General features: G+C 28.5%; 66 protein-coding genes, 1 tRNA gene and 1 pseudogene (1 of these 68 cut by a window edge). 62 read left to right on the top strand and 6 right to left on the bottom strand.

Annotation, left to right across the window (positions count from 1 at the left end; genetic code table 11):
- The first annotated feature begins 130 nt into the window (after positions 1 to 130).
- The 17 genes from ABUA17_RS04555 to ABUA17_RS04475 all read left to right on the top strand — a co-directional run bounded on the left by ABUA17_RS04555 (position 131) and on the right by ABUA17_RS04475 (position 7,313).
- Positions 131 to 343, top strand: coding sequence for a hypothetical protein (locus tag ABUA17_RS04555; RefSeq protein WP_349818190.1), 213 nt, complete (start codon positions 131 to 133; stop codon positions 341 to 343).
- Positions 327 to 674, top strand: a complete 348-nt coding sequence (locus tag ABUA17_RS04550; protein WP_349818189.1) for a hypothetical protein — start codon at positions 327 to 329, stop codon at positions 672 to 674. Before ABUA17_RS04555 ends, ABUA17_RS04550 begins: the two co-directional genes overlap by 17 nt.
- A gap of 11 nt (positions 675 to 685) precedes the next feature.
- Positions 686 to 853 carry a hypothetical protein gene (locus ABUA17_RS04545; RefSeq protein ID WP_349818188.1) on the top strand — a complete coding sequence of 56 codons (168 nt, stop codon included), beginning with the start codon at positions 686 to 688 and terminating at the stop codon, positions 851 to 853.
- 95 nt (positions 854 to 948) lie between these two features.
- Positions 949 to 1,143: a hypothetical protein gene (locus ABUA17_RS04540; protein ID WP_349818187.1), complete on the top strand. Its 195-nt coding sequence runs from the start codon at positions 949 to 951 to the stop codon at positions 1,141 to 1,143.
- Positions 1,144 to 1,151: 8 nt separating this feature from the next.
- Entirely contained in the window at positions 1,152 to 1,295 is a 144-nt protein-coding gene (locus ABUA17_RS04535; protein ID WP_349818186.1) for a hypothetical protein, read from the top strand.
- 54 nt (positions 1,296 to 1,349) lie between these two features.
- Positions 1,350 to 1,781, top strand: coding sequence for a hypothetical protein (locus ABUA17_RS04530; RefSeq protein ID WP_349818185.1), 432 nt, complete (start codon positions 1,350 to 1,352; stop codon positions 1,779 to 1,781).
- A 93-nt stretch (positions 1,782 to 1,874) separates the two neighbouring features.
- Positions 1,875 to 2,150, top strand: a complete 276-nt coding sequence (locus tag ABUA17_RS04525; protein ID WP_349818184.1) for a hypothetical protein — start codon at positions 1,875 to 1,877, stop codon at positions 2,148 to 2,150.
- A 101-nt stretch (positions 2,151 to 2,251) separates the two neighbouring features.
- Positions 2,252 to 2,602, top strand: a complete 351-nt coding sequence (locus tag ABUA17_RS04520) for a hypothetical protein (protein ID WP_349824092.1) — start codon at positions 2,252 to 2,254, stop codon at positions 2,600 to 2,602.
- Positions 2,595 to 3,212: a hypothetical protein gene (locus ABUA17_RS04515; RefSeq protein WP_349818182.1), complete on the top strand. Its 618-nt coding sequence runs from the start codon at positions 2,595 to 2,597 to the stop codon at positions 3,210 to 3,212. The genes ABUA17_RS04520 and ABUA17_RS04515 overlap by 8 nt, the downstream gene beginning before the upstream one ends.
- A gap of 112 nt (positions 3,213 to 3,324) precedes the next feature.
- Positions 3,325 to 3,543, top strand: coding sequence for a hypothetical protein (locus ABUA17_RS04510; RefSeq protein WP_349818181.1), 219 nt, complete (start codon positions 3,325 to 3,327; stop codon positions 3,541 to 3,543).
- A complete protein-coding gene (locus ABUA17_RS04505) occupies positions 3,533 to 3,769 on the top strand; it encodes a hypothetical protein (RefSeq protein ID WP_349818180.1) in 237 nt (78 codons plus the stop codon). The genes ABUA17_RS04510 and ABUA17_RS04505 overlap by 11 nt, the downstream gene beginning before the upstream one ends.
- Before the next feature lie 52 nt (positions 3,770 to 3,821).
- Positions 3,822 to 4,022, top strand: coding sequence for a hypothetical protein (locus tag ABUA17_RS04500; RefSeq protein WP_349818179.1), 201 nt, complete (start codon positions 3,822 to 3,824; stop codon positions 4,020 to 4,022).
- Positions 4,023 to 4,152: 130 nt separating this feature from the next.
- Positions 4,153 to 4,950 carry a hypothetical protein gene (locus ABUA17_RS04495; RefSeq protein ID WP_349818178.1) on the top strand — a complete coding sequence of 266 codons (798 nt, stop codon included), beginning with the start codon at positions 4,153 to 4,155 and terminating at the stop codon, positions 4,948 to 4,950.
- Between the two features lie 53 nt (positions 4,951 to 5,003).
- Entirely contained in the window at positions 5,004 to 5,369 is a 366-nt protein-coding gene (locus ABUA17_RS04490) for a hypothetical protein (protein WP_349818177.1), read from the top strand.
- 297 nt (positions 5,370 to 5,666) lie between these two features.
- Positions 5,667 to 6,008 (top strand): helix-turn-helix domain-containing protein, encoded by a 342-nt coding sequence (locus tag ABUA17_RS04485; protein ID WP_349818176.1) that lies wholly within the window; start codon positions 5,667 to 5,669, stop codon positions 6,006 to 6,008.
- A 2-nt stretch (positions 6,009 to 6,010) separates the two neighbouring features.
- A complete protein-coding gene (locus ABUA17_RS04480; protein WP_349818175.1) occupies positions 6,011 to 6,763 on the top strand; it encodes an ImmA/IrrE family metallo-endopeptidase in 753 nt (250 codons plus the stop codon).
- Positions 6,756 to 7,313, top strand: coding sequence for a PIN domain-containing protein (locus ABUA17_RS04475; RefSeq protein ID WP_349818174.1), 558 nt, complete (start codon positions 6,756 to 6,758; stop codon positions 7,311 to 7,313). The genes ABUA17_RS04480 and ABUA17_RS04475 overlap by 8 nt, the downstream gene beginning before the upstream one ends.
- Positions 7,314 to 7,479: 166 nt before the next feature.
- On the opposite strand, the gene ABUA17_RS04470 is transcribed toward ABUA17_RS04475, so the two are convergent.
- Positions 7,480 to 7,563 (bottom strand) — tRNA-Leu (locus ABUA17_RS04470).
- A 198-nt stretch (positions 7,564 to 7,761) separates the two neighbouring features.
- On the opposite strand from ABUA17_RS04470, the gene ABUA17_RS04465 reads away from it, so the two are divergent.
- Positions 7,762 to 8,580, top strand: coding sequence for a ZIP family metal transporter (locus ABUA17_RS04465; protein WP_042396485.1), 819 nt, complete (start codon positions 7,762 to 7,764; stop codon positions 8,578 to 8,580).
- Positions 8,581 to 8,691: 111 nt separating this feature from the next.
- On the opposite strand, the gene eno is transcribed toward ABUA17_RS04465, so the two are convergent.
- Complete coding sequence (gene eno, locus ABUA17_RS04460; protein WP_042396483.1) at positions 8,692 to 9,984, bottom strand: phosphopyruvate hydratase; 1,293 nt, start codon at positions 9,982 to 9,984, stop codon at positions 8,692 to 8,694.
- A 452-nt stretch (positions 9,985 to 10,436) separates the two neighbouring features.
- Here eno and ABUA17_RS04455 point away from each other — a divergent pair, with 452 nt between their 5' ends.
- From ABUA17_RS04455 to ABUA17_RS04445, 3 genes are all read left to right on the top strand, one after another.
- Positions 10,437 to 11,129 (top strand): iron-sulfur cluster assembly scaffold protein, encoded by a 693-nt coding sequence (locus ABUA17_RS04455; protein ID WP_042396479.1) that lies wholly within the window; start codon positions 10,437 to 10,439, stop codon positions 11,127 to 11,129.
- A gap of 21 nt (positions 11,130 to 11,150) precedes the next feature.
- Entirely contained in the window at positions 11,151 to 12,149 is a 999-nt protein-coding gene (locus tag ABUA17_RS04450) for a GGGtGRT protein (protein ID WP_042396477.1), read from the top strand.
- 164 nt (positions 12,150 to 12,313) lie between these two features.
- Positions 12,314 to 12,661: an arsenate reductase family protein gene (locus ABUA17_RS04445; protein ID WP_042396475.1), complete on the top strand. Its 348-nt coding sequence runs from the start codon at positions 12,314 to 12,316 to the stop codon at positions 12,659 to 12,661.
- Between the two features lie 120 nt (positions 12,662 to 12,781).
- On the opposite strand, the gene ABUA17_RS04440 is transcribed toward ABUA17_RS04445, so the two are convergent.
- Positions 12,782 to 14,089: an aspartate kinase gene (locus ABUA17_RS04440; RefSeq protein WP_042396472.1), complete on the bottom strand. Its 1,308-nt coding sequence runs from the start codon at positions 14,087 to 14,089 to the stop codon at positions 12,782 to 12,784.
- Positions 14,090 to 14,362: 273 nt separating this feature from the next.
- Between ABUA17_RS04440 and ABUA17_RS04435 the strand changes: the two genes are divergently transcribed.
- The 21 genes from ABUA17_RS04435 (at position 14,363) to holA (ending at position 33,065) form a co-directional block, all read left to right on the top strand.
- Positions 14,363 to 15,316 (top strand): DUF4003 family protein, encoded by a 954-nt coding sequence (locus ABUA17_RS04435; protein ID WP_042396470.1) that lies wholly within the window; start codon positions 14,363 to 14,365, stop codon positions 15,314 to 15,316.
- Between the two features lie 7 nt (positions 15,317 to 15,323).
- Positions 15,324 to 16,370 carry a DNA polymerase IV gene (locus tag ABUA17_RS04430; RefSeq protein ID WP_042396465.1) on the top strand — a complete coding sequence of 349 codons (1,047 nt, stop codon included), beginning with the start codon at positions 15,324 to 15,326 and terminating at the stop codon, positions 16,368 to 16,370.
- A gap of 136 nt (positions 16,371 to 16,506) precedes the next feature.
- Positions 16,507 to 17,181 carry a deoxyribose-phosphate aldolase gene (gene deoC, locus ABUA17_RS04425; RefSeq protein ID WP_042396463.1) on the top strand — a complete coding sequence of 225 codons (675 nt, stop codon included), beginning with the start codon at positions 16,507 to 16,509 and terminating at the stop codon, positions 17,179 to 17,181.
- Positions 17,182 to 17,360: 179 nt separating this feature from the next.
- Entirely contained in the window at positions 17,361 to 19,670 is a 2,310-nt protein-coding gene (locus ABUA17_RS04420; protein WP_042396461.1) for an AAA family ATPase, read from the top strand.
- Between the two features lie 198 nt (positions 19,671 to 19,868).
- Positions 19,869 to 20,204 (top strand): anti-sigma F factor antagonist, encoded by a 336-nt coding sequence (gene spoIIAA, locus ABUA17_RS04415; RefSeq protein ID WP_042396521.1) that lies wholly within the window; start codon positions 19,869 to 19,871, stop codon positions 20,202 to 20,204.
- Between the two features lie 16 nt (positions 20,205 to 20,220).
- A complete protein-coding gene (gene spoIIAB, locus ABUA17_RS04410; protein ID WP_042396459.1) occupies positions 20,221 to 20,643 on the top strand; it encodes an anti-sigma F factor in 423 nt (140 codons plus the stop codon).
- Positions 20,644 to 20,660: 17 nt separating this feature from the next.
- Positions 20,661 to 21,419 (top strand): RNA polymerase sporulation sigma factor SigF, encoded by a 759-nt coding sequence (sigF, locus tag ABUA17_RS04405; RefSeq protein ID WP_042396457.1) that lies wholly within the window; start codon positions 20,661 to 20,663, stop codon positions 21,417 to 21,419.
- Positions 21,420 to 21,573: 154 nt separating this feature from the next.
- Positions 21,574 to 22,050 (top strand): stage V sporulation protein AC, encoded by a 477-nt coding sequence (gene spoVAC, locus ABUA17_RS04400; RefSeq protein ID WP_042396454.1) that lies wholly within the window; start codon positions 21,574 to 21,576, stop codon positions 22,048 to 22,050.
- Between the two features lie 16 nt (positions 22,051 to 22,066).
- Positions 22,067 to 23,083, top strand: coding sequence for a stage V sporulation protein AD (gene spoVAD / locus ABUA17_RS04395; RefSeq protein WP_288160878.1), 1,017 nt, complete (start codon positions 22,067 to 22,069; stop codon positions 23,081 to 23,083).
- 23 nt (positions 23,084 to 23,106) lie between these two features.
- The gene (gene spoVAE / locus ABUA17_RS04390) at positions 23,107 to 23,463 is read left to right on the top strand and encodes a stage V sporulation protein AE (RefSeq protein WP_042396451.1); all 357 of its coding nucleotides are present in this window, start codon (positions 23,107 to 23,109) and stop codon (positions 23,461 to 23,463) included.
- 120 nt (positions 23,464 to 23,583) lie between these two features.
- Complete coding sequence (locus tag ABUA17_RS04385) at positions 23,584 to 23,742, top strand: DUF1540 domain-containing protein (protein ID WP_070098841.1); 159 nt, start codon at positions 23,584 to 23,586, stop codon at positions 23,740 to 23,742.
- Between the two features lie 140 nt (positions 23,743 to 23,882).
- Entirely contained in the window at positions 23,883 to 24,299 is a 417-nt protein-coding gene (locus ABUA17_RS04380) for a flavodoxin (RefSeq protein ID WP_042396450.1), read from the top strand.
- Between the two features lie 8 nt (positions 24,300 to 24,307).
- Complete coding sequence (locus ABUA17_RS04375; RefSeq protein ID WP_154820580.1) at positions 24,308 to 24,946, top strand: DUF3793 family protein; 639 nt, start codon at positions 24,308 to 24,310, stop codon at positions 24,944 to 24,946.
- Positions 24,947 to 24,964: 18 nt separating this feature from the next.
- Positions 24,965 to 25,249 carry a DUF2325 domain-containing protein gene (locus tag ABUA17_RS04370; protein WP_042396448.1) on the top strand — a complete coding sequence of 95 codons (285 nt, stop codon included), beginning with the start codon at positions 24,965 to 24,967 and terminating at the stop codon, positions 25,247 to 25,249.
- A gap of 196 nt (positions 25,250 to 25,445) precedes the next feature.
- Positions 25,446 to 27,245: an ABC transporter ATP-binding protein/permease gene (locus ABUA17_RS04365; RefSeq protein ID WP_042396446.1), complete on the top strand. Its 1,800-nt coding sequence runs from the start codon at positions 25,446 to 25,448 to the stop codon at positions 27,243 to 27,245.
- A gap of 1 nt (position 27,246) precedes the next feature.
- Positions 27,247 to 28,917: an amino acid ABC transporter ATP-binding/permease protein gene (locus ABUA17_RS04360; RefSeq protein ID WP_154820581.1), complete on the top strand. Its 1,671-nt coding sequence runs from the start codon at positions 27,247 to 27,249 to the stop codon at positions 28,915 to 28,917.
- Between the two features lie 137 nt (positions 28,918 to 29,054).
- A complete protein-coding gene (locus tag ABUA17_RS04355) occupies positions 29,055 to 29,354 on the top strand; it encodes a nitrous oxide-stimulated promoter family protein (RefSeq protein ID WP_042396442.1) in 300 nt (99 codons plus the stop codon).
- A 62-nt stretch (positions 29,355 to 29,416) separates the two neighbouring features.
- A complete protein-coding gene (locus ABUA17_RS04350) occupies positions 29,417 to 29,833 on the top strand; it encodes a YbaN family protein (protein ID WP_042396439.1) in 417 nt (138 codons plus the stop codon).
- 42 nt (positions 29,834 to 29,875) lie between these two features.
- A complete protein-coding gene (locus ABUA17_RS04345; RefSeq protein WP_042396437.1) occupies positions 29,876 to 30,196 on the top strand; it encodes a hypothetical protein in 321 nt (106 codons plus the stop codon).
- A gap of 120 nt (positions 30,197 to 30,316) precedes the next feature.
- Entirely contained in the window at positions 30,317 to 32,014 is a 1,698-nt protein-coding gene (locus ABUA17_RS04340) for a ComEC/Rec2 family competence protein (RefSeq protein WP_154820582.1), read from the top strand.
- A 19-nt stretch (positions 32,015 to 32,033) separates the two neighbouring features.
- Complete coding sequence (gene holA / locus ABUA17_RS04335; RefSeq protein ID WP_042396433.1) at positions 32,034 to 33,065, top strand: DNA polymerase III subunit delta; 1,032 nt, start codon at positions 32,034 to 32,036, stop codon at positions 33,063 to 33,065.
- Between the two features lie 70 nt (positions 33,066 to 33,135).
- Here the strand turns inward: holA and rpsT are convergent, their stop codons facing one another.
- The gene (gene rpsT, locus ABUA17_RS04330) at positions 33,136 to 33,399 is read right to left on the bottom strand and encodes a 30S ribosomal protein S20 (protein WP_042396431.1); all 264 of its coding nucleotides are present in this window, start codon (positions 33,397 to 33,399) and stop codon (positions 33,136 to 33,138) included.
- Positions 33,400 to 33,574: 175 nt separating this feature from the next.
- Between rpsT and gpr the strand changes: the two genes are divergently transcribed.
- The 9 genes from gpr (at position 33,575) to dnaJ (ending at position 44,616) form a co-directional block, all read left to right on the top strand.
- Positions 33,575 to 34,549 (top strand): GPR endopeptidase, encoded by a 975-nt coding sequence (gene gpr / locus ABUA17_RS04325; RefSeq protein WP_042396429.1) that lies wholly within the window; start codon positions 33,575 to 33,577, stop codon positions 34,547 to 34,549.
- Positions 34,550 to 34,718: 169 nt separating this feature from the next.
- Entirely contained in the window at positions 34,719 to 35,816 is a 1,098-nt protein-coding gene (locus tag ABUA17_RS04320) for a stage II sporulation protein P (protein WP_195951064.1), read from the top strand.
- A 65-nt stretch (positions 35,817 to 35,881) separates the two neighbouring features.
- Positions 35,882 to 36,331, top strand: coding sequence for a sporulation-related protein NgaS (locus ABUA17_RS04315; RefSeq protein WP_042396425.1), 450 nt, complete (start codon positions 35,882 to 35,884; stop codon positions 36,329 to 36,331).
- A gap of 133 nt (positions 36,332 to 36,464) precedes the next feature.
- Positions 36,465 to 38,270 carry a translation elongation factor 4 gene (lepA, locus tag ABUA17_RS04310; RefSeq protein ID WP_042396423.1) on the top strand — a complete coding sequence of 602 codons (1,806 nt, stop codon included), beginning with the start codon at positions 36,465 to 36,467 and terminating at the stop codon, positions 38,268 to 38,270.
- 193 nt (positions 38,271 to 38,463) lie between these two features.
- Positions 38,464 to 39,594, top strand: a complete 1,131-nt coding sequence (gene hemW, locus ABUA17_RS04305; RefSeq protein WP_042396418.1) for a radical SAM family heme chaperone HemW — start codon at positions 38,464 to 38,466, stop codon at positions 39,592 to 39,594.
- A gap of 191 nt (positions 39,595 to 39,785) precedes the next feature.
- Positions 39,786 to 40,814, top strand: coding sequence for a heat-inducible transcriptional repressor HrcA (gene hrcA / locus ABUA17_RS04300; protein ID WP_042396416.1), 1,029 nt, complete (start codon positions 39,786 to 39,788; stop codon positions 40,812 to 40,814).
- A gap of 23 nt (positions 40,815 to 40,837) precedes the next feature.
- Positions 40,838 to 41,434, top strand: a complete 597-nt coding sequence (grpE, locus tag ABUA17_RS04295; protein ID WP_042396414.1) for a nucleotide exchange factor GrpE — start codon at positions 40,838 to 40,840, stop codon at positions 41,432 to 41,434.
- 53 nt (positions 41,435 to 41,487) lie between these two features.
- Positions 41,488 to 43,350, top strand: a complete 1,863-nt coding sequence (gene dnaK / locus ABUA17_RS04290) for a molecular chaperone DnaK (RefSeq protein ID WP_042396412.1) — start codon at positions 41,488 to 41,490, stop codon at positions 43,348 to 43,350.
- Between the two features lie 129 nt (positions 43,351 to 43,479).
- The gene (gene dnaJ / locus ABUA17_RS04285; protein ID WP_055275807.1) at positions 43,480 to 44,616 is read left to right on the top strand and encodes a molecular chaperone DnaJ; all 1,137 of its coding nucleotides are present in this window, start codon (positions 43,480 to 43,482) and stop codon (positions 44,614 to 44,616) included.
- Positions 44,617 to 44,645: 29 nt separating this feature from the next.
- Here the strand turns inward: dnaJ and ABUA17_RS04280 are convergent, their stop codons facing one another.
- Complete coding sequence (locus tag ABUA17_RS04280) at positions 44,646 to 45,320, bottom strand: hypothetical protein (RefSeq protein WP_042396409.1); 675 nt, start codon at positions 45,318 to 45,320, stop codon at positions 44,646 to 44,648.
- A 236-nt stretch (positions 45,321 to 45,556) separates the two neighbouring features.
- Between ABUA17_RS04280 and ABUA17_RS04275 the strand changes: the two genes are divergently transcribed.
- Together ABUA17_RS04275 and trmB are read left to right on the top strand one after the other, a co-directional pair.
- Positions 45,557 to 47,107, top strand: a complete 1,551-nt coding sequence (locus tag ABUA17_RS04275; RefSeq protein ID WP_042396407.1) for a nitrite/sulfite reductase — start codon at positions 45,557 to 45,559, stop codon at positions 47,105 to 47,107.
- Between the two features lie 328 nt (positions 47,108 to 47,435).
- A complete protein-coding gene (gene trmB / locus ABUA17_RS04270; protein ID WP_055275803.1) occupies positions 47,436 to 48,092 on the top strand; it encodes a tRNA (guanosine(46)-N7)-methyltransferase TrmB in 657 nt (218 codons plus the stop codon).
- Between the two features lie 117 nt (positions 48,093 to 48,209).
- On the opposite strand, the gene ABUA17_RS04265 is transcribed toward trmB, so the two are convergent.
- Positions 48,210 to 49,487 carry a 4Fe-4S dicluster domain-containing protein gene (locus tag ABUA17_RS04265; RefSeq protein ID WP_195951063.1) on the bottom strand — a complete coding sequence of 426 codons (1,278 nt, stop codon included), beginning with the start codon at positions 49,485 to 49,487 and terminating at the stop codon, positions 48,210 to 48,212.
- 344 nt (positions 49,488 to 49,831) lie between these two features.
- Here ABUA17_RS04265 and ABUA17_RS04260 point away from each other — a divergent pair, with 344 nt between their 5' ends.
- From ABUA17_RS04260 to yqfD, 9 genes and pseudogenes are all read left to right on the top strand, one after another.
- Positions 49,832 to 51,010: an O-antigen ligase family protein gene (locus ABUA17_RS04260; protein WP_042396401.1), complete on the top strand. Its 1,179-nt coding sequence runs from the start codon at positions 49,832 to 49,834 to the stop codon at positions 51,008 to 51,010.
- Between the two features lie 144 nt (positions 51,011 to 51,154).
- On the top strand, positions 51,155 to 52,096 hold the full coding sequence (prmA, locus tag ABUA17_RS04255; RefSeq protein WP_042396398.1) for a 50S ribosomal protein L11 methyltransferase: 942 nt from the start codon (positions 51,155 to 51,157) through the stop codon (positions 52,094 to 52,096).
- A gap of 21 nt (positions 52,097 to 52,117) precedes the next feature.
- The gene (locus tag ABUA17_RS04250) at positions 52,118 to 52,879 is read left to right on the top strand and encodes an RsmE family RNA methyltransferase (protein WP_042396396.1); all 762 of its coding nucleotides are present in this window, start codon (positions 52,118 to 52,120) and stop codon (positions 52,877 to 52,879) included.
- Positions 52,879 to 54,183: a tRNA (N(6)-L-threonylcarbamoyladenosine(37)-C(2))-methylthiotransferase MtaB gene (gene mtaB, locus ABUA17_RS04245; RefSeq protein WP_042396395.1), complete on the top strand. Its 1,305-nt coding sequence runs from the start codon at positions 52,879 to 52,881 to the stop codon at positions 54,181 to 54,183. Before ABUA17_RS04250 ends, mtaB begins: the two co-directional genes overlap by 1 nt.
- Before the next feature lie 159 nt (positions 54,184 to 54,342).
- On the top strand, positions 54,343 to 54,687 hold the full coding sequence (locus ABUA17_RS04240; protein WP_042396394.1) for a histidine triad nucleotide-binding protein: 345 nt from the start codon (positions 54,343 to 54,345) through the stop codon (positions 54,685 to 54,687).
- 123 nt (positions 54,688 to 54,810) lie between these two features.
- Positions 54,811 to 54,987 (top strand): 30S ribosomal protein S21, encoded by a 177-nt coding sequence (rpsU, locus tag ABUA17_RS04235; protein ID WP_003441547.1) that lies wholly within the window; start codon positions 54,811 to 54,813, stop codon positions 54,985 to 54,987.
- Positions 54,988 to 55,069: 82 nt separating this feature from the next.
- A pseudogene (locus ABUA17_RS04230) lies at positions 55,070 to 55,446 on the top strand (GatB/YqeY domain-containing protein); the annotation flags it as partial.
- Between the two features lie 118 nt (positions 55,447 to 55,564).
- The gene (gene yqfC, locus ABUA17_RS04225) at positions 55,565 to 55,843 is read left to right on the top strand and encodes a sporulation protein YqfC (protein WP_042396392.1); all 279 of its coding nucleotides are present in this window, start codon (positions 55,565 to 55,567) and stop codon (positions 55,841 to 55,843) included.
- Between the two features lie 7 nt (positions 55,844 to 55,850).
- Positions 55,851 to 56,490, top strand: partial view of a sporulation protein YqfD gene (gene yqfD / locus ABUA17_RS04220; protein WP_195948615.1) — the 5' portion only. The gene runs 500 nt beyond the window's last position; 640 of the gene's 1,140 nt are visible here — the first part of the coding sequence; its start codon is at positions 55,851 to 55,853; its stop codon lies off the right edge, out of view.

Below are 56,490 nucleotides of genomic sequence, written 5' to 3'. Positions count from 1 at the left end.
AAAAATCCAAATTGTATAAACTTAACTGTATTAAAAAATAGACATGGGAAAAAAGGAACAATAGCTTTAAATTGGGAAGGAGATTATTCAAGAATAAGTAACTTCATGAGATAGAGAGGTAATATTTATTATGACACTAGAGGAAGTAGAACAATTAGAGGACGAATTAAATAAATCAAAAACAGAAACCTTATTAAATGCTATTGATATATATAGAAATGAGAAAGGTATGGAAGACTTAAAAAAAGATGTAATGAAGGGGATTGTAGAAGTATTTAACAATAGTTTTAGAATGTTAGAGCAGTTAAAAAAGGAGTGTGTACAAATTGAATCAAAGAAATAATTTAAGAAAAGTAAGATGGGTTTCAAAAGTTGAGTATTGTTATGGTTATAAAAGCTTAACAGAAGAACAAACTTTTAAGTATGTAAATATAGATAATTATATTTATGATCCTGGAACTTTTAAAAAAGATTTAATTGAAGAAATTGGAGAAGAAAACTTTAAGGCGTTAGAACCTGTTATAAATTATGAATATGGATATTTCCATAAATGGATAGTTGAATATTTAGGAAATGTGAATGAGGGGTTAAAGACCAATATACAAGCTCTAGTTGAAACAGAAGAAGGAAAAGTTTTCACAGTTAATCCGATTAAAATAACATTTCTTAGTTAAAAAATATAGAGGTGATAGTTATAGATAAGATTGATGAATTAGAAAATAAGGTTTTGGAGATAGGTAAAAAGTATAAAAATGCAGACAAGCCTACCAAAATAGAAGTGGGAAAGATAATGTTAGGTAAAAGAAGAAAATTTAAAAAGAAAAAAGCTTATAGATACTACCAATATCTATAAGCAAGGAGCTATCCATAGGATACCCTAATAATTTAACAACTATAGTGTATCCTATATGCTCCTAAATAATCAAGAGTAAAATAAAGGAGATATATATGATTAAATATAAATTTAAATATAAAGGCAAGTTATATAGGGTTATAATTAGAGATTTAAAACATGGAGTAATAAGTGCTAGAAGGGATAAAAAAGGTCAAATATCCTTGATTATTAGTAAATCATTAAAGGGAATAGAAGGGCAAAGAGAGTTGCATAGATTGATTAAGAATAAAGGTTTATTAAGACTATAGGAGGAATAATGGTTAAGTTACAGGTTAAATATGAAAATGAAGCAGAGAAAGAGAAGGTAATAAAAGTATTATCAAAGGGATGTAAGGTTATAAAAGTTAGTGATACCTATAAAACGGGTAAATATAATAGGATTTATGTAGATATTAAATAATTTAAAATAGGTGTTGCCACGAGTGGCAATGCCTATTGTTTTAAGGAGGATAATATGTATTGTGTAATACAAGAGGTAGAATTAAAGAAGAGTGTTTTAAATGGAGAATACAAGGAATTAGAAGCATATCTAAATGAGTGGATTATGAATGGCCAACAAGTTAAGTTTTATTCATATAGATTTACTGGGGGGAGATTTGAAAGAACTATAAAAAAGGCATATAAGATAAGTGTTCATAAAAGTTATAGGGAAAAAGGAAGAGTTAAAAAGAAACAATGGAGCATATGCACAATGGATTACTATTGTATAGCTACTAATGGAGCTGGAATACATGATTTTTGTGATATAGAAAGTAAAGCTAAAGCAATAGGGATAACAGAAGAAGAGCTATGTGATATTATATATAAAAAATTAGACCAATTAGAATATAAAATAAAAAGTGAGTACCAGGAAACAGAAGAATATAAAACTCATAAAAAACATTAGGAGATAATTAATAAATATAATATAGATAAAAAAGAGTTTGAAAAGAAGTATGGTAAAGATAGTTATGATAAATGTTACGATATATTTGGAAAGTTGAGAGAGCCAGAGTTACTGGATTTTATAAAAAGACAATATGAAGCACATAAGGAAAGAGAACGTAGTTACTACAAAAATTCCAAAGGTAACTACAATAATAATTCAAACAGTAGTTACTATAATAATAAACAAAGTAACTACAATGAAGCAGATAAAGATAAGTATAAGAAAATATATAAAACATTAGCAAAGGCATATCACCCCGATATAGCAAAAGATGATGGGGAAATGATGAAGTTAGTTAATCAGTTAAAAGAAGAATGGGGAATATAGTTACTTATATTGAGGGGTGTTTCTATTTTAGAAGCACCTTATTTTATATTATGTAGTTATTATGAAATTAAAAGGAGTAACTACAAAAAAATTAAATATATATGTTAGTGAAAAATGTAGTATTATGTGGTATAATGAATATAAAGATAAAAATAAATAAAAAGATAGTACCCCACTTGATTAAGTGGAAAGCATATAAAGGCTACGGGAAATATATTAACTTAAAGATAAGTGCAAGTTTGCACCTATTAATAAGTTTTATATTTCCTGTAGTCTTTTTTATTTTAAAGAAAGGAGCTGCAGCAATGAATGATGAAGCAAGAAAGTTAAAAAATGCTTATGCAAGAGAGTGGAGAGCTAGAAATAAAGATAAGTCGAAAGCTTACCAGGAGAAGTATTGGCAGAATAAAGTTAAGAAAATGAAAGATGAAGGAGAGAAGATCAATGAGTAAGAAAAGTGAATTGTTAAATGTTATTGAAGGATATAAAAGACAACAGGAATTATTTAAGAGTAAAGTAACCCAAATAGAAAGCAAATCATATTTAACGCAAGAAGGTAAGGAAATTGAAATAGAGAAAATAGCAGCACCATTTAAAGATGTTGCACAAAATGCTCAAAATAGAGCTTTAGATATATTAGAAAGTGGAATTGAAGCTTTAGAGAAAAAGTGGAGAGATAATTCTGCTGGAAGATTATTAGATTCAAATTATCAAACAGGATTAACAAATGCAATGAAAATGATTGAAGCAGGAGCAATTACAAATCAAGAAGATTTCCAAAACATTATAAATGTATATAAAGATGATTACAACGCCCTAGCAATGTTAAGAAGTTTATCATCAAAATGTGAAAAAATATATGGATTTTCTGTATTAATACCAAAAGACAATAGAGGATATAATAAAAAATCATTAAATAATTTAAGGAATAATATAGAAATGCACATGAGTCCTTATAGAATAAAAGAATCTTTATCTACAGGATTAGAGAGTAATATTACTTTTATTAAAACAAGATTAAAAGATGACTTAACAATAATTCCATGGGAAGAAGTGCAATAAATTTATGCTTTAAATATGCAATAAAAGGGGCGAAAAAGGCTCCTTTTTGTATATGAAAAATAGGCTTAAAGCATTGAAAATACTAAGAAAGAAAGGAGGGGTATACTCCCCTATGGGTACTAAAAGTAAAAAAACAAGTTTTAGATTAAGTAGTTCAAAGGATATAAGAAGGACTTTAGCCAAGGTTACTAATATGATCGCTAATGATGAAATAGATGTTAAAAAAGCTAATGCAATAATTTACTCATGTAATTCTATTTTAAACAGTATTAGAACTGATGAATTAGAAAAGCAAGTTCAAGAGTTGGAGGAATTAGTTAATGATAAGTAGGAATAGGTTAAATAAGATTAAAAAGGCTTTAATAAAGGATTTAGATAAGTTAATAATTATAAAACTTTCAGATGGTAGTGAGTTAAAAGTTACTGGAGCTGCTATCAATGAAGCATTTGCTAATTATGATAAGGGAACAGAATTTACGAGAGCAATAAAAGATAAAGAAATAGTTAGTTGTTCAGATTATGGAAAGTTAATTCATGTTATACAACAGTTGATTTGAGGTTTATCGTAGTGATAAATCTTTCTTACTTTAAAAATAAAGGAGGATACAGGTGGCATATAATGATATTAATAAAAGGATCATACCAATTAATTTATTGCCAGTAGTTGTTTGTAATGCAAATACTCGAAGAAAAGTAGGTAAATTAATTAGAGATAAAATCAGTATATATGCAGTTGACTTTTTTTTTATAGTGGTTATGTATTTAGGGATATTAATAATAAAGAGATATATTATTCGTCATGTGAAGTGAAGCAAATGGTATTAAATTATTTTAAGAGTATACATCTAAACTACGATTAATAATGAGAAATATGTATTAAAATATAAATATGTATTTTTATTAGTTAAATAGTATAATATTTCTTGAGGGGGTATTATAAGTGTTAGATTTAGGAATGAAAAAAATAGATTGGACTAATTTTAATGTATTAACTCTAGAGAGTAAACAAAGTGTATTTTTCGAGTGTGAGGATTTTGGTATAGGTAAAACTGAAATAACTGCAGAAGAGTATTTTGCATGGGCAAAGCAAGTTATAGATAAAGGTGAAAATATAACAACTAGAGAGATAGTAGAAATTATAAGTAATATAAAGAGATTTATAGATTGCAAGTGCGAAACTTTTATAAAAAAATATGGATTTATTAATAATATAGATACTAAAAATTATCATTATTTAAATAAATTAATCAAGAAGGAATCAATATCAGTAATATCACTAACAAGTTATTTATTAAATCTAAACTTAATAATAATCGATGAAATTAGAAAGCTAAGAAATAAAATAGAGCATGATTATACTAGACCTACATTTAATGATGCTGAAAGGGCTGTAGCAGTAGGGGAGTTATTTTTATTAGCATTCAATAATAAGTTAAGTAATATAAGATATTATTGTGAGATATCTAGCAAGAAGTATGATGATGAATTCAATATAGTGTTATATAGGGATGGAGAAGATCAGTTTAATTCAAATTCTTGTATTGAAATAAATGGAGTTAAATTGAATTCAAGTAATATGGAGTATGCAATGATTTTAAAAATATTAATTAATGGAAGTTTTGAAGATATACCAACTATTTTTAAAAGTGATATTCCAAACAAATATATTAATTTTAAAGAATATTTTGATGAAGATACTATGAGTATAGAGAATGATATAGATAATATGCCATTTTAAAAATAATAATGTATCTAAGATAAAATATTAATTTAATAGGGGGTAAATTAAACGTGAAGAATATTGTACTTGAATTTGACAAAAGAATTATAGAGAAAGAAGAAATGAGAGAGCACATAGACTATTATGTAAGTATGGCTGAAAAAGGATTTGAGCTTCTTAATAATGGTGATAAAAAAGGAGCTATGGAAATACTTAAAGAAATAAGAAAATATATGAAGAGTGAATTTGACTACTATAATAAAACAAAAGTTAGTAAATACATAGAAAATAATAAACTTTATAGTATTTACTGTAATGGAGTATATGAAGCATTCGCAAAGCAAACTAGAGCAACATCATATGAAATGTTGAGTAGTAATCTATACGATGTGCAAGATTATATGAGTCATTATGGTATGGAAATATTTTCTAATTAAAATAAGTAGATATAATCACAAGAGAACTCTAGAAATAAAGTTCTTTTTATTTAAAAGTTATATTGTTAAAAGTAAATCCTTTACGGAAGGATTAAATTATATAAAGAGAAATGAGTATAGCAATAAATAGTTACTATACTCATTTTGTTTATTAAAAATTTTACAATGTATATAAAAAACAACTTTTTAATATTTTTTATATAAAAATGTATCAAAATAACTACTTTTGTGTATAATATAATTGTAAGGAAGAAAAAAAGATATATGTTAATGTGATCTTTTAGGGAGGTATTTTATATGAAAAAAGAGGTTGCTGAAAAATTACAATCTGCAAGGAAGACACTTGGATTTACTCAAGATTATGTAGCTAATAAATTAGGAATAAGTAGAATTAAGATTATAAATATAGAAAAGGGAGAAGCAAAAGTTGATATTGAGTTATTAAATAAATTTTCAAGTCTTTATGGATATTCATTAGAATATTTTATATGTGACAATACAAATAAAAGTGAAGATATAAGCTTTGCATTTAGAAGTGAGGGAATTACAGAAAAGGAGTCAGAGATATTAGCTTGGGGAAACAAAATACTAAGTAATGTAAAAATGTTAAATGAAATAATTAAGGAGGCAAATATTTAAATATGGAGTTAGAACTGAGAGCGAGAAGTAGAGCTAGGGATATAAGAAATGAACTAGGATTAGGCGATAGTCCAATAAAAGATATTTTTGGATTGATTGAAAGTTTAGATATATTACTATTTAAAAAGCCTTTTGATAGTAAATGCTTATCTGCACTTTTTTTAAATAATAATGAAAATTATATTATAGCAATAAATTCAAATAAAACATTAGGTCATCAAGTATATTCTGCAGCACATGAGCTAGGGCATTATTTTTTTGATAAGAATTTAAGAGGTGGTATTTGTAGTGTTAATAATCCAAAAAGTGAAATAGAAATTATGGCAGATAAATTCGCTGAACATTTTTTAATGCCGGATGAATTGGTTGTTAAGGAATTAGATAAAAGACTTAATGAGAAAAATAACATTGATGTTTTTGATATAATATATTTACAACATTTTTTTTCTGTAAGTTGGAATGCTATCCTAGTTAAGTTAGAAAAGTTAGGGTATATAAAAGATAAAAATTATTATATGAATGTGGGAATAAGATCTTTAACTAGAGCTCTTGGTTATGATGAGAATTTAGTAAATATAACAGCAGAGAAATATGTATCAAAAAAATATTTAGAGATGGCACTTAAATGTTATAATAATTATGAGATAAGTGAAAAAAAGTTGGATGAATATTTAAATGATGTAGATATGTCTATAAATGATATGTCTTTGAATTGGGAATATAAAGACGAAGAGGAGGAGTCTATATATGAGTAATATTAGTTCACCACCTCTTCCGTTAATAGTTGATAGTACAGTAATATTTAACTTTGGAATTATAGATAAATTTCATATATTAGAGAGGTTATATAAAGGTCAGATTATAATACCTTTGGATGTGAAAATAGAAGTAGCTACTGATCCAATAATAGGACCGTTATTGGAGAATAAAGTAAAAGAGGGTATTTGTGAAGAGTATATTATAAATTATGAATGTGATAATGATGAGATTAAAGAATATATAAAATTAAGAAGCAGGTTTGGACATGGAGAATCAGCTTGTTTATCTATAGCGAAAAATTGGAATTGTACAATAGCAACCGATGATATGAGAGCAGCTAAGGCTTATTGTATGAGAAATAACATTTCATTAATAGGAACATTAGGGATATTATTTCAAGCTTATAATAAACAAATAATAGATGAAAAAGAGGGACAAGCTATCTTAGATGATATGATAAAAATAAGAAAATATTCTTCGCCAGTATCACAATTCAGTGATGTTATAAGATGGTTTGAAAAAAAAGAGGGTAGGGAGTTGTTTTAAATATAATATTTAGTATAAAAGAAAGTAAGAGTAATTTAAGAGAGTCTATAATGACTTTCTTTTTTTATTAGAAGTGGGAAAAATAGTGGGAAAGTTATAAAAGTAAAAAGCCTCGATATTACGGAAACGAGTAATATCAAGGCTTTTAACTTGTTAGATATATAAATGGTGCCGGCAGAGGGAATCGAACCCTCACGGTAAAACCGCATGATTTTGAGTCATGTGCGTCTGCCAGTTCCGCCATGCCGACCTAATTAATATATACATAATATTACCATGGAGAAGTGGAAATGTCAATATATTTTGATTGAAAAAAGTGGAAAACGGTTTTGACATAAGAAGATTTAATAAATGAATAATTTAATAGTATTTGGAACGTGTTGTAGTATTTTATCATATATTGCTTATATGATGATAAAAATACGAATAATGAAAGGGATACAAAGGTATGGAATGGTTTATGGGCTTAAGTCCAGTTATACAAGGTTTAGTTGCTACGATATTTACATGGGCGATAACAGCGCTTGGGGCATGTTTAGTATTTTTCTTTAAGACTGTTGATAAAAAAATATTAAATTGTATGCTTGGATTTGGGGCAGGTGTTATGGTAGCAGCAAGTTTTTGGTCATTATTAAATCCAGCGATAGAACTGTGCTCTGAACTTGGATATAGTCAGATTATATTACCATCAATTGGATTTTTTGCTGGCGGTATTTTTATAATACTTGCTGATAAAATGATGGATAAATATTCTTATGGAGTAATAACTGAAAGTGATGAAATAGCAAGAGACTCAATAGTGAAAAAGTATAAGAAGAGTATTTTATTAGTAGTTGCAGTAACTCTTCATAACATACCAGAAGGATTAGCAGTTGGAGTAGCTTTTGGTGGAGTAGCAGCAGGGATACCATCAGCAACAATAGGAGCAGCTATAAGTTTAGCTTTAGGTATAGGACTTCAAAATTTTCCCGAGGGAGCAGCAGTATCTTTACCTTTAAGAAGAGAAGGGTTATCTAGAACAAAAAGCTTCTTTTATGGACAAGCATCAGGGATAGTTGAACCAATAGCAGGGTTCTTAGGGGCTATGGCAGCTGTTGGTGTTAGAAGCATGTTGCCATTTTTCTTAGCTTTTTCAGCCGGAGCTATGGTTTCAGTTGTAGGTTCCGAATTATTGCCAGAAGCATCTATTGAAAATAAAGCGTTAACAACTATAGGTTTGATATTAGGATTTATAACTATGATGATATTAGATGTAGCATTAGGATAAGAAAAAATAAACAAATAGTAAAAGGATGACACTAAAGTGTATCATCCTAAGTACATAACGTGGATAGAAAATTTGTTTCGAGAGTTAAAATTTTATAGGAAAATTATTTAGCTACTTTATATTAAAAAAGGCTTTTCTTCCTCTATATTCAGCAACATCACCCAATTCTTCAGAAATTCTAATAAGCTGATTGTATTTTGCAACTCTTTCAGATCTTGCAGGTGCACCAGTCTTAATTTGGCCAGCATTTACAGCTACAACTAAATCTGCTATAGTAGTATCTTCAGTTTCACCTGATCTATGAGAGATAACAGCAGTATATCCAGCTCTGTTAGCCATTTCGATTGCATTTAATGTTTCAGTTAAAGTACCAATTTGGTTTAACTTAATTAATATTGAGTTACCAACCCCTCTTTGAATACCATCTTCTAATCTTGAAGTATTAGTAACAAATAGATCATCTCCAACTAATTGAACTTTATCGCCAAGTCTATCAGTAAGTAATTTCCAACCTTCCCAATCTTCTTCGGCCATACCATCTTCAATTGAGATTATAGGATATTTATTAACCCATTCTTCTAAGAAGTCAACCATTTCAGAAGCTGTTAGTGTTTTTCCTTCATGTTCTAAAACATATTTACCGTCTTTGTAGTATTCAGAAGAGGCAGCGTCTATGGCTATAAACATTTCCTTACCAGGTTCATATCCAGCTTTAGTTATAGCTTCTAATATAACTTCAATAGCTTCTTCATTAGATTTTAAGTTTGGAGCAAATCCACCTTCATCGCCAACACCTGTTGAGTAGTTTTTATCATTTAAAGTTTTCTTTAATGAATGATAAACTTCAGCACAAGCTTGGATAGCTTTATCAAAAGAATCAAAGCCTACAGGCATAACCATAAATTCTTGTAAATCAACAGAGTTGTCAGCATGAGAGCCACCATTGATTATATTCATCATTGGTACAGGTAAAACTTTTGCATTTACACCACCAACATATTGGTATAAAGGAAGTCCTAAGAAATTAGAAGCAGCTTGAGCTACAGCTAAAGAAACTCCTAAAATAGCATTAGCACCTAAATTACCTTTGTTATGTGTTCCATCTAATTCAATTAATTTTTTGTCTATTGCTGTTTGATCAAAAACATTAAATCCAATAAGTTCTTTTGCTATTACTTCATTTACATTTTTAACAGCAGTTTGAACACCTTTACCCATAAAGCAATCTTTATTACCATCTCTTAATTCAACTGCTTCATATATACCAGTAGAAGCTCCAGATGGTACGGCTGCTCTTCCTACAGTTCCATCTTCTAAAATAACTTCTACTTCTACAGTAGGGAAGCATCTTGAATCAAGAATTTGTCTTGCAACAACATTAATTATCTCTACAACATTTTTCATTCGAAAAACCTCCTTTAAATATGGAAATAAGTGTACTCATATAATGAAGTCATTTTATATAAAATTTATTTTATTTATTCATTTAACAAATAATTTAGATTAAATAGATAAATCAAGAATTTACAACAAATGAAAATCATTATCAATACCTTTGTTTTTTAGTATATCAAAATAGATAAATACATATCAATATAAATGAGAATAATTATCAATTTCATTTTTAAAAGGTTTTTAAAAGTCAATATTTTCAAAAAATAATAATAAAAATTAGTAATATGATAAAAAAAATCTAATTTTAATATTGTTACAGATTGATTCATCTGTTATTATATAGAAGTAGGATAGATTTATGCCCCTGTGGGATAAATCTTGACCCAGTTAGGTACGGTCTAGATATTTACATATATTTAAGACAAGCTATAACTAATATTAATTAGGGAGGAATAAATATAATGATGTATTCAAAAGAAGTTGAAGAAATGTGCGTTGTTGCTAAAGGCGCTAATCATGCATGTGCTCCAATTCCAGTTGAAGGAAAATGGGTACAAGCTACACAAATATCAGATATTTCAGGGTTAACTCACGGAATAGGTTGGTGTGCACCTCAACAAGGAGCTTGTAAATTAACTTTAAACGTTAAAGGTGGAGTTATCCAAGAAGCATTAGTTGAAACAGTTGGATGTTCAGGAATGACTCACTCAGCTGCTATGGCTTCAGAAATATTACCAGGAAGAACTATATTAGAAGCTTTAAACACAGATTTAGTTTGTGATGCTATAAATACAGCAATGAGAGAATTATTCTTACAAATCGTATACGGAAGATCTCAAACTGCTTTCTCTGAAGGTGGATTACCAATCGGAGCTGGTTTAGAAGACTTAGGTAAGGGATTAAGATCTCAAGTAGGTACAACTTACGGAACTTTAGAAAAAGGTCCAAGATACTTAGAAATGGCTGAAGGATACATTACTAAAATCGCATTAGATGAAGATAATGAAATCATCGGTTATAAGTTCGTTCACCTAGGAAAAATGATGGAAATGATCGGTAAGGGAATGGATGCTAATGAAGCATTAGAAAAGGCTGCAGGTCAATACGGAAGAGTTGCTGACGCTGTTAAATTAATCGATCCAAGACACGAATAATTTGTAAGGAGGAATTTTGACATGGCATTATTTGAAAGTTATGAAAGAAGAATAGGACAAATCACTCCAGTTTTAGAAAAATATGGAATGAAAACATTAGAAGATGCTAAAGCTGTATGTGATGAGTATGGAATAGATCCATATAAAATCGTTAAAGAAACTCAACCAATCGCATTCGAAAATGCTGCTTGGGCATACGTTTTAGGTGCTGCAATCGCTATAAAGAAGGGTTGCACAAAGGCTGCTGACGCTGCTGAAGCTATCGGAGAAGGGTTACAAGCTTTCTGTATCCCAGGTTCAGTTGCTGACGATAGAAAAGTTGGTTTAGGACACGGAAACTTAGGGGCTATGCTTTTAAGAGAAGAAACTAAATGTTTCGCATTCTTAGCAGGACACGAATCTTTCGCTGCTGCTGAAGGTGCTATCAAAATAGCTGAAAAAGCTAACAAAGTAAGAAAAGAACCATTAAGAGTTATCTTAAACGGTCTTGGAAAAGATGCTGCTAAGATAATTTCAAGAATCAATGGATTCACTTATGTTGAAACTAAATTTGACTTCTTCACTGGTAAATTAGAAGTTGTTAATTCAAAAGCTTACTCTAACGGACCAAGAGCTAAGGTTAACTGCTACGGTTCAAACGACGTTAGAGAAGGTGTTGCTATAATGCATCACGAAGGAGTTGACGTATCAATCACTGGTAACTCAACTAACCCTACAAGATTCCAACACCCAGTTGCTGGAACATACAAGAAAGAATGTATCGAATTAGGTAAGAAGTACTTCTCAGTTGCATCAGGTGGTGGTACTGGTAGAACTCTTCACCCAGATAACATGGCAGCTGGTCCAGCTTCTTATGGTATGACTGATACAATGGGAAGAATGCACTCAGATGCTCAATTCGCTGGTTCTTCATCAGTTCCTGCTCACGTAGAAATGATGGGATTAATCGGTGCTGGTAACAACCCAATGGTTGGTATGACAGTTGCAGTTGCTGTTGCTGTTGAAGAGCACGCTAAATAAGAAATTCTTTAAATAGAATTATCTTGGTTAGTATGACTAATTTTAAATAAAATGCACACGTTGTTTAGATTTATCTAAATAGCGTGTGTTTTTTTATTATTTATAAAATAGAATAATTTTATATGATATAATATTTATTATTTTATACAAGAAAGGGTAAATAAATGAATATACAAATATTTGGAACAAAAAAATGTAATGATACTAAGAAAGCAGAAAGATTTTTTAAAGAAAGAAGAATTCCATATCAATTTATAGATTTGAAAGAAAAGGCTTTAAGTAAAGGTGAGCTTCAAAGTGTTAAAAAAGCAGTAGGACTTGAAAATTTAATAAATAAAAATTCAAAAGACTATAAAAAATTAAATATGGATAAAATAAGAGGAGCAGAAACAAGAGAGGATATGCTATTAAAAAATCCAACACTGTATGTAACTCCTATAGTTAGGAATGGTAAGGAAGCAACTGTAGGAAATGCTCCAGAAACATGGAAAGAGTGGGAAAAGGCAAAATAGTTGGTATATTAGAACAGTGATAACAAATCTACCAACTTATCATACAAAAAGGAAAAGATAGATTTACCTTTACACAAATCTATCTTTTCCTTTTTATAATTATTAACTCAAAATTATTAACTAATTAAATGCTTTATAAATAGCATTAATTCCTTTTTCAAAGTCCTCATTTTCAATTCCAACTAGAACATTGATTTCACTTGAGCCTTGATCTATCATTCTAATATTAACATCAGCTTCAGCAAGTGCAGTAAATATTTTAGAAGCGACTCCCTTAGTATAAGCCATGCCTGTACCAACAGTAGCTATTAATGCCATGTTAGGATAAACAACTACAGAATCGGGATTACATGCCCTTTTGATTTCTTCAACAATAATTTCAGTTTTATTCTTTAAGTTAGAATCAGAAATTACTACACTTACAGTATCTATTCCAGAAGGCATATTTTCGAAAGAAACTCCATTTTGTTCTAAGATAGTAAGGATTTTTCTGCAGAATCCTAACTCACTATTCATCATAGATTTTTCAATAGATAAAACTGTAAAGTTTTGCTTTCCAGCAACTCCAGTAATAGTGTTTTCATGCTTAGTTTCATTACTAACGATTAATGTACCTTCATTTTCAGGTTCGTTAGTATTTCTTATATTAATTGGAATACCAGAAGTTCTTACAGGAAATACAGCTTCCTCATGAAGAACAGAGGCTCCCATGTATGATAATTCTCTAAGTTCGCCATATGTAATGGTCTTAATTTTTTTAGGATTATTAACTATTCTAGGATCAGCCATTAAAAATCCAGAAACATCTGTCCAATTTTCATAAAGTTTAGCATTAATGCTAGCAGCAACTAATGCACCAGTTACATCAGATCCACCTCTTGAGAAAGTAACTATATCACCATGTTCATCTGAACCATAAAATCCAGGAATAACAGCTCTTTCATGGATTGAAAGCTTATCTTTAAGTAAAGAATAAGTTTCTTCCATATTTAATGAACCATATTTATTAAATTTGATAACATCCTTAGCATCTATAAAATCAATTCCTAAATAATTAGCAAGGATTAAACCATTTAAATACTCACCTCTACTTGCAGCATAGTCTACAGAAGCCCCATTTTCTATATCCTTTTTTATAATTTCTAGGTGAGAATTTAAATCAAAATTTAAATCTAATTCGTTGACAATTGAATGGTATCTTTCAGAAATTAATTTAAATACATCATCTAAGGATATGCCTGAATTAACATGAGCATGGCATAGATAAAGTAAATCAGTTACCTTAAAATCTTTAGAAAATCTTTTTCCAGGTGCTGAAGGAACCACATATTTTCTTTCTGAATTACCTTCAATTATGTTTTTTACCTTTTTAAAATGGATAGAATCCGCTAAGGAACTTCCACCAAATTTTGTTACTATAGTATTCATTGTTTTGCCCCCTTATATTAACAAAGTTAAAAATTAACCTTAATAATTATCTTAACAAAAAATGACAAAAAGCTCAACTAGAATAATGGGAATAAGTAAAAATATTTCCTATAAAATAACATATAAATTGTTGTTAAAATGACACAAATTCATAGTATAATAAAGAAGTAGACTTAAAATTTAGTATAAAAATTAAGAAAAGGTGTATTGAAAGATATTGCTTTTAATGCAGTAACTTAAATACATTCAAAGTTTATGGGGAGAGGGAAATAAATGGACAAGTTTCTGGTTGACAGAATTCAAATTACAGTTGATAATTACAGATTAGCTAAGGAAGAACTAAGAAATGATGGAGACATAATAAATCATTTTGCATCTTTAGTTTTTTCACATTATGAAAAAGAAATACTAGTAGAGAGAGTTAAAGAAATAAGAAAAGATATAAAATTAAATACGCCAAGAATATCACCTTTTAGAGGGGATACTTTAAATATACTTTCATTATTAATAGCTACAGTTGATAATGAAAAACAAGAACAGCTTATTCAAGATATGTATGATACAATGGAAATTTTAGAGGAAGAAGGATTCCTTTCAGGATCATACTTAGCTTTAACAGCATTTACTATTAGTAAATACGCACAGTTAAAGGATAAAAGGTATATAATATCAAAAATTAAAGAGTTATTTATTATATTAAAAGAAAAATATTCTAATATAACTAGTGAAGATGATTATTTACTTTGTACATTATGGGTTATAAATGATATTCAAGCAGATACTGTTGATGATTTCATTGAAAATATATTTAATCATATTTCAGATTCAAATATTAGATCTAAAAATGGAATACAAGGATTAGCAAATGCAATTATATTAAATGGATCATCAGGTGAGATGTATAGAAGTATGGAATTTATACTTCAGCTTCAAAAAAGAAATATTAAAATAGCAAATCAATTTTTACCATTAATAGGAGTTTTATCGAATTATAATCCAAGACGAAATGTAGATATTGTTGAAGGGGTTATAGAATATTTATGTGATGAAGAGGGAGAATATGAATATTATATAGATAAAGGATTTAGAACTATTATTGCTATAGTTATCGTATCTTTTTGTTCAATGTCAAGTAAAAGAAGATATATTGATGAACTTTTAGCTCAAGGGATACTTTCATTTATTAATAGTAAGAATAAAGGAATTTTTGAAGAAGTGCTATACTAGGAGAAAAATGGATAAAATAATTTTACATGTAGATATGGATGCCTTTTTTGCAGCTGTTGAACAAGCGGATAATCCAAAGTTAAAAGGTAAGCCAGTAATAGTTGGTGGTGTAAGTGAAAGAGGAGTTGTTTCAACTTGTTCTTACGAAGCAAGAAAATATGGAGTTAGATCAGCAATGCCAATTTTCATTGCTCAAAAGTTATGTCCTAATGGGATATACCTTAAAGTAAGATATTATAGATATAAAGAAATATCAAATAAAATATTTAATATATTTAAAGAAATTACGCCACTTGTTGAACCACTTTCAATTGATGAAGCATTTTTAGATTTAAGTGAAAGTAAATTTGATGATGGATTAGAAGCAGCAAAATATATTAAAAGAAGAGTTTTTCAAGAAGTAGGATTAACTTTATCAATAGGAATATCATATAACAAATTTTTAGCAAAGTTAGCTTCTGATTGGAATAAACCAAATGGAATAAAGATTATTACAAAAGAGATGATACCAGATATTTTAAGGCCATTACCTGTGTCTAAAATTTATGGTTTAGGAGAAAAGTCAGTAAAAAAATTAAATAATATGGGAATGTTTAAAGTAGATGATTTATACGAATTACCAAAAGAATTTTTTATTGAGTATTTTGGAAAATATGGAATTGATATATATGAAAGAATAAGAGGAATTGATAATAGAGAAGTTAAAGTAAATCGTGATAGAAAATCATATGGCAGAGAAAATACATTAAAATTTGACACAGAAGATAAAGAGGATATTTTATATTATGTAAAAGCATTTTGTTTAGAATTAAGTGAAGAATTGAAAAGAAGAAATGTATTTATTAAGACTATAACAGTTAAATATAAAACAAGTAATTTCGAAAGTCATACGAGAAGCAGAAGTCTAAATTATTATACAAATGATTTAAATACTATATATAACGTAGCACAAGAAATAGTAAATGATGAAGTTTTTGAAGATGGGATTAGATTAATTGGAGTAACAGTATCTGGAGTAAAGGAAGAAACTGTTGAACAATTAAAGTTATTTTAAAATTAATGTATACTATTTGATTAAAAAATTTTAAATAATATATACGATTTTAGAAAAAACTTTCCAATCTGTAGTACATCAATTATAATAGATAGGGGCTACTTAAGAAAAATTTCAAATAAATGGAGGTATTATAATGGATAAGGCACAAATAGCTAGAATGATTGACCACACAATATTAAAAGCGGAAGCAACTGAAAAGGAAGTTTTAAAACTTTGTAAAGAGGCAGTTGAGTATAATTTTGCTTCAGTTTGTATAAATCCATCAATGGTTCCTGTTGCAGCAACTGCTTTAGAAGGAACTGACGTTGAAGTTTGTACTGTAATAGGTTTTCCTTTAGGGGCAACTACTACAGAAGTTAAAGCCTTTGAAACAAAAGATGTTATTGAAAAAGGTGCTACAGAAGTAGATATGGTTATAAACGTAGGAAAATTAAAGGAAAGAGATTTAGAATACGTTAAAAATGATATTAAGGCAGTTGTTGAAGCTGCTAAAGGAAAGGCACTTACTAAGGTAATAATAGAAACTTGCCTTTTAACTGATGAGGAAAAGGTTATTGCTTGTCAATTATCAAAAGAAGCTGGAGCTGATTTTGTTAAGACATCTACTGGATTCTCAACAGGGGGAGCAACAGCAGCAGATATTAAGCTTATGAGAGAAACTGTTGGCCCTGATATGGGTGTTAAAGCATCAGGTGGAGTTAGAAGCAGAGAAGATGCTTTAGCAATGATTGAAAATGGTGCTACAAGAATAGGGGCATCAGCTTCAATTGCTATATGTGAAGGAACAAAATCAAATTCAAATTATTAATATAAAATTAATAAAAAGGAAGCATATATTTGCTTCCTTTTTATTATATTTAAAAATATATCAAAAAAATTAAATTTTATTGCTTAAATTAATTATATAAGAATATTAATATAATATATATCATTCTAAGGAAGGCAAAACTATTTAAATTAATAGTTTATGACCTTAGTGGGAGGGTTATGAAAAGAGAGTTAGCTCCATCAGAAATAAAATTCAATATACCATTAACAGAAAGCAAACTTGAAGAAAATACAAAAGGCATTAAAGAGTTTGATGAAGCGTATAAAAAAATAGAAAGGGCAATCACTATAGATAAAGAGGGATACAATCTTTATTTAATAGATACCTTTTCAAAAGATAAATTAAAGGATTTAACGTCTTTTATTGAAAATACGTATAAGGATTTAGAAGCACCTAGAGATATATGTTATGTTACATTAGAAGATGTAAATAAGCCAGAAGCAATATTTGTTGCAAATGGTAAAGGGAATAAATTAAAGGAAACAGTTGATGAAATTAAAAATTCTTATTTAGAAGTTGTAGATGACTTTTATGGTGATTCTAGCAATGATGAAAAGGATTATTTAGTTGAAGATATACAAAATAGAAGAAATAATTATTTAGATGAATTAACTAAAATGGCAAAGGCAGAAGGTTTTGAAGTAAAAGCAACAACTAAAGGATTTGCATTTATACCACTAAGTGGTGATGAAGCCATGAGTGAAAAGGAATATGATAATTTAGAAACAGAAAATAAAAATGTTATAGTTACTAAAGCAGGTACATTAAAAAGAAAGGCAGAGACTATTTTAGAAGAACTTAAGGATATTGAAGTAAAATCTATTAAAAAATTAAAAAAGATATATTCTAAGTTTTTATCTACTCAAATGGAAGAAGAAAAGGATGAAGCTCTTTTAGAATTTATAACTGATGATGATTCATATGAATATCTAGAAAGACTATTTACATGTATTGAAGAAGATTTAATTGATTGTTATACAATGAGTATAGAAGATGATGAAAATGAAATATATGAAATTTTGAATAAATATGATGTAAGAGTTATTGTAGATAATACTAATAACACTTCACCACCAGTTATTTATGAAGAAGACCCTAATTTAAATAATTTAATTGGATTAATAGAGTATGAAAATCATAATGGAATGTATACAACAAATATTTCATTGATTAGTGCAGGATCTATATTAAAGGCAAATGGTGGATGTCTTATTATAAGGTTAAATTCATTAGCTGTTAATAACTTAAGTTATTATTATTTAAAGAAAATACTAATTTCAAATAAGGTTTCTTTTGATACAAATAAGAGTTATTTAGATTTTATTAATATTAATGGATTAAAGCCACAATCAATTCCAGTTAAAGTAAAAGTAATTTTAATTGGTGATTATGAAACTTACGATCTTTTGTACAATTCAGATGAAGACTTTAAAAAGTTATTTCCTTTAAGAGCTGAATTTTCTCCAGTAGTTAAAGTTAATGAAGATTCAATTGCTGGAATAAAAAAAATAATAGATAAAAAGATTAGAAAGAATGAGTTGTTTAATATTAGTGATGAAGGTATGAACGAACTTTTGAAGTATCTATGTAGGAAGAGTAGTAGCAGAAAGAGAATTCTTGCAGAAGAAGATGATATTGATAAATTATTGGTTTTATCAAATAATAACGCTAGAGAAGAAAAGAGAATGGAAATATTAAAAGATGATATACTTGCAGTTGCTTATGAACAGGAATTAATCGAAGAAGAATTTATGAGTATGTATGAAGATGATAAAATTGTTATAGAAGTTAAGGGACGAAAAGTTGGTGCTATTAATGGATTAGCAGTTTTAGATAATGGATATTGTACATTTGGGAAGCCAATGAGAATTACTTGTGTTGCTTATAAAGGTATGGGAAGGATATTCGATATACAAAAAGAAAGTAATTTAAGTGGTAAGATTCATGAGAAATCAATAAGCATATTAAAAGGATTATTGACAAATCTTTTAAATCCTTATGAAAATATCCCTGTAGATTTTCATTTGAGTTTTGAACAAACTTATGGAATGGTAGAGGGAGATAGTGCATCTGTTGCAGAGATTATTTGTATATTATCAGCTTTAAGTAAAAAAGGAATCAAACAAAATATTGCTGTTACAGGATCAATTAATCAATTTGGTGATGTTCAACCTATTGGCGGAGTAAATGAAAAAATTGAAGGATTTTTTAAAGTTTGCAGTATTTTAGACACCTTTGAAGGTAAGGGGGTATTGATTCCAGAAGCTAATAAAGACGAATTAATATTAAAAGCAGAGGTAGAAGAGGCAATTATTAATGGTAAGTTCCATATTTACACTATGAATAATTTAAATGATGCAATAGAAACGCTTCTTTTATCTGATAGTGAAGGTATTGATGATTTTTATGTTAATTTACAAACAGAAATTGATAAATATAAGGATAAGGAAAAGGAAGATATCAAGTAGTGTAATAATAAAGTCGGCTTATGCCGACTTTATTATTTAGTAGGAATATTAACTTGAAGATATAACTTTTAAATAGTGATATCCATAAAAAGGTAAAAAGTCATTGACTACAAAACAAATATTATGTTAAAATTATGGAAAAAGAAGGAAAAGATAGGAGGTATAAGCTCTAAATATTTATCTTTAGAGTTAATTTTTATGTTTTTGAAATTTAATAAAATTAATGATAAATTAGTAGTTACACTTGTTGGTGAATTAGATCATCATAGTGCTGAAGAAGTTAGAGTTAAGATAGATGATAGAATAGAAAGAGACAATATAAAAAAGGTTATTATGGATTTTAAAGAAGTTACCTTTATGGATAGTTCAGGAATTGGTGTTGTTATAGGAAGACTTAAGAAGGTACAAAATAGGGATGGAAAAGTATGTATAACCAATGTAAATAAAAGGGTTGATAAGGTATTTACACTTTCAGGACTTTATAAAATAATAACTGTTTATAATAATGTAGATGAAGCACTTGAGAGTATTTAATGGAGGGATTAAAAATATGGAAGAAAATAGAGTATGTATAGAATTTGAAAGTAGGTCTCAAAATGAAGGTTTTGCCAGAGTTGCTGTATCAGCTTTTGTTTCTCAATTAGATCCAACTATAGAAGAAATAGCAGATGTTAAGACTGCAGTATCAGAGGCTGTAACTAATTCTATTATTCATGGTTATGAAAATGATAAAAAGGGTATAATTAAAATAGAATCTACAATTTGTGGAAAAGAAGTAACAATTACAGTAAAAGATTATGGAAAAGGAATAGATAATATTGATCAGGCAAGGGAACCCCTTTATACTTCAAGACCAGACCTTGAAAGATCAGGAATGGGATTTACAGTAATGGAAAGTTTTATGGATACTTTAGAGGTTGAAAGCGAAAGGGGAAAAGGAACTAAAATTACAATGACAAAAAAATTTAGTTAACATGTTAGGGGAGATTTATGGAAAAGGGTGAAGTAAAAAAAGAAAGAGTAAGCTATGAGGAAAATTCACAGCTATTACCTTTGGCTAAAGCAGGTGATACAAATGCCATGAACAAGCTCATAGAAGCTAATTTGCCTTTAGTAACTTCTATAAGTAAAAAATTTATGAATAGAGGATATGAATATGAGGATATTTATCAAATTGGATGCATGGGACTTGTTAAGGCTATAAAAAACTTTGATGATAAATATAATGTTAAATTTTCAACTTATGCTGTTCCTATGATAATTGGTGAAATAAAGAGATTTATTAGAGATGATGGAATAATAAAAGTTAGTAGAAATGTAAAAAGTTTAGCTAAAAAACTTCATTTTGATAAAGAAGCTTTAACTAAAAAATTAAATAGGGATCCGACAATTGAGGAATTAGCTGAATTCTCTAAAATGAATAAGGAAGAAATACTATTTGCATTAGAATCTTCTGCAAGTATGCAATATCTTTATGAAGTAATTCATCAAGATGATGGTTCTCCGGTGCTGTTAATTGATAAGCTAAGTGAAAATGCAGTTGAAGATAAAAATATTACTGAAAAAATTGCTTTAAAAGAAGCTTTAAGAAATTTAGATACAAAATCAAGACAAATAATAGTACTTAGATATTTTAAGGATAAGACACAAATACAGGTAGCAAAAATGTTAGGTATAAGTCAGGTACAAGTTTCGAGAATTGAAAAGAAAGTACTTCAAGAAATGAGAAAACAATTAGATGAAGGATGAACAAATGAAAAAGAATAATACAAAAGTAATTAAAATATAAAATAATCTATATTAAATAAATTATTATTTAATATAGATTATTTTTTTTTGTAATTTAATTTTGCTTTGGAGGAATACTATACATATTCAATAAAATATACAAGGAGATATTCTTATGAGTAAAAGAGCACAAAAAGAAGAAAAAATATTACAAGAATTTCAAACAATTTCTAAGGAGATGGCTCCTAAACCAAAGTATTTTAAAAATATTATTTTGGCATTTATTGTTGGTGGTATTATTTGTACCATAGGACAATTTATTTTAAATATGCTATTGAAATTTGGAGTAGAAGAAGAGGCTGCAAAGCAATGGCTACCAATAATAATGATATTTATAGGAGCATTGTTAACTGGATTTGGAGTATATGATAAAATTGCATCTTTTGCAGGAGCCGGAACAGTAGTGCCAATTACAGGGTTCTCAAATGCAGTAGTTTCTCCAGCAATAGAATTTAAGAAAGAAGGATTTGTTTTTGGAGTTGCAGCAAAGATGTTTACAATTGCAGGTCCAGTTCTTGTCTATGGTATAGGAACATCAGTAATTATTGGACTTGTTTATTATGTTCTTGGTTTATTAGGAATTGTTCAATAAGGAGGTATGTAAAATTATGGCTGTTAAAGATAAAAAGGTTGGAAAGCAAACAATAAAATTAGAAAATCCACCTAAAATTATTTCAACTTATTCCATAGTAGGTCCGAAAGAAGGTGATGGACCTTTAAAAGATTATTTTCATGAAATAATTAGTGATGATACATTAGGTAAAGATAGTTTTGAAAAAGCTGAATCTGAAATGATGTATACAGCAATAAAGGGTGCTATAAGCGCAGCTAATTTAACAGAAGAAAAAATAGATTATTTATTTGCAGGTGATTTGTTAAATCAAATAACATCATCAAGTTTTGCAGCTAGAGAACTTAATATTCCATTTATAGGATTATATGGAGCATGTTCTACAATGTCAGAATCATTAAGTATGGCATCTTTATTTTTAGACGGGGGATTTGGAAGTTATATTGTTGCTTCAACATCTTCACACTTTAGTGCAGCTGAAAGACAATTTAGATTTCCATTAGAATATGGTTGTCAAAGATGCCCAACATGCCAATGGACAGTTACTGGTTCTGGAGCTATGGTATTAGGAAGAAGTGGGAATTATCCTAGAGTTACTTATGTTACAACAGGACTAGTAAAAGATTATGGAATAAAGGATGCTAATAATATGGGTGCAGCTATGGCACCGGCAGCTGTAGATACTATATATAATCACTTTAAGGATACAGGTAGAACACCTAAAGACTATGATATTATTGCAACAGGAGATTTAGGAAAGGTAGGAAAAGAAATTACTACTAAGCTACTTGCAGAATATGGTTATGATGTTAAGGATAATTATATTGATTGTGGAGATATGATTTTTGATGATGAAAGACAAAAGACTGATTCAGGCGGAAGTGGATGTGGCTGTTCTGCAGTTGTTACCTGTGGATATTTATATAAAAAATTAATGAGAAGAGAAATTAAAAGTGTATTATTAGTTTCAACTGGCGCATTAATGAGTACTACATCATCTCTTCAAGGTGAGTCTATTCCGGGAATAGCGCATGCAGTTGCTATTGAATTTTAATAAGAAATTGGAGGGAATTTACAATGGACTATGTTAGTGCATTTATTGTTGGTGGATTGATATGTGTTGTTGCTCAAATATTAATGGATACAACAAAACTAACTCCTGCAAGAATATTAGTTATTTTTGTAACATTAGGAGCTATTCTTGGGGGATTTGGTATTTATGATAAGTTAATTGAAATTGGAGGTGCTGGAGCTACAATTCCATTACCGAGCTTTGGTAATTCACTAGCTGATGCCGCAATAAAGGGAGTCAAAGAAGATGGATTGCTTGGGGCATTTACAGGTGGAATTAAGGGTGCAGCTGGAGGTATTACTGCATCAATCTTTTTTGGATACTTAATGGCTCTTATATTTAATCCTAAAACAAAAAAATAAGTTAAATTATACATATTATATAATAATTTAAGCAGTAAAATTGTTGATAATTATTATCAAGAATAATATTAAATTATAAGGTAAAAATAATAGGGTAATGAAGATGAGGAGGTGAATGTTATGGCTAAGAATCCAAGTATTAAATGTAGTGTACAACAATGTAAACATCATGATTGTTCAGAAAATTATTGTACATTAAATTCAATAACTGTTGGTACTCACGAAGCAAATCCAACAGTAGTTGAATGTACAGATTGCCAATCTTTTGTACTAAAATAAGAGAAATAAAGATGATATTAATTTTAATATCATCTTTTTTTATGAAGTATTTTAGAGATATATATTGACAAAGAACTGGTAATAATATAATATAATAATTAATTGAGAATGAATATCAATATTATTTAGGGGGAGAGGAAATGAAGATAGTTTATTATTCAGGTACAGGAAACACAGAAAAAATGGCAAATTTAATTGCTAAAGGGATAGTGAGCGGAGGAAAAGATGCAGAAGTAGTTAATGTTTCTGCAGCTGGATTAGATATTTTTGATAATGAAGATGTTGTTATATTAGGATGCCCTGCTATGGGAGATGAAGTTTTAGAAGAAGGTGAATTTGAACCTTTTATTGAAGGAATATCTTCTAAGATTTCTGGTAAAAAGGTTGCTTTATTTGGATCGTATGGATGGGGTGATGGCCAATGGATGAGAGATTGGCAAGAGAGAATGGAGTCTTTAGGTTGTACATTAATTGATGATGGTTTAATTATTAATTATGAACCAGAAGATGAATCTCCTGAGTGCATAAATTTTGGTCTTAAAATAGCAAAGGTATAGTATAAGATTTGAAACAAGTAGAATTTTATAAAAGTCTTTCTAAAATGGAGGATAGAGAGTGCATTGAAAAATTTTTAATTTACAATGCCTCTCTGGTAATTTCAGGAGTAAAACCATCAGCAACTATTACTATAAAAAAAGATAATGACAACCTATATGATAAATGGATAAAGTATGGAATAAGCTTTTTAAAGAAGATTGATATTCAATATATAAATTTAAGAGAATGTGATAATGCATTAATTATATTAATATATAATGAAAAAAAATTAGAAAATTACGTATTAAAAAAAGAGAATAAAGAATTTTTATTACAGCTAGGATATTGTAATGAAGGTGATATTAATGATCATTTATTAAAATTAAAAGAAAGATACAAACAGTTTAATTGTCCACATGAATTAGGTGTATTTTTAGGATTTCCTTTGAATGATGTTAAGGACTTTATGAATTGTAAAGAAAAGAAATGTTTAACTTGCGGTTACTGGCTTGTATATAATGATTTACATGAAGCAAAGAAAACTTTTCATAAATATGACAAAGTGAAGGAACATACAGTAAGTTATATATTAAATGGGGATTCATCCTATAAGGTTGCTTACAGCATAAAGAATTTATTTAACGAGTTGGAAAGTATTAATATATAAAAGAAAAAGGAGAAAAATATGAGTGTAGTTATTGTTGGTGGTCATGATAAAATGAGCAAAGAATATATTAAGGTATGTAAGAAATATAATTGTAAAGCGAAAGTTTTTACTCAAATGGAAACTGGATTAAAAGATAAAATAGGAATGCCAGATGCTGTAATATTATTAACTGATGTTGTATCACATAAACTTGTGTTAACAGCAAAGAGAGAGGCTGATAAGAAAAATATTATGGTTATAAGAAATCATAAAAGTACAATTAATGCAGTAGAATCACTAATAAAGCAAATAGTATTAAATTAAAAGAGATAAATATGATAATTGTGTATATGAGATTCCTCTAGTTATAATTAATAGTTATATATAGAGGGATTTTTATTTTTTGTAAAAAAAGTATTGAAAATAATTATCAATTGGGTTATAGTGTTTTAAGTGATAATAGAAATCATTTGAAATAATATTTCAAATGATTTGAGTATTCAAAGGAGGAAATGATATTATGATGATTAATAAAAGGTTGATAAACCTTTGTAAAGAGTCAAAAAAGTATATAGCTTTAACTATATTAGTAAATTGGATTTCAGTTTTATGTAATATTATTACCATAATATTAATAGGGCAATTTATTAATAAGATTTATATTGGACAAAGATTAAACGTTGATGGTAATAATATTTTAGGGGCAATGATGGAATTTAATGTTTGGGGACCAATTTCATTATTAGCTGCAATTGTAATAATAGCAATTTTATTAAGTCTAAGATATTCTTGTAATATTTTATATGCTAAATTTTCAAATGCTGCATCAGCAAATGCTAGAGTAACGTTAAGAGAACTTATTTATAAAAAATTATTAAAACTAGGAACAGGTTATACTTCAGTTGAAAGTACATCGGCAGTAGTTCAAGTATCTGTTGAAGGAATTGAGCAACTTGAAATATATTTTGGAAAATACTTATCTCAATTTTTCTACGCTCTTTTAGTTCCTGTAACATTATTTGTATTTATGAGTTTTATATCATTTAAAGCAGCACTAGTATTTATACTTTGTGTACCACTTATTCCTGTATCGATTATTGCAATAATGAAAATTGCTAAGAGAATATTAAAAGATTATTGGAAGTCTTATTCAGATTTAGGTGGAACATTCTTAGAAAATCTTCAAGGGTTAACTACGTTAAAAGTATTTAATATTGATGAAGAACGTCATGAAAAAATGAATGTAGAAGCAGAAAAATTTAGAAAAATAACAATGAAAGTTTTAAGTATGCAACTTAATTCTATTACAATAATGGATTTAGTAGCATTTGGTGGAGCTGCTGCAGGAACTATAGTTGCATTAATTCAATTTAAAAATGGACAAATTCCAGTAGGTAGCTTACTTATAATAATTTTACTTTCATCTGAATTCTTTATACCACTTAGATTATTGGGTTCATACTTCCATATAGCTATGAATGGTATGGCAGCAAGTGATAGAATGTTTGGTATTTTAGATGCAGAAGAAAGACAAAAAGATGTTGAAACAAATGAAAATATTAAATTAGATGAAGTTAGAGTTAGTCTAAAAAATGTTGATTTTAGTTATGATGGTGAAAGAGAAGTATTAAAAAATATTAATATGGATATTACACCAGGTGGATTAGTTGCAATAGTAGGTGAAAGTGGTTCTGGTAAGAGTACAATTGCTTCACTTATTTTAAATAATCATAAAGTAACTAAGGGAGAAATTGATATTAATGATACAAATATAGAAAAAATATCATTAGATAATATTTATGGAAATATAGCATTAGTTTCTACTAACAGTTACATTTTTAATGGAACTATTTTAGACAATTTATTAATGGCTAAAAAGGATGCCTCTGAAGAGGAAATTAATAATGCATTAAAGACTGCAAGATTATATGATTTTGTAAAAGGATTAAAAGATGGATTATTAACTGATGTAGGTCAAGCTGGTAGTGCATTATCTGGCGGACAAAAGCAAAGATTAGCACTAGCAAGGGTTATTTTAGCTGATAGACCAATGATTATATTTGATGAAGCAACTTCTAATATAGATGTTGAAAGTGAAGAAAGTATTTGGGAAGCAATTTATGAGCTTTCTAAGGATAAAACTATATTAGTAATTTCGCATAGGTTAGCTAACGTAACAGAAGCTAAAAATATTTATGTTATGAATAAAGGGATTTTAGTTGAAAATGGAACTCATGATGAGTTAATGAAAAATGAATCATGCTACTATGAGATGGTTAATAAACAAAATGAATTAGAAATGATAAGGGAGGTTTGCTAATATGAAAAGAAGATCAGGCTTCCAAATAATGAAGAGATTAATTGTTGAATTAAAACCATTAGCTCCAATTATGGCAATAACTATAAGTATGGGGGTTGTTGGTTTCTTAGCTGCAATAGCAATAGCAAGCTTTGGTGCAATAGCTATAGGGGCTTTTATAGGTGATATTACATTTATAAGCTTTACAGGAGCCATGGTAGTTATGGCTGTAAGTGCAGTTTTAAGAGGATTTTTAAGGTATGGTGAACAGTTATCAGGACATTATATTGCATTTAAAATACTTTATATATTAAGAGATAAAATATTTGCTAAGCTTAGAAAATTAGCACCTGCAAAGTTAGAAGGTCAGGAAAAAGGAAATCTTATATCATTAATTACTTCTGATATAGAGCTTTTAGAAGTTTTCTATGCTCATACTATAGCTCCAATATCAATTGCAATAATAACAAACAGTATCATTTCAATAATACTATATGTTATAAATCCATGGTTTGGAATATTATCAGTTATATTCTTCTTAACTGTTGGATTTGTAATACCATATGCTTCTTCAAGCTTAGGTAAAGAAGCTGGAGTTAGATATAGAAATATGTTTGGTGAATGTAATAATTATATACTTGATTCTTTAAGAGGATTAAAGGAAGTTTTACTATTTAAATCTGGTGATGAAAGATTAAATGAAATTAATTCAAAATCACATAGAATAAATGAAAGCCTTGATAAAATTAAAGAACATGAAGGTATAATAAGAGCCATTACAGATTTAACTATAATGATTGCAATATTAACTTTTGTTGGTGTTGGATTTGCACAATATTCAGTTGGAAATATATCATTTACATGGATGCTTGTTGGAATAGTAATAATAGCATCATCATTTGGTCCGGTAGTTGCATTAAGTAACCTTTCAAATACATTACTTCAAACTTTTGCTTGTGCAGAAAGATTATTTGATTTAATTGATGAGGAACCACATGTAGAAGAAGTAGCAGATGGACATGAAATAAAAGGTGAATCAATAGCGTATGATAATGTAACATTCTCTTATCCTAATAGAAAAGAAAAGATTTTTGATACTGCATCAGTTGATATTAAAAAAGGTGATAAAATTGCACTTATTGGTGAAAGTGGAATAGGTAAGAGTACATTTGTTAAACTTATGATGAGATTCTGGGATGTTAATGACGGAAAAATTAATCTTGATAATAAGAACATTAAAGAGGTTAATACAACATCACTTAGAAATAGTCAAACTTTAGTAAGTCAAGAAACATATTTATTTAATGAATCTATATTAGACAATATAAAGATAGGAAATCCAAAAGCTTCAAAGGAAGAAGTTATAAAGGCAGCTAAAATGGCTTCTATACATGACTTTATTGAAACTTTACCTAAGGGATATGATACAAAAGTTGGGGAACTTGGAGGAAATCTTTCTTCAGGGGAAAAACAAAGAATTGGATTAGCAAGAGCATTTTTAAGTAATGGAGATGTTTTAATACTAGATGAACCTACAAGTAATTTAGATACATTAAATGAAGGTGAAATATTAAAGTCAATAAAAGAAAACTGTGAAGATAAGACAATAGTACTTATTTCACATAGAAAATCAACAACTGCTGTTTGTAATAAGACTTATAAGCTTGAAAATAGCAAGTTAGTAGTAAGCTAATTTAAATGGAAGGCTGTATTGCTATGTAATATGAACATACTTAAGAAATTGGGCAAAGGTTCATTTTAACAAATACAGCCTTTTATTAGAAAGCTATATGATAATGATTATCATTAATAGATTAGGAGAAAATTTATATGGGAAAAATTGATAGGGAAAAAAAGACAATAAAGCTAATGATAGATATATATTGTCAAAAGAAGCATGGGAATAAAAAAGGTGAGCTTTGTGAGGAATGTGCAGAGTTATTAGAGTATGCCCATAAAAGATTAAGTTTTTGTAAGTTTGGAGAAAACAAATCAACTTGCTCAAGATGTCCTATTCATTGCTATAAAAAGGACATGAAGGAAAAAGTTAAAGAAGTAATGAAGTTTTCGGGACCAAGACTTATTATTTATAATCCTCTAGAACTTATTAGACATGCATTAAATAAGTAATGGGTATTATCAAAGTATAAAGATTAGGAAATATAAAATTAATAATTTAAAGGGGAGTAAACATGAATAAGGCAAAGAAGTATTTTTATATAACTTTAGGATTTTTAGCACTTGGAATAGGTCTTATAGGTGTAATATTGCCTATATTACCAACAACACCATTTTTATTAGTAACATCATTTTGTTTTGCAAGGGGATCTGAGAGATTTCATACTTGGTTTACAAATTCTAATATTTATAAGAAGCATCTAGAGAGTTTCGTTAAAGAAAGGGCTATGACACTAAAGCAAAAGGTTGTATTATTAAGCTTTGTCAATTTTATGTTAGCTTTTCCTTTAATTTTAGTGGATGTATTACCTATGAGAATAACTATTATTGTATTAATAATAATTAAATTATATTATTTTACATTTAAGGTTAGGACAATTTCTCCAGAAGAAAAGAAAGATATGGAAGCTTCAAAAGGGGAAATGGCTTAGTAGAATATAAACTTATAAAAGAGAAAGTAGGAAGTTGTAACAATGGAAAGAATATCATCTATGTTTTTTTGCTTATCATTATTAATTTATTATATATTAAAATTATTTAAGGTAAAAAAGAGTATATGCGTAAAAACACATATAGTTTTAGGAAGTATATCAGTTTTGGCTATGATAGCTGAATTTATTTTAAGAATTGGACAAGAAGGATTTATAAAGTATATTGGTTTTGCAGTTATTATGATTGTAATTGGAATAACTGGAGTTATGATGAAAAATAACTATAAATTATATAAGAAAATCCATATTATATTTACTATAGGGTTCTTTGTATATTTACCTATAGCTATTAAATTTCTGTAATTAATAAAAAATAATATTATAAATTATTATAGGCTTTACAAGTAAGTAAAGTCTTTTTTTTGTGTTTGTGATTTATATAATGGAAATTTGGTAATGCTTATTTAATGAGGTGTTGCTCAAATGAATATCAATAAATATAAGGATTTAAGCAATCCGTTAGTATATATTTTTATTACATTTATATTATCGTCTATTTCATATGAAGCATATAGCAAGAATAAGTTGATGGGAGTTTTTTATGTATGTAGTTTTTTTGCCTTTATATTATATTTTAAGGGTATAAAGATAACCATATTAATCTTTCTATTTTTTGTTGTAGCTTTAAATAATAACATATGGTTTTATTCTTATATTCCTAAGGATATAGAGGCTATTAGGATAACTAATATTAGTAATTATTATTATGCTAAAGGAGAAATTAACGGGCGTATAGTAAATTTATATAATATTAATCAAGAAATTAATGTTGGTGATAAATTAATTGCAAGAGGGGAGTTTAGCAAGGATATAAATATTGTAAAAGGAATAGTAGGAGATTATAAAATAGAAGAATATTACATAGAGAAAGATGATATTATTTCTAAGTTTTATAAAAGAAGAGAAGAATTATTTAATAAAATAAGTGAAAAGCTAGGTAGAAGAAAAGCAGCGTTGATTACTTCAGTATCAGTTGGATATAAAAGTGAATTAGATGAGGATCATAAGAGTTTAATGAAAAATTTAGGTATATCTCATGCTATTTCAATATCAGGATTACATTTAGCATTAGTATATAGTATTTTAAAAAGAATATTTGGAGTTAAATTAAGTTTGGTTATAGCATTTGCTTATGTGCTATTTACAGGGGCACCAGCTTCGGCTGTAAGAGCTTATATAATGATATTGATATTAAACCTTGGAATGGTTGTTAAACGTAATTATAGCCCTCTAGCAGCCTTGTCGCTTGCAGGTATAATAATTATACTTATAAAGCCATATGATATTTATAATTTAGGATTTATATTATCTTTTTTAGCAACACTAGGAATAATATTATTTAGTAAAAAATTAAATAAAAAGCTTTATAGGCTACCTAATTTATTCAGAAGTACAATTGCAATTTCAATTAGTGCTCAAATACTAACCTTTCCTATAATTTTATTGTATTTTAATGAAATATCCTTAAATTTTATAATTGGTAATATCATAGTTGTTCCATTTATTAATATATTAGTTGTCTTTGGAAATTGTCTTGTATTCTTTGAGTATATTCCTATTTTATTTAATTTTAGTTTGTATATTTGTCATTATATAATTAAATACATAGATGTTATTATGTATAAACTTGATAGTTTTTCTTTTGGCTTAGTTTATTTACATTATACTATTGCTTATTTTTATGTAGGGATACTAGTAACATATTATTTTTATAGAAAAGGATTTAAAGTGTTTTTATATTATCCTTTAATTATAGGAATATATACATTTTTATTAATATATAGTCCTTTTCTTAAAATAAAATATTATAATGATGGAGCACTTTTAATAAGTTATAGAGGGGAGCGGGTTTTGATTCAAACCAAGGAAAAGGTTGATGAAGAAAAATTAAAAGCTGTATGTCTTACAAATAGTATATTAAATGATTTAAATAAGATTAAAATAGATAATAAAATAACTTTAACTAAAAAAGGTGAAAATTACATTTTAACTACAGATAAAAATGAATATTTGCTATTTGTGAATTATGAAAAAAATAATAATGATTATGATATAATAGATTTTAGAAAAGGTGATATAAATGAAATAACGTTATTTAATGATGAGGTTATTAACAATTAGTGAGGAGTGGCATTAAACATTGATTAATATAGATGTTCTAGAAGGAGAACTTAAAAAAAATAATATTGAAAATGGATATATATTTTGTGGGTTAGATGAGGAATTAATTAAATCAAGTATTGATCCAATAATTAAGAAGGTTGTTGATAAAGATTTTTTAGATTTAAATTTTATAAAATTAGATGGTTTAACAACTACTTTTGATGAAATAGAAAATGCTTGTGAGACATTGCCTTTCTTTGGAGAAAAAAAGGTTGTATTAGTATATAGAGCTAATTTTCTAAAGGATAAACCGGATAAAGATGGAGCAAAAACATATACAGAACTTTTAAAATACATAAAGGACTTACCAAAGCATACAGTACTAATTATGTATTATTTATTTAATGATAAGAGAGATACTCCTAAAAAAAATAAAAAGCTATCTACTTTAGATAAATATGTTAAAGTTGTTCATTGTGATAAACTAAAAAAAGATAAATATTATAAAAAAGTTGAAGATTTATTTAAAGAAAAGGGAAGAAGCATAGGTAAAATTCAATTAAGATATTTTGCTGATAAGGTTCAAAATAATTTTGATATTATTAAAAGGGAAGTAGATAAATTAGATTGTTATGCAATTGGGAGAGAAATAACTAAGGAAGATATAGATAAATTAATACAAAATAAAAGTGAAGATGATATTTTTGATTTAGTTGAATATATTTCTATAAGAAGAGTTGAAAAGGCAATAGATTTATTAGATGAACTACTATTTAAAGCAGATCAGCATATGCTAATTATTTCATCTATAGGGAATCATTTTAAAAGATTATATGAAATAAAAGTATATTTAGGAAGAGGTAAAAGGTTAGATTTCTTTATGTCTAAATATAGATTACCTCAATTTGTATGTGAAAAATTAATGAATCAAGCATCTAAGTTTAGTATAAAACAGTTAAGTGAACTCATTAAAGTATGTGTTAATACTGAAACAAAATTAAAATCATCAACAACAGATAAGCAAATGGAAATGGAACTTATGTTATTTAAAACATTTATGGTCAAATAAAATTTTAAATTTTCATAATAAAAAAAGTGTAAAATAATAGCCGGTGATAACTCACCGGCTTCTTATTTTATTACGCCATAGCGTTTAACTTTGCAGCTAATCTTGATTTCTTTCTAGCAGCCATGTTCTTATGAACAGTACCTTTTTGAGCAGCCATGTCTAAAGACTTAGCAGCTTTAACGAATAAAGCTTTAGCTTCTTCAACGTTATTAGCAGCAACAGCAGCTTCAAACTTCTTTATAGCAGTTTTTAATGCTGATTTAATCATTCTGTTTTGTAAAGTTTTCTTTTCAGTAACTTTAATTCTTTTCTTTGCTGATTTAATGTTTGCCATTCAATTCACCCCCTTGATATTTTATAGGGCCTCTGCAGTTTTTTGGGGAAATCTGCGTACGAGTTCATTTTCAACAAATCATATTATAACACCTAAAGTTTTTAAGTTCAAGTATGAAATTAAAACTTATTTGGGAAAATAAATTTGATGACTAAGAAATTTTAGGAGGAACGTTATGATAAATGTAAGAACAGACCTTGCAATTGAAGCAAAACAGGCATATACAGAAGAAAATAAAAGAGAGCTTGATGGAGTAAAAGTAGATGAAGAAATGGAAGGGGAGGTTAAAATTACTACAGTAACCATAGAAAGTGATGAAGCAGGAAAGGAACTTGGTAAGCCAAAAGGACATTATATTACAATAGATTTCCCAGAATTCACACCATATGATGGCGAATCAATGGATGAATTATCATTAATTGTAGGAAGGGTAATGAAAAAGCTTGTAGATATTTCTGAAGATAAGTTAGCATTAGTGGTTGGACTAGGAAACTGGAATGTTACTCCGGATGCATTAGGACCAAAAGTTGCAGAAAAAATAATGGTAACACGACATTTAAAACAAGTAATGCCAGATGCTATTGATGATTCAGTAAGACCAGTATGCGCTATTGCTCCAGGTGTGCTTGGAATAACAGGAATTGAAACCGGAGAAATAATTAAATCATTAGTAGAAAGAATAAAGCCAGATTTAGTTATATGTGTAGATGCATTAGGTTCAAGAAAACTTGAAAGAGTGAATAGAACAATACAAATAGGAGATACAGGAATATCACCAGGAGCTGGTGTAGGAAATCATAGAATGCAAATTAATGAGCAAAGTTTAGGAGTGAAAGTTTTAGCTGTAGGTGTGCCTACAGTAGTTGATGCTGCAACAATAGCAAATGATACTATGGATTTATTATTAGATGACTTAATAAATAAATCACAAAAAGGAAAAGAGTTTTATAATATGCTAAAAAGTGTAGATAGAAATGAGAAAAATATGCTTATAAGAGAAATATTAAATCCATCATTTGGGGATTTAATGGTTACTCCAAAGGAGGTTGATACAGTAATAGAGTCATTAGCTAAAATAATAGCTAATGGAATAAATATCGCAATTCAACCCAATATGGATATGGAAGAGATAAATAAATTCATGAACTAATGAAAAAAAGTGAAAAACACTTTTTTAGTTAGAAGTTATAAGTTAGTAGTTTGCACCTAAACTACTAACTTATAACTATTAACTCTTAACTAATAAAACCAATTTGTTTATAAAATTATTAATAATTATGTAAATCCCACCATATATATAGGGTGAGGAGGGATTTACAATGCAGTGGGTTAATGGTAATAAAAAGGCTAAAAAGAAAAAGCATATTAGTATAGGATATATAATATTGTTAGTTCTTATGATTATATTTGCAATAAGAGCAGTAAAGGTTGTAAATAGTTATAGTGAGCGTGGTGGACTAGCATATGTGCAGTTACTTAATTATTCAATGCCAGTTGTTGAAACACAAATATATGATAGTACAGCATATAGGGAAAGTAAAGTAAGTTTAAAAAGAGTTATAGTAGAAGCGTTAGGTCTTAATAATATATCTACATATGGAATAGTTGGAAGTGAAGTTTCATTTTTTAAAGAAATATCTAACCATACTGGTGATTCGGGGGCCAAGGCTAAATCTACTTTTAGTTTCTTTGAACCATATGTGATGAAAGAAGAAAGTATAGCTAGAGTTACTGAAGAGGAGAAAGCTGAATTAGAAAAAACAAGTGAGGCATATAATCCTTCTCTAAAAAAGACATTAGATGCATCAAATGTAGAAATATTAATTTATCATACCCATACGCATGAGGGATATGCTGAAGCAGGATCAGATACAGAACAAGAAGATTTTAGTGTTGTAGGAGTAGGTGATGTATTAGCACAAGAGTTGCAGGAGGGATATGGTATTTCAGTTATTCATGATAAGACTATACATGATACTAGTCCATATGATCAGTCATATTATAGATCAGAACCTACAGTTCAAAGTTATATAAATCAATTTCCTAATTTAAAGTTAATTATAGATTTGCATAGAAATAGTGGACCTAGTAAAGAAGCAACAACAACAGTAATAAATGATCAAAGTTTAGCAAGATTATTATTTGTTACATCAAAAAATTCACCTAATTATTCACAAATGATGGAAGCAGTAAATGGAATGATTTCTATTTCTGAAGAACTTTTCCCAGGATTAATGGGAGAGGGAAAAGATGGTACGGGATTATATGAATATAATCATGGCTCTAACACATTTAATCAAAAATTGAGTCCGGCATGTATATTAACAGAATTTGGAACTGATCTTAATACTGCACAAGAAGCTAAATTGAGTGCAAAATATCTAGCTAGAGTTATTGCAGAGTATTTAAATAAATAGTAAATAGTTGAATAAAAAAAATAAAATTGAGCATCCTTATAGCTAAGTACTAGGGGGTGCTTTTTATGTTTAAATTGATAAAAAAATATTTTGTACCATTAGTAGCGGTTATTTTATTGATAATAGGATTTGTTAAAATAAATATTGTAAATACTGAATCATTATCACCATTAGGAACTACTGATGATAACTTTAAAGTTGTTAGTACGGAATTTGGTGAAGACTTTCAAGAGTTTATAATGGATAAGAGTCCTGTGAAAATTTATGTTGGTGAAAAAAATGATGGTCTTGCTACAGTTAAGGTGTATGATAAGTCAATTAATTTAACTAATAATAATTTTCTTATTAATTCAATAAAGACTTTAGGAAGTTATATTAGTAATACTTGTTCAAGTTTAAAGGATAAAATAATTAAAATTACAAAAACTAAAAATGAAAATATAAAAAATGAAGATAATAATAAGAGCGAATTTGATAAAAGTGTAGATGAATTTATAAAAAATAATAGTAATTAGTGTGTAGTAATGAAGGATAATATCATTTCAATGCTATTATCCTTGACACTTACTCTATACTCTATGTTATAATTTAGCTTGATTTAACAATATGGGGGTGAAGAAGCTGCTAATTTTATAGCAGTTAAGATATATGCAAAGTAATAGACAATCAAAGATTAGAAACTTTTCAATAGTAGCACATATAGACCACGGTAAGTCAACCCTAGCGGATAGATTATTAGAAATTACAGGGACTCTTACTCAAAGAGAAATGGAAGAACAAGTTCTTGATAATATGGAAATCGAAAAGGAAAGGGGTATTACAATTAAGTCTCAAGCAGCAAGACTTATTTATAGACGTGCTGATGGCGAAGAATATATATTAAACTTAATTGATACACCAGGACACGTAGACTTTACATATGAGGTTTCAAGAAGTTTAGCTGCTTGTGAAGGTGCAGTGTTAGTAGTAGATGCAACACAAGGAATTCAAGCACAAACATTAGCAAACTGCTATTTAGCATTAGATAATGATTTAGAAATTGCACCAGTAATAAATAAGGTTGACTTAGCATCAGCTAGACCTGATGAAGTTAAGCAAGAAATTGAAGATGTTATAGGGATAGAAGCAGAAGATGCACCTATGATATCAGCAAAAACTGGATTAAATGTTGAGCAAGTTTTAGAAACAATAGTAGAAAAGGTACCAGCACCTTCAGGAGATGAAGAAGCTCCATTAAAAGCATTAATATTTGACTCTTATTATGATAGCTATAAAGGTGTAGTTTGTTATGTAAGAATTAAAGATGGTGTTGTAAAACCAGGAACAAAAATAAAGCTTATGGCAACTAATAAGATTTATGATGTAACTGAAGTAGGAGTATTTACTCCAAAGTTCTTACCAATTAGTGAACTTAGAGCTGGAGATGTTGGATATATAACAGCATCTATTAAAAATGTTGCTGATGCTAGAGTTGGTGATACTATAACTGAGGCAGATAGACCTACAGCAGAGCCATTGCCAGGATATAAAAAGGCTATACCTATGGTTTATTCAGGTATTTATCCAGTTGATGGTGCTAAATATGATGAGTTAAAAGAAGCATTAGAAAAATTACAAATTAATGATGCAGCTTTAGATTTTGAACCAGAAACATCTATAGCTTTAGGATTTGGTTTTAGATGTGGATTCTTAGGATTACTTCATATGGAAATAATTCAAGAAAGAATTGAAAGAGAGTTTAATTTAGATATTATAACAACAGCTCCTTCCGTTGTTTATAAGGTAACTAAAACAGATGGAGAAGTTTTAGACTTAACTAATCCAACAAACTTACCAGAACCAACAGAAATTGATTATATGGAAGAGCCAGTTGTTAAAGCATCTATTATTTCACCAACTGATTACGTTGGAGCAATAATGGATTTATGTCAAGAGAGAAGAGGAACGTTCATAGATATGGAATATCTAGAAACTACAAGAGTTTGTATTAACTATGATATGCCATTAAATGAAATAGTATATGATTTCTTTGATACATTAAAATCAAGAACAAGAGGTTATGCTTCATTTGACTACGAATTCAAAGGATATACAAAAACAGAGCTTGTTAAGCTTGATATATTATTAAATGGAGATATAGTTGATGCTTTATCAATGATAGTTCCAAAAGAAAGAGCTTATCATAAAGGAAGAGGAATTGCAGAAAAACTTAAGGAAATTATTCCAAGACAAATGTTTGAGGTTCCAATTCAAGCAGCAGTAGGATCTAAAGTAATAGCTAGAGAAACAGTTAAAGCTATGAGAAAAGACGTACTTGCTAAATGTTATGGTGGAGATATTTCAAGAAAAAAGAAGCTTCTTGAAAAGCAAAAAGAAGGTAAGAAGAGAATGAGACAAGTGGGATCTGTAGAAGTACCACAAGAAGCATTCATGGCTGTTCTTAAAGTAGATTAATAAAGGAAAAGACATTGCAGTTGCAATGTCTTTTTTGTTAAATAATAAGTATGAGTTAATAATCAGGAAGTAAGAATTTTTGAAAAAATAAGATTAGTATAAAATAATAAATATATTTTAGAAACTTTATAATGAGTTTTAAATATAACTTGCTACTTGTCACTTGAAATTAAATAACTTGGAGGATGAAATAATGAAAGAAATTAGTTTATATGTACATATACCATTTTGTAAGCAAAGGTGTTTTTATTGTGATTTCCCTACATTTGCAGGAAAAGAACAATATAGAGAGGAGTATGTAAATGCATTAATTAAGGAAATAGATGAAAAATGCTCGGATTATGTAATTAAAACTATTTTTATTGGCGGAGGAACACCATCTCATTTAGAAACTGAAGAATTAAAGAAATTATTAAAAGCTATAAATAAATTAAAATTTAAGGATAATATTGAGTATTCAATGGAATGCAATCCAGGAACATTATCAAAAGAAAAATTGTTGGTAATGAAAGAAAACGGAGTAAATAGAATAAGTTTTGGATTACAATCATGTAATGATAAATTACTTAAACAAATTGGTCGTATTCATACATTTAGTGAATTTTTAGAAAACTATAATCTTGCTAGAGAAATTGGATTTAATAATATTAATGTGGATTTAATGTATGGATTGCCAAATTTAACGATAGAATTATGGAAAGATACATTAAATCAAATATGTAAGTTAAAGCCAGAACATATTTCAGCGTATAGTTTAATAATAGAAGAGGGAACAGCTTTTTATAAAATGTATGAAAATAATAAGTTGAATCTTCCAGCAGAAGATGAAGAAAGAATTATGGATAAATTAACTAAGAATATATTAAAAGAAAATGGATACCATCAATATGAAATTTCTAATTATGCATTAAATGGAATGGAATGTGAACATAATAAGGTTTATTGGTCTTTAGAAGATTATATTGGAGTTGGATGTGCAAGTAGTTCATATATAAATGGAATAAGAAAAGTAAATGAAAGTAGTATTAGTAAGTATATAAAAAAAATAAAGCAAAATGAGAATGTTGTTGTAGAAGAACATATTAATTCTATAGAAGATGAAATTGAGGAATTTATTTTCATGGGATTAAGAATGTTAAAAGGTATAGATTTAGTAAAGTTTAAGAAAAAATTTGGTGCAAATATTGGGAGTATATATAGCAAAGCCATTGAGAAGAATATAAAAGATGGTTTATTAATTTTAAATAATAATAATATGTTTTTAACTACAAAAGGAATAGAAGTATCTAATTATGTAATGTCTGACTTTATATTAGATAAGTAAAAAATAAAACACTAAGAAAAGAGGAGTATTATAGAGATGGAAAGAGATATTCAAGAAAAAACTAAATTATATAAAAAAATAGTTGAAAATTTGAAGAAATATGAAATTGACAAAAAAAACAAATAAGAATATATTGATAATGTAGTCATTAGCACTCGAGTTAAATGAGTGCTAACAATAGGGGTGATGAAATGGCTATTGATGAAAGAAAAATTAAAATACTTCAAGCCATTATTAATGACTATATAGTAACAGGAGAACCTGTTGGATCAAGAACAATAGCTAAGAAGTATGATTTAGGTGTAGGATCTGCAACCATCAGAAATGAAATGGCGGATTTAGAAGAAATGGGTTATTTAGAGCAACCTCATACATCAGCAGGAAGAATACCTTCTAGTAAGGGATATAGGTTATATGTTGATAAGTTAATGGAAACACCAAAGCTTAGTAAAGATGAAGAGCTTAGAATTAAAGAATATTTAATTAATTCAGCTATGCATGAAGTTGATACAATATTAAAAGAAGCTTGTGTTTTATTATCAGAGTTAACAAATTTAACTTGTATAGTTCAAACACCTTCTATGAAGAGAAGTTATATAAGATCACTACAATTAATAAGAATAGATGATTCTAATTTAATTGCTGTAATAGTAACTGATAGTGGTGTTATTAAAAATCATAGAATTAAAGTAAATAATGTACCAAGTAATGAAGAACTTATTAGAATAAATGAGGTATTAAATTCAAAGCTTAAGAATTTGACAATAGAAGCTATAAATTTAGAAGTCATTAATGAACTTAAGAATGAACTAGTAGGATTCGATGATTTATTTAATGCAATGCTTCCAGCTTTATATGATAGTTTAAATAATAATTCAAAGTCAGATTTGGTAGTTGAGGGAACAACCAACCTTTTCAATTATCCAGAGTATAATGATATTGAAAAGGCAAAGGAAGTACTTCAATTAATAAGTAATAAGGATTGTGTTATAGAACTATTAGAGAATAGTGGAGATATATCAATAAAAATTGGTGATGAAAATTATATTCCGGAAGCTAAGGAGTGTTCAGTAATTACAGCAGAATATTCTTTAGGAGGAAGACCTATTGGAAGTATTGGGCTGATTGGTCCACAAAGAATAAATTATTCAAAGGTAGTTACTATAATGGCTCAAGTTATAAAAGAGTTAAACAAAAGTCTTAAAGACCAAGAGTATTGATTAAAATGAGAAGAGGTGTAAAGATGGAAGAAAATAAAGATATAAAAGATGAAGATATAATCGTTGAAAATGAACCAGTTATAGAAGATACAGATAATGTAGATAAAGCTGAAGCTGCAGAAGCTGAGGAAATCGTAGAAGAATATAGTGAAAATGATGATTTATCTTTAATAAGAAAAATGAAAGATGAAAATAAAAAACTTTCTAATGAAGTAGAAGCTTTAAAAGAAAGATTACTTAGATTAACTGCTGAGTATGACAATTATAGAAAAAGAACGGCTAAGGAAAAGGAAGGAATATATACAGATGCTTGTACAGATGTATTAAAGGAAATGCTTCCTGTAGCTGATAATTTAGAAAGAGCTTTAGCAGTAGATGGAAATGTAGAAGATCTTAAAAAAGGCGTTGAGATGACAATAAAAGGATTCTTAAACTCTTTAGAAAAATTAGGTGTTGAAGAAATTGATACAACTAATGGTTTTGATCCAAATTTACATCAAGCAATTTCAGTTGTTGAAGATGCAAATTTATCAAGTAATGATGTAGCTCAAGTATATCAAAAAGGATATAAGAGAGGCGATAAAGTAATCAGATATTCAATGGTTACTGTAGCAAAATAGTAATTAAGTAAATTTACAATATAGATATGTAAAATTCAAGGAGGAAATATATTATGGGAAAAATAATAGGTATTGATTTAGGTACAACAAATTCATGTGTAGCTGTTATGGAAGGTGGAGAACCAGTAGTTATCACTAACTCAGAAGGTGCTAGAACTACTCCATCAGTAGTTTCATTCCAAGCTAATGGTGAAAGATTAGTAGGACAAATTGCTAAAAGACAAGCAATTACAAACCCAGAACACACAATAATTTCAATAAAGAGAGAAATGGGAACAGATCATAAAACTAAAATTGATGATAAAACTTACTCACCACAAGAAATATCAGCAATGATACTTCAAAAGATTAAAGCTGATGCAGAAGCATACTTAGGTGAAACTGTATCTCAAGCTGTTATCACAGTTCCAGCTTACTTTAATGATGCTGAAAGACAAGCGACTAAAGATGCTGGTAGAATAGCAGGATTAGAAGTATTAAGAATAATAAACGAACCAACAGCTGCTTCATTAGCTTACGGATTAGATAAGACTGATCACAGCGAAAAGATATTTGTTTATGACTTAGGTGGAGGTACATTCGACGTATCTATCCTTGAATTAGGTGATGGTGTATTCGAAGTATTATCTACAAATGGAGATACTCACCTAGGTGGAGATGACTTTGACCAAAAGATTATTGATTATATAGCAAATGATTTTAAATCACAATATGGAATTGACTTAAGAAATGATAAGAGTGCAGTTCAAAGATTAAAAGAAGCTGCAGAAAAGGCTAAGATTGAATTATCTTCATCAATGCAAACAAATATCAACTTACCATTCATTACTGCTGATGCTACAGGTCCAAAGCATATTGATATGAACTTAACTAGAGCAAAATTCAATGAATTAACTCATGATTTAGTTCAAAGATCAATTGAACCAATGAAGAAAGCATTATCAGATGCAGGTTTAACAATTGGTCAAATTGATAAAGTAATCTTAGTTGGTGGATCAACAAGAATACCAGCTGTTCAAGAAGCTGTTAAGAACTTTACAGGAAAAGAACCTTCAAAGGGAGTTAACCCAGATGAATGTGTAGCTATGGGTGCTGCAATTCAAGCAGGTGTATTAACTGGTGAAGTTAAAGATGTATTATTATTAGATGTTACTCCATTAACATTAGGTATTGAAACTTTAGGAGGAGTTGCAACTCCATTAATTGAAAGAAATACAACTATACCAGCTAAGAAGAGTCAAATATTCTCAACAGCTGCAGATGGTCAAACATCAGTTGAAATTCACGTTGTTCAAGGTGAAAGACAAATGGCAACTGACAACAAGACTTTAGGAAGATTTACTTTATCAGGAATAGCTCCAGCTCCAAGAGGAATTCCTCAAATCGAAGTTACATTTGATATAGATGCTAATGGTATTGTTAAAGTATCTGCTATGGATAAGGGAACTGGTAAGGAAGCAAATATTACAATTACTGCATCAACTAACCTTTCAGATGAAGAAGTAGAAAAGGCAGTAAAAGAAGCAGAAAGATTTGCTGAAGAAGATAAGAAGAGAAAAGAATCAATCGAAACTAAGAACAATGCAGACCAATTAGTTTATCAAACTGAAAAGCAATTAGAAGAACTTGGTGACAAGATTTCTGCTGATGATAAGGCTAAAATTACAGCTAAATTAGATGCATTAAAAGCTGTTAAAGATGGAGAAGATTTAGAAGCTATTAAGAAAGCTACTGAAGAATTAACTCAAGAGTTCTATGCTATATCATCTAAGATGTATGCAGATGCACAAGGTGCAGCAGGAGCTCAAGGTGCAGGATTTGATCCAAACAACATGGGTGGAGCAAATGCTAACCAAGGTCCAGCTCATGATGACAATGTTGTAGATGCTGATTTCGAAGTTAAAGATGAAAAATAATAAATAATAAATAATTAGATAGGGAAGACAATAGTCGTCTTCCCTTTTTAAAAGTTAAAGTGTTTACGAAAAAAGTTTTAAGTGATAATATAGACTAATGTAAATATAAATAAGGTGGTGACGTTATAGATGGCAAATAAAGACTATTATGCTGTGCTTGGACTTGAAAAAGGTGCAAGTGATGATGAGATAAAAAAAGCCTTTAGAAAGCTAGCTATTAAATATCATCCTGATAAGAATCAAGGGAATAAGGAAGCAGAAGAAAAATTTAAAGATATAAATGAAGCATATCAAGTGCTTTCTGATCCAGAAAAGAAAGCAAGATATGATCAATATGGTACTGCAGACTTTGATGGAAGTGGATTTGGTTCAGGTGGTTTTGGTGGATTTGACTTCTCTGATATGGGAGGTTTTGGAGATATATTTGAAAGTTTCTTTGGTGGAGGCGGTGGCTCTTCAAGAAGAAGAAATGGACCTATGAAAGGTGCTGATATAGAATATACTTTAAATCTAACATTTGAAGAAGCTATCTTTGGAGTTGAAAAAGAAATTACAATTAACAGAAATGAAAATTGTGAATCTTGTAGAGGAACAGGTGCTCAACCTGGAACTTCGCCAAAGACATGTCCAACTTGTAATGGAAGCGGTCAAGTAAGGATGCAAAGACAAAGTCCTCTTGGAAGCTTTGTAACAACTTCTACATGTGATAGATGTGGTGGTAAAGGAACAATTGTTGAAACACCATGTTCAAGCTGTAGCGGAAGAGGAAAAGTTAGAAAGACTAGAAAAATAAAGATTAATGTTCCTGCAGGTGTAGATACTGGTAATGTTATGCCACTTAGAGGACAAGGGGAACATGGTTCTAATGATGGGCCTCCAGGAGATTTATATATTAGAATAAATGTGGCTAAATCGAAACAATTTGATAGAAGAGGAAATGACATATATATTGAAACTCATATATCAATGGGTAGAGCTACATTAGGTGTAGAAATTACTGTTCCTACGGTTGATGGAGAAGTTAAATATACTATTCCAGCAGGTACTCAATCAGGAACAATGTTTAGATTAAAAGGAAAAGGAGTTCCTAAGGTTCATTCATCAGTAAGAGGAGATCAATATGTTAAAGTAGTTGTTGATATTCCTAAGAACTTAAATTCAAAGCAAAAAGAAGCTTTAGAAGCATTCATGGAAGCTTGTGGAGAAAGTATAGATGGAGAAATAGTGCATAAAAAAGGCCTAAAGGATCTATTTAATAAGAAATAAAAAAGATGTTGCAATGTGCAACATCTTTTTTATTTTACAAATTCATTTAATATTTTAATAGCTTCTTCCGTTCTTTCAGAGCTAATAGCAACTGTTAATATAGTATTCTCTGGAAAGCTGATATTATCTAAAAGATTAAGCTTGTCTACTTTTAATCCATAAATATGCTCATTGCCATCAGAATCTTTAGATCTAACTAAATCATCTTTACTAAAGCTTAGTGAGTTAAATCCATCTAAAGTAGTTAAATCTGCTAGCATATTGTTAGAAGTAAAGTAATTGAAATAGTTTTCATTTAAGAAAAGTAAATCAATTTCATTTGCAGCTAGTTTAACAGCAAATGCTTGTGTAGTGGTAGGGTCATCGCCATAATTAGAATTTGGGTCTATAGTCATTGAATCAATAAAAATAGAGGTTTTTTTATTATCATCTAAAAGCTTTTCATTTAATGTATCTTTTAATTCTGTTAATTGAGATGTATCCATATTAGAACTAAGATAAGTTAAATTGCAATAAGTATCTTGTTTTGTATACATTGAATATCCTATGTAACATACGATTATTATTGCGGCTATAGTACCGAAGATAGGAAGTTTGTAATAATCAAATATAAATTCTAGTTTTTTCTTTCCTTTTAATGTATTGTATTTTTCTTTTGTAGATATTTCTGAATCTAATCTAGGTTTGATTTTTTTATCATTCATTGTTATTCTCCTTTTATATACCATATTATATTTATTTTAAGAAAAAAATACAAAAAAAGCAATTGATATAAATCTTAAAAATTGGTAAACATTAAGAAAGATAATGCTAATCATTAAATAATAAAATAGTTAAATAATAGAAATGTATTGTAATTAATAATATAATTAAATTGTTAATATTAATTCATCAAATAAGGAATATTAAAAAAGAGTAGTAATAATTATGAGGTGATAAGATGAAAGATATAAAAAAAGTGCTTTTACCGGAAATTGAAGAGTTTAGAAAAGTCGGTCATAAGTTTGTAAATGGAGAAATATCTGTAATGGATTTTAAAGGTCAATCAGGCGGTATGGGTGTATATGCTCATCGTGGTGGAAAAGAATTTATGATTAGACTTAGAATACCATCAGGGATAATTACTATGCCTCAATTTAAATTAATATGTGATTGGGCAGATAAATATAAATTAGGAGGATTACATTTTACTACGCGTCAAGCTATTCAATATCATGGTATTTCAATTGATGATGTATGTAATTTAATGAATGATGCATTAGAAAATGATATATATACAAGAGGTGCAGGTGGGAATTTCCCAAGAAATGTTGCGTTATCTCCATTGTCTGGAGTAGATAAGGATGAAGCATTTGATCCTACTCCATATGCTTTAGCAACTGGTGAATATTTTATGGAAAGAATAACTACTTACAAATTACCTAGAAAGCTTAAAGTATCTTTTTCAAATGGTTCAAGTGATACAGCACATTGTACAATACAAGATTTAGGTTTCTTAGCTGTTAGGAAAGATGGAAAAGATTATTTTAGAGTGTATTTAGGAGGCGGTCTTGGAAGAAATCCTAAGGTTGCATTATTATATCCTGAATTAATTGAACCATCTGAAGTTTTAAATTATGTAGAAGCAATGGTTAGATTATTTAAAGCTGAAGGAAATTATGAAAATAAAGCTAAAGCTCGTATAAGATATATTGTTGACAAATTAGGGGAAGAAGGTTTTATTTCTGAATATAAAAAATATGTAGATGAAGTAAAATCAGAGTGTAATTATAAGGTTGATTGTAAGGCTACAGAATATAATAAAGCTGGAATAAAAACTAATATCTCAAATAGTAGATTAGTAGAACAAAAGCAATGTGGTTTATACAGTGTATATGTACATCCAGTAGGCGGACAAATTAAAGTAAATGACTTAAAGGCGATATATGAAACTTTAAGTAAATTTGATAATCCAGAAATAAGACTATCAATGACTGAAGGTGTGTATTTTAGAAATTTAAATGGAAAAGAAGCAGAAGAGTTATTAGAGTTAACTAAACATATTGGAGGTTCAAATGATTTTGAATATAGTGTTTCATGTATAGGGGTACCTACATGTCAAATAGGTATAGCTGAAAGCCAAGCTGCTTTAAGTGAAGTACTATCTTATGTTAAAGAAAAAATTTCTAATACGGATTTATTACCTAAACTACATTTTTCAGGATGTGGAAACTCTTGTGGGGTTCACCAAATTAGTGAAATAGGATTCACTGGTAAAAAGAAAAGAATCAATGATGTTGTACAAGAAGCTTATGAAATTTATGTAAATGGAAACTGTGTAGAAGGAGAAACAAGACTTGGTAAAGCTTATGGTGATATAGCTAGAAAAGATATACCAATGTTCATTTGTGAGCTAGGTAATAAATTAAATGAAGCTAATATAGCATTTGGTGATTATATAAATAGCAATGAAGATGAATTTAAAGCTTTAGTAGAAAAATATAATTGCTAATCAATATTTTAAGTATAAATTTATAAATTGAATTATAATATTGAGATGAGTGCTTAGCTTTATATCAAGGTTATAATTCATTGTCTAGAGGCTAGTATATTCTTAACTTTAACATAAATATATATAAATTAATTAATAATGTTTGGCCATTAGATAAGATATTATGTTTAAAATCTACAATATATCTATTAATAATAGATATATTGTGGATTTTTATTTTAAATAATATAATGTCATAAAGTTGTGATAAGTAATTTAGTTGAAATAAAAGAAATTATCTGTATAATTAATCTATGAACTTAATGAATGATTTGGAGTGAACATAATTATGAGAATGAGAAGAAAGCCTTGGGCAAGACCAGAATTAGAAGGATGTAATTTTTTTATACAAAAGCCAAGTGAATATAAAGGAAGATGGAAAGAGTTTTTTAAAAATGATAACCCAATTTATATGGAGTTAGGTTGTGGAAAAGGAACATTTATGGCAGTTCATGGTTCACAAAATCCAGATATTAATTATATAACAGTTGATATAAAGGATGAAGTTTTAGTTTTAGCTAAAAGAAATATTGAAGCAGCTTATGAAAAGGTAGGACATGAAATTAATAATGTGGCCTTAATGTCTCAGGAAATATTATTAATAGATGAAATGTTAGATGAAAAAGATGTAATAGAAAGAATATACATAAACTTCTGTAATCCATGGCCAAAGGATAGACATAAGAAAAGAAGATTAACACATACAAGACAGCTAGAAAAGTATAAGAAGTTTTTAAAACATGGAGCAGAAATTTGGTTTAAAACAGATGATGATGAATTATTTGAAGAATCACTTGAATACTTTAAAGAATCAAATTTAGAAATTAAATATATTACATATGATTTACATTCTAGTGGATTTGAAGGAAATGTTACTACTGAACATGAAGAAATGTTTACAGCTCAAGGTATAAAAACTAAGTTTTTAATAGCAGAATATAAATAAAAAATACTCAAAGGTTTTAGTGCTGTGAAATACTAAAATCTTTGAGTATTTTTGTTAAAGAAAATTAAATAGTTTAATCAGAAAGTTTTAATTATTAAAAGAGGTGAAGGTGTTTTTTTATTTATATTTCTTACTAATCAATTTATCTAAGTAGATAGACTTAAATTGTTTACTTGCAAGGGCTTGCTTTATTGGATTAGCATTTAAAATAGTTGATAAAACAGAGGCCATAAATCTATGACTGGCAAAAGCTTGATTATCAAAAATTAAATTTTGAAGATTTCCTTTTTCAATAGCTTGAATAATAACTCGGTGAGTAGTGTTTGCGGGAGTTAATATTCTTTGTGATCTAGTCTTTAGTTTTATTGCTTTAGTAGGACAATTTCGAACACATACACCGCAACCTAAACAGATAATTTCATCAATACTTGCTTTTTTGTTTTTTAATGATATTACTTCAATTGGACATATTTTAGTACATTTGCCACAACCAATACAAGCATCATTGTTAACGTATGGAAGGAAGTTAGTAGTTGCTATTGGGTGTAAAGCACCATATTTTTTTACAGCCTTTAAACCTTCGCAACAACAGCAACAACAATTACACAAAAAGCAAATTTCATTTCTAACATTTTCTCCACATTGAACTAAATTATTTTCATAACACATATTTAAAATATCTATACATTCTGATGAATCAATTTTCCTTCCATAACCATTTTTTATTAATGAATAAGCTGTTGAATCAAATGTTAAACAAGTGTCCATAGGCTTACTACAATCTTTACCTAAGTGATGCATTTTATGCCTACAATAACACATGCTTAAAGAAATATGTTTTGCATTTTTTATTAAATAGGTGGCACGTTCGTAATCTAAAATATATAGTGAGTTTTCAGGAGTTGGTGTTGAAGCTATGGTTTCTGGTAAAATATCTTCTGATATAAGAACTCGACCAAATCTAGTTTCTGTTCCTAGAAATAAATCTTTAATAAAATCTTCTTCTACATTGAGATATTGATAAAAGAGTTTAGACAGTAATTTTTGATCAATATCACCACGGACTCTCATAAGTGCAAATTCGAAAAAACCTGCCATTGGAGGTGGAATTACAAATTTTCTTTCACCATTATATTCCGTATCTAAAATTAAAGCCTTACTAGCCAAAGATTCAAGCATAAATTCAGCCTCTGAAAGGGATACATTCCAAATTTTACTTGCCATGGAAATATTGAAAGGTCTAATTGGAAGTTTAGCTACTAGTGCAGCTTCTTCTTCAGTATATAAAACACTTAAGATTTTATAAAGTGTTTCAGAGGGTGGAACACCTTGAGGGAATTTGTTTAATCTATCTTCTAAAGATTTAAAGGCTTCTTTAGCAACTATATGTGACAAATTAATAACCTCCTAACTTAATAATTATTATAAAATTTTACCATAATATAAATAAAACTGTAACTATTAGGTATATAAAAAGATTAAATTGAAAAATATATATAAGTAATAAAAAATTAAATGTATTTAATTTATAACAACTTTATTATCAGTTAAGTATATGTAAACGAAAGTATTTTTTTATAAATAAAATAATTAAATGGAGATACTAATTATATATTAATATTTATTAGAAAAATTTATTGAAAAGATATCTAGGGGTTTTGAATTAAATATTTATTATGTGTATACTTATGCAGTTATATGTTTTTTTTTTTGTAAATAATAAGAGTTGGTGGTAAATTATGATATATTATATTATTATGATAGTTTTTTCACCTTTTACAGCTATTATACCAGCTGTATTTGCTGTGAATTTATTGATTAAAGGAAAGATAAAAGTAGAAATGAATTATTGGAATATAGGGTTGTTCTGTTTGTTTATATATTCTATGGTTAGTGGAATAGTAAATAAAAGTATTTTATCTTTTATAGCATCATTTGGTTTCTTATTGTATTTTGCATTATGTATATTTGCTCAGAATTATTTTGTTAAAGTAAGTAGAATTAATACAGTATTAAAAACAACGGTATATTTGAGCACTATTGCTGCTATAGGAGGCATTATAGAAAAAATAGCATTTACATTAGTTGGAATGCCAGAACATAGGATTTTTAGTTCCTTTGGAAATCCTAATATGACAGGTGCATGGTTTGGTAATATAATTTTAATAATATTTTATCTTAAAGGTACAAAAAAGGATAAAAGTGAAGGGGTAACTTATAATATTATAATTGTTTTAATAGTGATAGCATTGATGTTAACGGAATCATCAGGTGCTTTTATAGCATTAGTAGGTGGAATATTTATATATTACTTGATGAAGGAAAAAAAAGATTTTAAAGGATTAATTGCTATTTCTATAACAGTAAGTATATTGGCAATTTTATTTATGACAGTTCAGAATAAAGTTGCAAAAACAACGCCTATAGGAGAAATTGTAACATCATTTAATTCAAGGGTTGGAATCTGGAAAGGTGCAATTCAGATGTTTTTAGTAAAACCAATTTTAGGGTGGGGTTTGCTTGGAACATTTGAACATGGATCAAATTTTATTTTTAAAGATGATCCTACTTTACAAAATAAAATTATTTCATTTTTAATTCATCCACATAATTTATGGCTTGCTTTTTTAGTTGGTGTAGGTGTAGTAGGATTAGGAATTTATTTATATGTGAAACTAAATTTATATAGAGATATGATAAAATTATATAAGCAGCATAATAAGTTGTTACCGTTAATTGCATCTATAAATGCTATGGTAATTATTCAAGGAATTGTTGATTGTACATTATATGCACCACAGTTAGGGATAATATTTGTATGTACAGGAGCAATTACGTATAATATGGCTAATGATAAAATGATAAGAAAAGCTAGGTTCATAAAAAGTAAGAAAAGTAATAAAGATATTGTTGCTTGAAAAGGATAAATAGTGGATAACTATAAATAAATAAATAATTCATAGTTATCCTTTTTCTATATAAAATTCTATAGACTTTATGTAAACATATGTGTAAAATATAGTATTAGTCAAAGAGAAAAGATTTGAAAGGATGATTCATAGATGGATGGAACATGGATAGAGGTTAGAGTAATAACTAAGAGTGAGGCATTAGAACCAATATCAGGAATATTTTATAGCTTAGATTGCAAAGGGGTTGCAATAGAAGATCCAGAGGATATTTTAGGAAGAGAACAAGGACCATTAACTTGGGATTTTGCAGATATAAATGTTTTAGAACATAAAGGAAAGGTTGCAGTTGTAAAAGCTTATTTTGCAGAAGAAGATAATATTGAAGATGTTTTAGAGTATGTTAATGAAAGATTAACAGAGCTTAAAGAAATGGGTCTTGACTTAGGTGAAGCTAAGGTTGAGCATGAAAAAATGCATGAAGAAGATTGGGCAAATACATGGAAACAATATTATAAGCCTACAAAGGTTGGAGAAAAAATAGTAGTTAAACCTATTTGGGAAGAATATGAAGCTAAAGATGGTGAATTAGTAGTTGATTTAGATCCAGGAATGGCTTTTGGTACAGGTACACATGAAACTACTAGAATGTGTATTCAATCATTAGAAAAGTATGTTAAAGAAGATAGTACTGTATTTGATGTTGGATGTGGTTCTGGAATATTAGCGATTGCAGCTGCAAAATTAGGAGCTAAATTAGCTGTAGGAGTAGATTTGGATCCTGTAGCAGTAGAGTCTTCTATTGAGAATGTAGGATATAATAAGTTAAAAAATATAGAAATACTTCATGGAAATTTAGTTGAAGTTATAGATGGAAAAGCAGATATAGTTGTTGCAAATATTTTAGCTGAAATAATTTGTATATTAACTGATGATGTTAAAAGAGTACTTAAAGATGGTGGTGTATTTATTACATCAGGTATAATACATGATAGAGTTGATATGGTTTGTGAGAAGCTTGAAGCAACTGGATTTGAAGTTATGGAAAAAAATAGAGATGGTGAATGGAACTGTATAGTTGCCAAGTTAAAATAGTTTTTAGGAGAGAATAAAATAATGCATAAATTTTTTACTCCAAAAGAATTAATTAATGGAGATGTAGCTAAAATCATAGGTGATGATGTAAAGCATATATATAAAGTGCTTAGAATTTCAGAAGGTGAAAAAGTAGTATTAAATAACTGTGAGGGAGCAGAATATTTAGCGAAAGTTACAAATGTAAGTAAACAAGAGGTGTTACTTGAAATAATAGAAAAGCTTGACTTAAATAATGAAAGTGATATTAAAATTTATTTATTTCAAGGGCTTCCAAAGTCTCAAAAGATGGATTTGATAGTTCAAAAAGGTACAGAATTAGGGATAACAGAGTTTATACCAACAATTACTCATAGAGTAGATGTTAAATTAAAAGGTGAGTTTAAAAAATTAGATAGATTAAATAGAATTGCACTTGAGGCTGCAAAGCAAAGTAAAAGAAGTATTGTTCCAAGAGTAATTGAGCCTTTGGAATTTGAAGATGTATTAGGAAAAATAAATGACTTAGATTTATTTATAGTTCCTTACGAAAATGCAGAAAATTTTGGTGTTAAGACTTTAATAAACAAAATCAGAAGTGAAGAAAAGGCTAGCGATATAAAAAGTGTTGGAATATTTGTAGGGCCAGAAGGCGGAATTGAAGAAGAAGAAATAGAAAAGCTAAAAGAAAAAGGTGCTCATATAGTAACCCTTGGAAAAAGAATATTAAGGACTGAAACGGCTGGGTTTGTTGCAACAGCGTTAATACAATATGAGCTAAGTGATTTAGGAGGAAATGATTAATGAAAGTTGCATTTGCTACATTAGGTTGTAGAGTTAATGTGTATGAGTCAGAAGCTATGGCTGAAAAATTCATTAGAGAAGGATATGAAGTTGTAGATTTTAATGAATTTTCAGATGTGTATGTAATAAATACTTGTACAGTTACTAATATGGGAGATAAAAAATCTAGACAGATAATAAGTAGAGCTAGAAGAACAAATCCAGATGCAATAATTGCAGCAGTTGGATGTTACTCTCAAATGGCACCAAAAGAAGTTTCTGAAATACCTGGAGTAGATGTAGTTTTAGGTACGAGAAATAAGGGCGATGTAGTATATTACGTTAATAAAGCTAAAGATGAAGGGCAACCACAGGTTCACGTACAACCAGTACTTCAAAATAAAAAGTTCGAAGATTTAAAAATCGAAGATTATCAAGATAAAACAAGAGCATTTTTAAAAATTCAAGATGGATGTAATAGATTTTGCACATACTGCACAATACCTTATGCAAGAGGTTCTGTTTGCTCAAAGGATCCTGATAAGGTGTTATCAGAGGTTAGAGAACTTGCAGCTCATGGATTTAAGGAAATAATACTTTCAGGAATACATACAGCTTCTTATGGATTAGACTTAGAGGGTAATATAAATTTAATTAACATAATAGAAGAAATAGAAAAGATTGATGGAATAGAAAGAATAAGAATAGGATCTATTGAACCTGCATTCTTTACTGATGAAGTAGTTGAAAAGATTAAAGGATTTAAAAAATTATGTCCACACTTCCATTTATCTCTTCAAAGTGGATGTGATGCAACACTAAAGAGAATGAATAGAAGATATACTGCTGAAGAATATGAAGCATCAGTTAATATGTTAAGAAAAACATTACCTGATGTATCTATTTCAACAGATGTAATTGTTGGATTCCCAGGAGAAACAGAAGAGGAATTTAATGAAACATATGAATATTTAAAGAGAATTCATTTAACTAAAACTCATGTATTTAAATATAGCCCAAGAAAGGGAACAAAGGCAGCTGATATGCCAAACCAATTAGATGGAACTGTTAAAGAAATGAGAAGTAAGGCATTAATAGAATTAAATGACATTAATGAACATGCATTTACAGAAAAGTTCATTGGAAGAGTAATGGACGTATTAATAGAAAAAGAAGTTAAAGATAAGCCAGATTTCTACGAAGGATATACAAGGAACTATATTAAAGTTATAGTACATTGCATGTCAGCTAATATTACTGGTAAAATAGTAGATGTTAAGATAGAAGAAGCTGTAAAAGATTATGCTATAGCAAGCATGGTTTAGGATAGTTAAGAGTTAGGAGTGTATAGTTAATAGTTCATTTTAACTATTAACTATTAGCTATTAACTGGTTAAAAGGGAAACTCCTTCTCTTGAAATCGAAGGAGTAACTTCAATTAGACAAATTGAAAATTTGGAGTTTCAGTTAAAGGAGGTGAGTTTATGGGAGATTGTTTATTTTGTAAAATAGTAGCAGGTGAAATACCATCAAAAAAAATATATGAAGATGATAAGGTCTTAGCTTTTTATGATATAAGTCCAGCTGCTCCTGTTCATTTTTTAGTTATACCTAAAGAGCATATAAGTAGTGCTAATGAATTGGATGAAAAAAATTCCAATATAGTTTCACACATATTCATGGTTATCAATAAAATAGTAAGGGAACTAAATATTGCTGATTCAGGCTACAGAATTGTCAATAATTGTGGAGCAGATGGCGGTCAAACAGTAAATCACTTACATTTTCATGTTTTAGGTGCACGTGAATTGAAATGGCCACCGGGTTAATAGAAAAATAGTATAAATAATATTGACATTTTCGTAATAATTATTGTATAATACAATATGTGTTATTAAGCCCGTAGCTGAGTTAAAGATACTAATTTGAGCTAGCGGAGGGAGGGATAATAGATGTCAGAAATCAAAGTTGGAGAAAACGAAACACTAGAAAGTGCATTAAGAAGATTTAAGAGAAAATGCGCAAGAGCTGGGGTTCTTTCAGAAGTTAGAAAGAGAGAACATTATGAAAAACCAAGTGTTAAGAGAAAGAAAAAATCAGAAGCTGCAAGAAAGAGAAAATTCAAGTAGTTTTTAATTTTTAAAAACGGTATTTAAGTATGCCAACAATAAGAGAAGGCTGCAAGAAAACCGAAAAATATTAAATTTTAAAGTGATTTTAGAATTAATTTTAGAGGTATATATTCTGCATATTGCTAGTAAAAAGACCTGCGGTGTTACGCTTGAGGACGATAAGGTTATAGAGATATTAGCAAAAGAAGTCAAGCAATGTAATTTAATGCTTGAATTTGAAAAGGGAAATAGACAGGATTCTATAAAAGAGGATAAATCTTAATTTGGAATCTTGCTAGGTTACCTTCCTCAGCAATTAAGTGAAGAAGATATTTTACGAATTGTAAAAGAACAGCTACAGAATTGGGTGCATATAGCATGTAAGACATGGGTAAACTTATGTCAGCAGTTAGACCAAAGGTTGTAGATAGAGCAGATGAGAATCTTGTAAGTCAAATTGTTAAAGAGTATTTAAATAGTAAATATAAAAAAAGAACTCAATGTAAATTGAGTTCTTTTTTTTTTATTTTTGTGATTTTCTTTAAAATTAAATCATAAGGTACAATGAGAGAGTATTTGAAAAAGGGGAGAAGTTATGGAAAAGAAGTTTAATAGAGGAAAAGAGATGTTAGTAGAAAAACTAGATCTTCCTAAAGATGTGATTTTAGATGTACCAAAGATTATTGTTATAGGAAGAAATGAAATAACTATAGAAAATCACAAAGGAATAATGGTATTTGAAAAAGATAGGATAAAGATTAATACTAATATGTCACCTATAGAAATAAAGGGCAATAGTTTTGAAATATTGTATATAGCATCAGCTACAATAACTATTAAAGGTTATTTTGATTCAATTGAATATGTGAGGTGAATGATAAATGGCTTTTGATAAGATAAAAAAGGGAAAAATATTAGTTGAAATTAAAATCGTAAATACCGAAAGATTATTAAATGTATTTTGGAGTAAAAATATAAGAGTATATAAAATAAAAAGAAAAGATGCAGCAACACTAGTATTAGAAATAGATTATTTGGATTATGCTAAAGTTAGGGAGATTATTGTAAATTTAGGTGGCAGAATAAATATTATAAAAAGTAATGGGTTTGTATTTTTTTTAGGTGGTATCAAAAAAAGAATGTCATTAGCAATTGGATCTGTACTTTTTTTAGGAATAATATTTTATTTATCTACTTACATATGGTCTATAGAAGTAGAAGTTCAAAAAAATATTCCTCCATTTGAAATTAGAAAAGAATTAAGTGAAATAGGAATAAAGCCTGGGATATCTAAAGATTCTATTGATGTAAAAGAGATAGAAAAGAAATTAGAAAATATGAGCAATGAAATATTGTGGCTTAGAGTAAGGATTGAAGGTTCTACATTAAAAGTTACAGTTGAGGAAAAGATTAATCCTCCACAAGCTGAAAATTATGAATATGGGAATCTTGTAGCCACTAGAGAAGGAGAAATAAAGAGAGTATATACATTTGCTGGAAGAAGTGCTGTGAAAGCAGGTC

This window comes from Clostridium sp. RTP31139st1_H3_RTP31139_211217 (assembly GCF_040227035.1).
Lineage (GTDB): Bacteria > Bacillota > Clostridia > Clostridiales > Clostridiaceae > Clostridium > Clostridium saudiense.
This window is presented reverse-complemented; position numbering and strand designations above follow the sequence as displayed.

Excerpts from the sequence above, each read along its gene's own strand:
- ABUA17_RS04465 (WP_042396485.1), top strand. The coding sequence starts at position 7,762 with ATGGAATGGTTTATGGGCTTAAGTCCAGTTATACAAGGTTTAGTTGCT.
- gpr (WP_042396429.1), top strand. The coding sequence starts at position 33,575 with ATGATAAATGTAAGAACAGACCTTGCAATTGAAGCAAAACAGGCATAT.
- ABUA17_RS04385 (WP_070098841.1), top strand. The coding sequence starts at position 23,584 with ATGGCTAAGAATCCAAGTATTAAATGTAGTGTACAACAATGTAAACAT.
- ABUA17_RS04345 (WP_042396437.1), top strand. The coding sequence starts at position 29,876 with ATGGAAAGAATATCATCTATGTTTTTTTGCTTATCATTATTAATTTAT.
- spoIIAA (WP_042396521.1), top strand. The coding sequence starts at position 19,869 with ATGTTTTTGAAATTTAATAAAATTAATGATAAATTAGTAGTTACACTT.
- spoVAE (WP_042396451.1), top strand. The coding sequence starts at position 23,107 with ATGGACTATGTTAGTGCATTTATTGTTGGTGGATTGATATGTGTTGTT.
- ABUA17_RS04520 (WP_349824092.1), top strand. The coding sequence starts at position 2,252 with ATGTTAGTGAAAAATGTAGTATTATGTGGTATAATGAATATAAAGATA.
- rpsT (WP_042396431.1), bottom strand. The coding sequence starts at position 33,399 with ATGGCAAACATTAAATCAGCAAAGAAAAGAATTAAAGTTACTGAAAAG.
- spoIIAB (WP_042396459.1), top strand. The coding sequence starts at position 20,221 with ATGGAAGAAAATAGAGTATGTATAGAATTTGAAAGTAGGTCTCAAAAT.
- sigF (WP_042396457.1), top strand. The coding sequence starts at position 20,661 with ATGGAAAAGGGTGAAGTAAAAAAAGAAAGAGTAAGCTATGAGGAAAAT.
- grpE (WP_042396414.1), top strand. The coding sequence starts at position 40,838 with ATGGAAGAAAATAAAGATATAAAAGATGAAGATATAATCGTTGAAAAT.
- ABUA17_RS04275 (WP_042396407.1), top strand. The coding sequence starts at position 45,557 with ATGAAAGATATAAAAAAAGTGCTTTTACCGGAAATTGAAGAGTTTAGA.
- ABUA17_RS04475 (WP_349818174.1), top strand. The coding sequence starts at position 6,756 with ATGAGTAATATTAGTTCACCACCTCTTCCGTTAATAGTTGATAGTACA.
- hemW (WP_042396418.1), top strand. The coding sequence starts at position 38,464 with ATGAAAGAAATTAGTTTATATGTACATATACCATTTTGTAAGCAAAGG.
- ABUA17_RS04355 (WP_042396442.1), top strand. The coding sequence starts at position 29,055 with ATGGGAAAAATTGATAGGGAAAAAAAGACAATAAAGCTAATGATAGAT.
- ABUA17_RS04260 (WP_042396401.1), top strand. The coding sequence starts at position 49,832 with ATGATATATTATATTATTATGATAGTTTTTTCACCTTTTACAGCTATT.
- ABUA17_RS04530 (WP_349818185.1), top strand. The coding sequence starts at position 1,350 with ATGTATTGTGTAATACAAGAGGTAGAATTAAAGAAGAGTGTTTTAAAT.
- ABUA17_RS04510 (WP_349818181.1), top strand. The coding sequence starts at position 3,325 with ATGGGTACTAAAAGTAAAAAAACAAGTTTTAGATTAAGTAGTTCAAAG.
- spoVAD (WP_288160878.1), top strand. The coding sequence starts at position 22,067 with ATGGCTGTTAAAGATAAAAAGGTTGGAAAGCAAACAATAAAATTAGAA.
- ABUA17_RS04315 (WP_042396425.1), top strand. The coding sequence starts at position 35,882 with ATGTTTAAATTGATAAAAAAATATTTTGTACCATTAGTAGCGGTTATT.
- ABUA17_RS04455 (WP_042396479.1), top strand. The coding sequence starts at position 10,437 with ATGATGTATTCAAAAGAAGTTGAAGAAATGTGCGTTGTTGCTAAAGGC.
- ABUA17_RS04420 (WP_042396461.1), top strand. The coding sequence starts at position 17,361 with ATGAAAAGAGAGTTAGCTCCATCAGAAATAAAATTCAATATACCATTA.
- ABUA17_RS04365 (WP_042396446.1), top strand. The coding sequence starts at position 25,446 with ATGATGATTAATAAAAGGTTGATAAACCTTTGTAAAGAGTCAAAAAAG.
- ABUA17_RS04380 (WP_042396450.1), top strand. The coding sequence starts at position 23,883 with ATGAAGATAGTTTATTATTCAGGTACAGGAAACACAGAAAAAATGGCA.
- prmA (WP_042396398.1), top strand. The coding sequence starts at position 51,155 with ATGGATGGAACATGGATAGAGGTTAGAGTAATAACTAAGAGTGAGGCA.
- ABUA17_RS04480 (WP_349818175.1), top strand. The coding sequence starts at position 6,011 with ATGGAGTTAGAACTGAGAGCGAGAAGTAGAGCTAGGGATATAAGAAAT.
- ABUA17_RS04320 (WP_195951064.1), top strand. The coding sequence starts at position 34,719 with ATGCAGTGGGTTAATGGTAATAAAAAGGCTAAAAAGAAAAAGCATATT.
- yqfC (WP_042396392.1), top strand. The coding sequence starts at position 55,565 with ATGGAAAAGAAGTTTAATAGAGGAAAAGAGATGTTAGTAGAAAAACTA.
- deoC (WP_042396463.1), top strand. The coding sequence starts at position 16,507 with ATGGATAAGGCACAAATAGCTAGAATGATTGACCACACAATATTAAAA.
- ABUA17_RS04555 (WP_349818190.1), top strand. The coding sequence starts at position 131 with ATGACACTAGAGGAAGTAGAACAATTAGAGGACGAATTAAATAAATCA.
- ABUA17_RS04540 (WP_349818187.1), top strand. The coding sequence starts at position 949 with ATGATTAAATATAAATTTAAATATAAAGGCAAGTTATATAGGGTTATA.
- ABUA17_RS04280 (WP_042396409.1), bottom strand. The coding sequence starts at position 45,320 with ATGAATGATAAAAAAATCAAACCTAGATTAGATTCAGAAATATCTACA.
- trmB (WP_055275803.1), top strand. The coding sequence starts at position 47,436 with ATGAGAATGAGAAGAAAGCCTTGGGCAAGACCAGAATTAGAAGGATGT.
- ABUA17_RS04370 (WP_042396448.1), top strand. The coding sequence starts at position 24,965 with ATGAGTGTAGTTATTGTTGGTGGTCATGATAAAATGAGCAAAGAATAT.
- eno (WP_042396483.1), bottom strand. The coding sequence starts at position 9,984 with ATGAAAAATGTTGTAGAGATAATTAATGTTGTTGCAAGACAAATTCTT.
- ABUA17_RS04250 (WP_042396396.1), top strand. The coding sequence starts at position 52,118 with ATGCATAAATTTTTTACTCCAAAAGAATTAATTAATGGAGATGTAGCT.
- ABUA17_RS04350 (WP_042396439.1), top strand. The coding sequence starts at position 29,417 with ATGAATAAGGCAAAGAAGTATTTTTATATAACTTTAGGATTTTTAGCA.
- mtaB (WP_042396395.1), top strand. The coding sequence starts at position 52,879 with ATGAAAGTTGCATTTGCTACATTAGGTTGTAGAGTTAATGTGTATGAG.
- ABUA17_RS04340 (WP_154820582.1), top strand. The coding sequence starts at position 30,317 with ATGAATATCAATAAATATAAGGATTTAAGCAATCCGTTAGTATATATT.
- ABUA17_RS04485 (WP_349818176.1), top strand. The coding sequence starts at position 5,667 with ATGAAAAAAGAGGTTGCTGAAAAATTACAATCTGCAAGGAAGACACTT.
- ABUA17_RS04435 (WP_042396470.1), top strand. The coding sequence starts at position 14,363 with ATGGACAAGTTTCTGGTTGACAGAATTCAAATTACAGTTGATAATTAC.
- ABUA17_RS04515 (WP_349818182.1), top strand. The coding sequence starts at position 2,595 with ATGAGTAAGAAAAGTGAATTGTTAAATGTTATTGAAGGATATAAAAGA.
- ABUA17_RS04440 (WP_042396472.1), bottom strand. The coding sequence starts at position 14,089 with ATGAATACTATAGTAACAAAATTTGGTGGAAGTTCCTTAGCGGATTCT.
- ABUA17_RS04360 (WP_154820581.1), top strand. The coding sequence starts at position 27,247 with ATGAAAAGAAGATCAGGCTTCCAAATAATGAAGAGATTAATTGTTGAA.
- ABUA17_RS04445 (WP_042396475.1), top strand. The coding sequence starts at position 12,314 with ATGAATATACAAATATTTGGAACAAAAAAATGTAATGATACTAAGAAA.
- ABUA17_RS04450 (WP_042396477.1), top strand. The coding sequence starts at position 11,151 with ATGGCATTATTTGAAAGTTATGAAAGAAGAATAGGACAAATCACTCCA.
- ABUA17_RS04430 (WP_042396465.1), top strand. The coding sequence starts at position 15,324 with ATGGATAAAATAATTTTACATGTAGATATGGATGCCTTTTTTGCAGCT.
- ABUA17_RS04505 (WP_349818180.1), top strand. The coding sequence starts at position 3,533 with ATGATAAGTAGGAATAGGTTAAATAAGATTAAAAAGGCTTTAATAAAG.
- spoVAC (WP_042396454.1), top strand. The coding sequence starts at position 21,574 with ATGAGTAAAAGAGCACAAAAAGAAGAAAAAATATTACAAGAATTTCAA.
- lepA (WP_042396423.1), top strand. The coding sequence starts at position 36,465 with ATGCAAAGTAATAGACAATCAAAGATTAGAAACTTTTCAATAGTAGCA.
- ABUA17_RS04535 (WP_349818186.1), top strand. The coding sequence starts at position 1,152 with ATGGTTAAGTTACAGGTTAAATATGAAAATGAAGCAGAGAAAGAGAAG.
- dnaJ (WP_055275807.1), top strand. The coding sequence starts at position 43,480 with ATGGCAAATAAAGACTATTATGCTGTGCTTGGACTTGAAAAAGGTGCA.
- rpsU (WP_003441547.1), top strand. The coding sequence starts at position 54,811 with ATGTCAGAAATCAAAGTTGGAGAAAACGAAACACTAGAAAGTGCATTA.
- ABUA17_RS04240 (WP_042396394.1), top strand. The coding sequence starts at position 54,343 with ATGGGAGATTGTTTATTTTGTAAAATAGTAGCAGGTGAAATACCATCA.
- dnaK (WP_042396412.1), top strand. The coding sequence starts at position 41,488 with ATGGGAAAAATAATAGGTATTGATTTAGGTACAACAAATTCATGTGTA.
- hrcA (WP_042396416.1), top strand. The coding sequence starts at position 39,786 with ATGGCTATTGATGAAAGAAAAATTAAAATACTTCAAGCCATTATTAAT.